Below are 57,671 nucleotides of genomic sequence, written 5' to 3' on the forward strand. Positions count from 1 at the left end.
TATGATGCAATAAAAATCTTATTAGTGATGTTATTTCTTAAGAAATTTTGAGCTGCTTTACCTTGTATTTCATCATCTTCAAGAAAAGTACGAGTTAAGATATTAGTGTCAATTCCTATCATTTTCGATAACCGCAATACTAATAGCTTCATCTACATCCACTGGACCGTTTTTAGCTTTATGTTTACCTTTACCAAAAAAGCTATAGATATCTTTTTTTATAGGAAGCAATTCTAATGTTTCATTTTTTTTGTAGTTAATTATTAACTCAGAGCCTGAATGTAAACCCAGTTTATTTCTTATATATTTAGGTATAACTACCTGTCCTTTCGATGAGATTACTACTCTGGCACTTTTACTCATAATACTAATATAGTAAGTTATCTGATCTTACTTTGTATATAAAACACAATTTATTATATGTCAATAAGTTTATAATGAGGTTACTCATTCAATATCCTCTTTAATACGTTATCTTTCCTAATAAAGTGATGATATAATGCAGCTAGTATATCAAAAATTAAGGCAGTAAATAAGCAGCCTTTTTATAGATTTTTTTAAAGATTTTGGCAAATTGTAAATCTGGAGCAAAAGAATTTATAGTAAACAAACCATAAAATCAATATGATGGTTTGATAAAATAGTTATTAGAAAGCCACTTATCGGCATTAATAACATTAAAAGCTATAGCAAATATTAATATTAGCGGCTTTTTTTGCCAATTCGGCATATCTTCCGGTAGCAAAACATTAGCATTATAGAATTTCCATAAAAGCCTTATTATTACTAAAGATAAAACAACTATACCGGTTGCTTCATGTATCCCGTATAATTGCCCTTTTAAAGGAAGTTCTAAGAAATTATCCATTAAGACACCGACAACGAGCATTACTATAACTATAATGCTCATGATCCAGTGAAAAAGTTTTGCAATTAAGCCGTAAGAATTTTCAGTTTTTGTAAATAGCATGATAGTACTCAAACTTACTTAATGTCATTGTCGCTCTTCTGTGTCATTTTCCTGCGAAAGCAAGAATCTAAAAAACAATAAAAAATACTAAAATTATTAGCATTTTTAACTAGAGCCCATGGACAAGCCACGGGGTGACACCGAGTCACGGTATGACAGTTTCTTCTTAATGCCCAACTGCCGTATCTATAATCTTTTCTGCCTCTGTACCGCTAATTTTTTCTTTATCATTTAGAATGAGATTAGCATTCTTTAGGTCATCTCCTATATGTTCCGCTCTTCCTTTTAAAACCTTAGCTAAAAACTGCTCGGCAAGAGCGTAATATGAGATTCTATTAACGGCTTTTGCAAATCCATGACCTTCATCTTTGTAAAGTGCATAAACTACCGGTATATGCTTGGCTTGCATGCTGTTTACAATCTGTTCTGATTCTGCCTGCACGACTCTCACATCGTGAACACCTTGTGCTATAAATAAAGGCTTTTTGATATTATCAACAAAATTAAGCGGTGATCTTTGTCTTAAAAACTCTTTTTCTTCTTCAGTATCCCAAGGTCCTATACGTGTTTTATATATACTTAACAATGGTGTCATATAAGGAGCTTTAGATTGCACATGAGTTAATAAATTAGACATACCGACAACGTCAACACCGCAAGCAAATACGTCAGGCGTCATGGTAAGACCTACAAGCGTTGCATAACCTCCATAGCTTCCACCCATAATACAAACTTTGTCAGAATCAACTATATTATTCTTAATAGCCCAGTTAACACCATCAATTAAATCGGTGTGCATTTTACCGGCATATTCTAAATTACCGGCGTTTAAGAAATCTTTCCCAAAACCGGTAGAACCACGGTAATTTATACTTAAAACTGCGTAACCACGATTTGCAAGCCACTGATGCTCAGGATTGTATCCCCAGCTATCACGTACCCACGGACCGCCGTGGACATTTAAAATTAGAGGTACTTTTCTATCGGGTATATTATTTTTATCGAGCTTTACATCATTTGGAAAAGTGATATAGCTAACTAAATCAAGCCCGTCACGTGACTTGATAATTATCGGTATCATCTTAGCAAGATTATATTGCTCAAGTTCTTTGCGATTAGTAAATAAAAACTCAGCTTTTTTATTTGCCCTATCATATTTATAATATTTCACCGGTGCATTATCAGCCATATAAGCAACGATCCAAGTTTTATCGTCTAGCGTCCTACTATTAATAATTAAATCACCGCGATCAATAGATTGCAAATATTTAATATCATCTTCAATATCTTTATCTAATATTTTATATGAGACTCTATCATAATCTATAGATACTGCTTGCGGAGTTTGCTTTGTGGGATGAACTGTAAATAAGCCGATATCGGCTTTTGCATCTTCGGCTAATATTTCTTCACTACCTGTAGCTAGTGTTATAGCTTTAAGTGCGGAGGTATTACGATTACGTCCCTCTAGCATATATACAGTTTCACCGCTAGCATCAAAACCAAGTATGGAAGTGTTAAAAGAATCTTCCATTGATATCTTAGTAAATAACTTTGGTTCTCCGTCTTTTAATTCATAATATTCAACAGCGCCGTCTTTATCTAGTAAGCTACCGAATCTTAAATTTAAATTTTCATCAGTTACATAATCAGTAAATCTATCATTTTTATAAATCAGTTCTTTTTCTAGAGTATCTAGATTTAATTTGTAAATATCAAAATATTCAGGATTACGCTCATTTAAATATATTAATATCTCATTTGGCTTCTTATGACTTGCTCCGGCTATTTTGGCTTTAACTCCTTTTGCAGGAGTAAGTAATTTTGTCTCTTTTGTCTCTATATTATAGCTATAAATTCGGTCATTTTCATCACCGTTAAAATCTTGGGTATATAAAATATTTTTATTATTATAAGCTTTAGCATAAGACCAAATACCGCGTCCTTTGTCATGGGTTATGGCTTCTGCTTTACTAATATCATCTGAGGGTGCTAGCCAAATGTTTAATACACCGTCTTTCGGTGCAACATATAGAATATATTTGCCGTCGTGGGTTAGAGAAACCCTTGCTTTATCAGGGTTACCGAATAAAACTTTTCTGGGGATTATTTGATTGTTATCCGTTATCGTTTGAAACATAAAAATACCGACACTTATTATTAATATAGTGCCTATAATATAGAAAATTTTACTCATTACTAATAGTTTGTTATTTAGTTTTATAGTCTTTTGATGTCATTCCCGCTTCCGCGGAAATGACATTCAGGTCATAAAATATAATTACTACACTCTCTCAATATTGCTTAAAAACCAATCAACTTCTTTGGTATTAGCATTACGTGTAAATGTCCATTCTTCTTTTAAATCTTCGATTTTGTCAACTACATTTTTACCTTGAAATAGTAATTTAATAAATATGTTATTACCGAACATGTAAATTTCTGAATATTTTGCACTTAAAGCCGATGAGTCAAAAAAATCACCATAGGACGGTGTTATTTTTTCAAATTCTTCCAAGTATCTTTTATCTATCAGCTCAGATAATTCTTTAGCATCTTTTTTATAAGCAGCTTCTATAATCATTTGAAAAGCAGTTTTAGCATTATTTATGAATTTAACCGGATCAAAGGAGTCAAGGCGTTTATGGACTTGTTCCATTCCATCTACGACCGCAGTTATATTATGTTCTACTATTATATCTTTAAAAGCTTTAATATCTTGGGCTGTTGGAATATTTTTTTCTTCTTTATTAGATTTAACTATACTGTAAGTTACGTCCTTAATAACCGGTTCGCCAAAATAAGATTTTTGATTTGTCTGTTCCTCTTCTGAAGTAGAACCGAGAGTCGTAATTAATTTGTTGATAATGTAAAAGGCAATAACGGCAAAAATTAATAACTCTATTATTTGAGGAGACATTTTCTATTTATTTTTATTAAAAGATTATTCTTATATATTAATATAAAAAAATAATCTTTTAAAGTTATTTAATAACAATAAGGATTTATTTTTATTTGAGTTATACTTAAAATTTAAAAAATAACTAAAATATCTTGATTATTTTAATTATTATGATATTTATCGTTTTGTAAATAATGTTTAAACTCTATCATTGCAAAACATTTATTATAGCCTTTAGTCCATTTATGCTAGGAGGCTGTTGTACTAAAGCTTAATTTTTAAGCGTTTTTAGTATAACGGATAATTATTGTTTTCAATGATTGCGTTTATCCCCTAGCACCTATCTATTCACTTTTAATTGACGAATGAACTGGCGAGTTGGTAATTCAATTATATAATGCAAAATAGTAGCTATTGTAACCGAAGTAGCAAATTTAAGCCATAAAGGAGTTGGATAAATCCAGTAATATGCTACAAAAAATTCTGTAGTTAAAGCAGAAAGGTATAAAACATATGAAATTTGATCTAGAAAATATGTTATTGGATTACCGTAAATAAGTTTACTTAATCCTGAATCATTAGATGTTCCAATAATTATTAAGGATGAGCCAACTGCAAGCCACCAAAGTGTTTCTACATTAATTATAATAAAAATATAAGCAAAAACAGCAATTCCTACAAATGTAATAATATCATATATAATATAATTAAGTTTCAAAGATTTTATATATTTTGTAATAAAAAATGTTATACAACCAAAAATAAATACACCTAAAAACATTATTAAGCTTTTACCGTAAACAAATTGTACTCTTTCGTTACTAATATGGGTCTGCAGCCATTGAAAAGCATAAGGAACAGAAATTATCCCATAAGATATAAATAACAAGATTATCAATAACTTAATTATTGATAATCTTTGCATCAATGATATTAAAAAAGGAAATAATTAATATGCAAACATTGCCGTACTTATTGTACATGAAGGTTGATTCCAAGATACTAAATCCGTGAACCCCCATGCTTGAATAAGGAACACATTAAGAAGAAAAGTATAAGAATTATCGGAGGGTGAAAGAATTGCTGGAAACATCGACTCTGCATTAATACGCATAAAAGCATAAATAAATGTAAGGGATAAACTCTGGCAATACGTGCAAATAAAAAACTTTTATAACTAACGGTATGCGTATATAATCTAGTATTATATACATAACATAAAATAAAGCCGGATAACACAAAAAATATTACAACCCCAAGACTGCCAAGTCTTGCTATATTCATTCCAATTGAGTTACCTGGCCAAATTATATGTGGCGTGTTAAGAAGAATACCCATAATGCAGTATACCCGCGTAAACCTGTTAATCCTTTTATTTCTTTTAAGTTATCTATTTTGTTATGCCATATTTAAGTTATAATATTACTGATTAAAATATGGCATGTTACAATAACCTAAATATTAAAACAATTTATTAATAATAATTTTTTTAATAAATTATTAGATTCTTATATTCAGAGATCTTTTAATAAGTGTGCCACTTTTATAGCATTATCAAATCCGTGATCGTAATGAAATCTTATATCAGGCGAGAATTTCATATTTATTTTATTAGTAATAAAAGTTCTGATAGCATTTTTAGAATTATTTAATGCATCCATAATTTCATCTATTGTTAGTTTAGTATTAAAAGGCAAGAAATAACAATTAGCTATTTTGAGATCAGCAGTAACTATAACTTTCGTAATAGTGAGAGGACAATCAAAAAGTCTGCTATCCAGCATTTTGCCACGCCTTAGAATTTCTATTAATGCTTCATTTATAATGCTTGCTAATTTTTGTTGTCTATGAGAATGAGTTTTGGTTAATTTTTTCATGCGTTAAAAAATATATACAATTCTAAGGCATAATAGCATGCTTTTGCCAAACAACCAATACCTAAAAATTTTAGAAATTTTGTTTTAAAAAAACCGGAGAATAAAGAAATAAAGCTTCCCCAAAAAGAAAATGCCATTAAGAACATTATAAATATCTCATATTTATAATATAGTTTTGTTAAATTTTTATGTCTTAAAATATTTTGTATATTTTTGGAAGCATAAAAGATATTTAAAACTATTTTTCCAAAAATATAATTGATTGCATTACCGCTAAGAGAAGCACAAATAGCTACTAACAGCATTATTAAACTATTATAGCCTCCGAACATTTTCATAGAATGAAATATTAATTCATTCTGAAAACCTATAACAAGATTTGAGACAAAACTATCAACAAATAATAAACTATATGCTTCAAATTGATTCATGAATGTAATATATTGAATTTTGATTAGGGGTATTAATCGTCATTGCGAGGAAAAACTGTAAGTTTTGACGAAGCAATCTCATGCCAAAATCCTGAGATTGCCATAACCCTTACTATCTAACACCAAAATAAAGTAACTGGCAATGAAAAAGCAAATTATTTATCCTGATTTTATAGCACGAATTTTTTCTACGGCACTTGATTTATCAGTATTTGCCTTTATAGCAATCCCAATATCACAATTTTGTTCTTTTAATTTATTATGGTTGTTCTTTAATGATTATTTCCTTAGCATTAACATTAATCTTCATAATCCCAATGAAATGCTTAACTCTGTTATGAGTCAGGAATTTTATGAATATCTTAAAGCAGGAAATTTTAATAAATATATTTGGTTTAATATTTCAATTTTTGCTACTAATATATTAGTAATAGGCTCATATTTCATAACGCTTTGGTATTATAAAGGTGCAACGCTTAGTAAAATGTTTTTACATATGAAAATCGTAGATGCCGTAACATTAAATCGTCCGACCTTAAAGCAGTTAATTAAAAGATTTTTAGGGTATATGACTTTTCCTATCGGTATTTTTTTCATACTTTTTTCTTCTAAAAAACAAGCATTACATGATAAAATAGCCGGAACCGTCGTTATTAAGTCTTAAATATACTCCTAAGTAATACTAAGTAATAGACGAAGTTTAATTTGGAAAAGAGTAAGGAGTATATAAGGCGAGGAGTGGAGCATATACACTTAATAGGTGAGTACCGCAGTTCTTATAATACGACGTAGCTCATTTTTCAAATTAAACGAGTATATTTATGAATGAAACAAATGATAATGATATAGATCAGCTAATTTATCTTTTTTCAAAATTACCCGGTCTTGGTATTAGATCGGCAAGGCGTATAGCGCTTTACCTATTGCAAGATAAAGATGTAAGGTTAAAAAGCCTGATTAATAATCTTGTAGATATAGATAAGAAAATAGTAAAATGCGAGATTTGCGGTAATATGGATACGGAAAATATTTGCCGTATTTGTTCTTCTGAATATAGAGATAAATCAATTATTGCTATTGTCGAAACTGTAGCTGAATTATGGGCAATGGAGCGTAGCGGTAATTTTAAAGGTTTATATCATGTACTCGGTCATAATTTATCGGCAGCTAGTAGACAAAACCCCAGCATACTTCGGTTACCTGAACTACTTACAAGATGTTTTGCAGAAAATATTAAAGAAGTTATTATTGCTACTAATTCTACTTTAGAAGGTCAGACTACTGCTTATTTTATTACAGAATATTTAAAAGAGCATCCTGCTAAAATTTCTCGCCTTGCTAGCGGTATACCGATCGGAGGGGAACTGGATTATTTAGACGAGGGTACCGTATCTGCCGCTATTAACCTACGCCAACCTTTTGAGTAAACATTAATAATTTTATTAAAGTTATAGTGAATCGTGATGAAATTCTAGATGATGTTCGCCGGCGAATTTTATTACATCGTTATGATTTCTTTGATGATCAAAATGTATCAGTAATTCACCTTGTTCGTTTGAATGTAATATATTTGTGAATAAACGCTGGTCACCATCAATTTTAATGTCAACTACTTTTTTACCGATAAATTTAACTCCGTTATCCCCCTGTTGTCTATATATTATATCTTTCTTTAAGGCATTTATAAATAAATTTATCACATTGATTCTTATCTAATCTCAATGGCTTCCTGATTTTTATTATCATATTGTAAAATTTCCTCAACTTTCTTTAACGCTAAGTTGTATTTCTTAATTGCGATTAAACAAGTGATAATCTTATTAATTTTTGCTATAGCTTGTGCTTGTGCAAAATTAAGGTTGCTAACAAGAGCTTCGATATGAATTTGGTTAATATATTCTTCAGGATTTAATAAAAATTCTATTGCCTGGAAGATATTACTGAGATATGGAGTTATTTTATTTTTAGGTATTTTTTGTATAAATTGTTTAGCTAATTCATATTGTTTGGTATATAAGGCTGTTGTAGATAGTAATATAACACCACTAATAGAGTTGCTAATTTCGATTCACTCATCCTTTAGGTTTGCTTCATGCACAATTTTCTCAGCAGCAGAATATTGATTGTATTTGGCAATATATTGAAAACATCGAAACTGTTCTTTACTATCTTTAGATAAATTGTCTTGGTTAATTAGATTTAATTTAGCTTCAGCAATTTCAGCTAAATTAAAACTCATTGCTGTCAAAATTTTGATATCTGTAGGAGCATTTGTGATTAAATTTTTTGTTGCTGTTGCCCTTTCGTTAAGTAAATTTATATTAAATAAGCTATAGATTGAATCGCTATCGTTTGGGCGATCTTTAAAATGCGTAATAATTGCTCTTCGTCTAATGATAATTTTCCTGTATTATTATAGGCTACTGATAGATTATAAAGGCAAAAATAGATGAATTTACTTTCCTGTTTTTGCTCATTGTTTACTAGATTCGCTAGTCGTGGTACAAGTAATGTTATTATTTCATCATATTTTTTGGTAGCAAGCAATATTTCAGAAAAAGAGCCTAGAATAGCAAAATCTTCTATATTTGCTAATTGTTTAATAATATCAGGTTGCAATTCAGGTTTTACAAATAATAAAATTTCTGCAATAATATTTAGATATTGTTGATACCATTCTCCTTGAGTTTTAGGTACATTTAAAACTATAGGTGCTGATTTAAGTATATCTTTAGCTACTTCTTCCATTAATGCAATATTCTTTTCTACTACGGCTAAACGAAAAATATTTTTCTTAGCGATAAATTTATTGATAATCTTAGTGATAGGGTTAGAAGAATTGGAGCTAGGTTTGTATTCAAAAAATATTTCTACTTTAGAATTTTTATTAATTAAAGCATTATATTCACTACTCATGATTTTTAAGTTCTTCGTAACTGTATTTTTTAATACACATTCCAATAGCTTTTTTGGGGTTTTTACCTCTTTTATCTGCTTAATTGCTAAATTAGCAAATTCTGAAGCTAATTTTGAATTTTGTATTTCTTCAATAGTTCTTAAATAATTATTTTTTATATCAAAATCCTTAACTATTGCTGAGTACTATGCTATAGCTGGATTTAAGGTAATATTGGAGCTTCACGTGGTAACCATAAAATATGGTTATTTTCAGAAAAGTTAATAGAAGACTTTTTTGATTTCATATATGATGCCTAGTTATTTTTAACAAGGCATTATACATTAGTTTAATTCTTAGTCAAAAAATTATTAATATTTTTTAATAATTACCCACCGAATTGCTCTTTAATAATTCTATCTTCCAGCGTATGGTTTTTATTAAAGAGCAGTTTGATAGGCTTATCCTTAGTAGATTTAACGGTAACATTTGTGATATTATTAAACTCCTGAAAGTCGGCAGTAGCATTTACCGGTCGTTTATTTGTATTAAGTATTTCAAATTTAATCGTAGCAGATGCAAGCAGTAAAGCACCGTGCCATCTACGCGGTCTAAATGAGCAGATAGGGGTTAGGCATAACATGTTTGACTCAAGCGGTAAAATAGGACCGCTGGCAGATAAATTATAAGCACTACTTCCGGCAGGTGTTGCAACTAAAGCTCCGTCTGCTACTAATTCGCTCATTCTCTCTATCCCGTTTACTTCTATTCTAAATTTAGCAGCTTGATTAGTTTTACGAAATATCGATACTTCGTTAATAGCAAGTGCCGTATATATTTGACCGCTCGTATCTTCGACTTGCATAAGAAGAGGATTTAGGATAGAAACCGTACTTTCATGTATATTTTGTAATAATTTTTTGGTATCTAAAGGATTCATTAAAAAGCCGAGACTTCCTAAATTTACTCCGTAAAAAGGTATATTAAGATGCATATAGCGGTGAATATTATGTAGTAATTCTCCATCTCCGCCTATTACGATAATGACCTCCGCTTCCTCTATTTTACAATAATTATAGAGTTTTTTTATTTCCTCTATAATAGCTACATGTTTGGAATTGTGGTTATAAATCAATGCTATTTTATTTATATTCATAATATGAATTTCTTTTTTAATATATAGACGCTTAACTAATAATAAGTTATAAGAATAAAGTAATAAAATAAATATTAAGTTAAATTATGTCATCATTCAACATCAAAAATCATAAAAATGATCTGCTATTTGTACCGCTAGGGGGATCTAATGAAATAGGTATGAATCTTAATCTTTACCATTATCAAGGTAAATGGTTAATGATTGATTGTGGTAGTGGTTTTGCCGATGATTATTTACCCGGTGTTGATATGATAATTGCTGATAGCAGCTTTATCGAGAAATATAAAAAAGATATAGTAGGTCTGATTTTAACTCATGCGCACGAGGATCATTTAGGTGGAGTCCAATATTTATGGAATAGACTTAAATGTCCTATTTATATTACTACTTTTACAGCAAATTTTCTAAAAATTCGTTTAAATGAATATGATTTTGCTAAAAATATAAAAATTCATGAAGTAAAACCCGGTAGTAAAATAAATCTAGATCCTTTTTCCTTAGAGATGGTACCACTGACTCACTCGGCTCCTGAAATGCAAGCAATTATGATCCGTACGGATGCAGGTAATATTTTACATACGGGGGATTGGAAATTTGATAACGATCCGATACTTGGGAAAAAAGCCGATGAGGAGCTTTTAAAATCTTACGGAGATGAAGGGGTTCTTGCACTTGTTTGTGATTCAACTAACGTATTTAATAAAGGAAGCTCAGGTTCTGAGGGGGATGTTAGAAAAAGTTTAGTAGATATTATAGCCGGTTGTCCTCAAATGGTAGTAGTTTCAACCTTTGCCTCTAATTTAGCACGGCTTGATACAATAATTCATGCTGCAGGGCTTGCGGGTAGAAAAGTAGTCTTAACCGGTAGAAGTTTGCACCGTATGATGCTTGCTGCGCAGGAAAGCGGCTATTTGAAAGATATTACTCCTCTAATTAGTGAACGTGATGTTAGCAGATTTAGAAGAGAAGAATTATTAGTAATTGCTACCGGTTGTCAAGGTGAGCCTATGGCTGCTACCGCAAAACTGGCTAGTAATTCTCATCCGTCTATAAAGCTTGTTCCTAAGGATACAATGATTTTTTCTTCAAAAATTATTCCGGGTAATGAAAAGAAAATATTCAGGCTATTTAATATATTTGTTAAAGCCGGTGTAGAAGTTATTACCGAGCGAGACCATTTTGTACATGTTTCAGGACATCCATCGATTGACGAGCTACAAAAAATGTATTCTCTAATTAGACCGAATATTTGTATACCTGTTCACGGCGAGCCTGTACATATTCATGAACATGTTAAGCTTGCTAAGAAAAACGGCATAAAACAGGTAGTAGAGGTTGAAAATGGTAGTGTAGTACTACTTGAACCTAATAATGCAAAAGTAATTTCAAAGGTTGAAAACGGTTATTTAGCTGTTGACGGTAATTATTTGCTGCCCGTTGAATCTCCGATTTTCAAAGCTAGAAGACGTATGCGTGAGTCGGGTATCGTGGTAGCATCAGTAGTCATTAATAAAAAAGGACTGCTTGCTGCAAACCCAATGCTGTCTATGCCCGGGCTCCTTGATCCGAAAGAGGATATGGCATTAGTTAACCTCATTAAAAACGACATTAAAGAACTTGTTACCATTCAACATAAACAGGCTAAAAAAGCATTGTCGGATGAACAAGTAATCGAGGCAATAAAAGGAACAATCCGTAAAACCTTAAAACAAGAAATTAATAAGTCACCCGTTATAATAGTAAATCTTGAGAAAGCTGTGGAGTAGTGAAATTGTTATTGTGAGTAGGTATTGTTTTATGGCTCGAGAAATTCGCTCAATGTCATTCCCACGGAAGCGGGAATCCAGAAACGCAACTTCAATATTGATACAGAAGTTACATATTTGATAAAAAAACCATATAAAAACTTGTTTTTATATGGTTTTACTGGATTCCCGCCTTCGTGAGCATGACATAAACAAGCCAAGCAACGATACCTACAAACCTGCAAGTGACAAAGAAAAAATAAGCACATGAACAAATTTAAAAATATTGCGGTTTATGGGGGAGGGAGTTTCGGTACTAGCCTTGCTTCTTTAGCAGCACAAAACTGTAATAACGTTACTTTATTTTTACGTGATGAGGCAATAGCAAAGGAAATTTTATATAACAAAACTAATGTAAAATATTTAGGGGATATTAAATTACCTGCTCATTTACAGGCTACTACAAACTTAGATATAATTAAAGATTTTGAACTAATTATTATTGCAGTGCCGTCTTACGCTTTTGATGACTCAATAAAATTATTAAAAACTCACAGCCTTTCTAAAGGCAATACTCTTCTAATTGCAACAAAAGGCTTTGCCCGTAATCCTACCGCATTATTTTCAGATAGGTTAAAAACTCTATTACCGCATAGTCCTACAGCGTTTTTTGTAGGTCCGAATCTAGCAAAAGAACTTGCTAAAAATTTACCTGCTTCGGCAAGTATTGCAAGTTTAGATATAGATATAGCAAATAAAATAGCTTATAACCTAAGTTCAAAAATTTTTACTACTAATGTGTCAAGCGATATTGTAACATTACAGGTAGCAGGAGCTTTAAAAAATATTTTTGCCATTAAAAGCGGGATTGATTTAGCAAGAAAGCAGGGCGAAAATGCAAGAGCAACGCTTATAGTAGTTGCCTTAAAAGAAATTGCTATTTTGTCGAAAGCGTTAGGTGGTATGCAAAAAAATTCTGATATTTTACTAGAGGGTGTAGTAGGCGATTTAGTGCTTACTTGTTATTCGTTAGGTTCACGTAATACAAAATTTGGTTATGAACTTGGAATTAGTAGCGATAAAAAGAAATTTTTACAGGAATATAAAGAGCTAGTAGAGGGAAGAGAAGCATTAAAATTAGTTTTGGATTTGATAAAAAAATATAATTTACATATGCCTATAATTTCCGAAGTAGCTTCGTGTGTTATTCCTTATGTCATTCCTGCGAAAGCAGGAATGACATAGGTATCCATGCAACAATGCCTCCGCGGGAATGATATATGACTCCACGCGAGCAATACCAATAAATATGAAAATTTCATATAAATCACATAAAGTTTTTAAAGTTTCAATTAGAAATTTATTTTGGTCTGATGAAGTAAAAATCTTAAAATTTAGTGAAAAAAAATAAAACCTCATATATTATAAGTAATTATATCTTTAGCTCATTACATGATAATCTTTAGTATAGTTTTTTTTAAAACCGTTTCGGTATTATTAAGTGTAGTAATAGGATTTTTAGCAGGTAAATATTCAAATGTTGAAAGAGATAGTATCTCTTCGTTACTATTCTATTTTATATCGCCTATAGTATTTTTTACGATACCTGCTAGTACAACCTTAACACTTGCGGCATTAAGCGTTACGGTTGTAACATTTGTAATTGCAACACTCTTATCGCTCTTTTCTTATTATTTTTTTGGTAAATTTTGGCAGGATCATACACGTAATATTATAGCTTTGTCTGCAGGTACGGCAAATGGCGGGTATTTTATGTTGCCTATAGCTGCAGCACTTTTTGATGATTATACATTAAGTATTTACATGATGGCTGTTATAGGAGTGAATATTTATGAATGTTCTGTCGGCTTTTATATTTGTATGAGGAGCTTTGCTAATACCACCGATAGTATATTAAAAGTAGTAAAATTACCGATTTTAAACGCTTTTTTCTTGGGGTGTTTATTTAGTTTTTGCGGTTTTACTTTACCGGATTTTTTAGATGATTTTATATATAATATGAAAGGCTCTTTTTCGATACTCGGTATGGTGATGGTGGGTCTTGCTCTTTCGTCTCTACAAAAATTTGAAGTCGATATCAAATTTACTCTTGCTACTTTTGCTGCTAAATTTCTATTCTATCCTTTGGGAGTAGGGTTATTTATCCTGTTTGATCATTTTGTAACACAATGGTATAACAATGATTACTATAATGCCCTAAAACTACTTTCTACGGCACCACTCGCAGCAAATACTATAGTTATAGCAAATTTACAGAAATTTTACCCTGAAAAAGTTGCAGCTACTGTGTTTTTATCTTTGCTTTTTGTAGTTATATATATGCCGACCATAGTCAGTATATTTTTAAGTGACTTAAATTAATAACATGATGTCAATTGATGACAATGATTTTTTTACAATTTATTCTAAATTGGTATTAATAGGTTCATATGAAAATTAATTCAATAAAAATTGGTCCCTATATTAATTTATTACCTCTTCAATATATACCGAAACATAAAATTTCTTATTTGGAATTCGGTGATCCTAAAAATAAAAATATAATAGTATGTGCTCACGGTTTAACTAGAAATGCTCATGATTTTGATAAAATAGCTAAAGAGTTGAGTAAAAATTATAGAGTAATTGCAATAAATTATCCCGGTCGCAGTGATAGCGAAAATTTTAAAAAAGCTAATCATTATAACTATACGACTTATATTAAAGATACGTTATTTTTTTTTAAAAGGCTAAATATCAAAAATCCTATTTGGCTTGGTACTTCAATGGGTGGTATTATAGGTATGGTACTTGCCAGTAAATATAAAAATATTTTTAAAGCCTTAATATTAAATGATATAGGGGCGTTTATTGATGCTGCTCCTTTAATTAAAATTGGAGGTTATGCTAAAAAAACGATACTCTTAGATGATTTGGCTAGTGCAAAAGAACATTTAAAACTTATTTATGCACAAAGCGGTATTAAAGATGAAGAAGATTGGGATTATTTAACAAAATATAGTGTAATTTCTACATTCGGCGGAAAATATAAAATGAATTATGATCCTGCTATAACAAAAGGAATGAAAAATGCTAGTGACCAGGAAGATATTAAACTATGGTCTGTATGGAATAAAATAAAATGTAAAATATTAGTAATTCATGGGATGAAATCTCAAATTTTAACAAAATCTACTATTAAAAAGATGAAAGAAACAAAAATTTTTGATCTTTATGAAATAAAATATGCCGGTCATGCTCCTTCTTTAATGAATCTTGAAGAAATTAACTATGTCAAATCTTGGTTAGAAAAGAAGTCTTAGATTGTGTGACCTTGTATTGTACGAACGTTCAGGATGTCATTCCCGCGGAAGCGGGAATCCAAATAACCTTAATCTTAGTACAAAAATTACATATTTAATACAATAAACATATAAAAAAACTGTTTTTTATATGTTTTTCTGGATTCCTGCTTTCGCATGAATGACATAGGCATCATTTAAATTAATAAATAATAATTATGAAAATTACTACTAAAGTACTAATAATAGGTTCAGGACCTGCGGGCTTAAGTGCCGCTATTTATACAGCTAGAGCTGCTTTAAAACCAATATTAATAAATGGTATGCAGCCAGGCGGGCAGCTTACAATTACCACCGATGTTGAGAACTATCCAGGATTTGCGGAAACGGTGCAAGGACCTTGGCTTATGGAGCAGATGTCTATGCAGGCTAAAAATGTCGGTACGGAAATTGTTAGTGATTACGTAGAAAAGGTGGATTTATCAAAAAGACCTTTTAAAGTATTTACAGGAGCAGGAAATGAATATGACGCGGAGAGCATAATCATTTGTACCGGTGCGGAAGCAAAATGGCTTGGTATAGCTTCAGAGCAGAAATTTCGTGGTTTTGGTGTTTCGGCATGTGCTACTTGCGATGGTTTCTTTTTTAAGAATCAAGAAATAGTTGTAGTAGGGGGAGGAAATAGTGCAGTAGAAGAAGCTTTATACTTAACCAATCATGCTAACAAAGTCACTATAGTGCATAGAAGAGATAGTTTTAGAGCTGAGAAAATATTACAGGATCGATTATTTAAAAATTCTAAAATATCAGTAATTTGGGATCATGTAGTAGATGAGATTGTAGGTAGCAATAAACCAAAATCCGTTACTGGAGTTAAAATTCAAAATGTTCACACCAAAGAGATTAGTTTATTGAATTGTAGCGGTGTATTTATAGCTATTGGGCATGCACCGAATACGGGGCTATTTACCGGACAAATTGTAATGGATGATGATAATTATATCATCACGAAGTCAGGCACTACTAGAACTAGTGTAGAAGGTGTTTTTGCTGCTGGTGACGTTCAGGATAAAATTTATAGACAAGCAGTAACTGCTGCAGGAACAGGCTGTATGGCGGCTCTTGAGGCTGAAAAATTTCTAAATAAATAATTTAGATTTTTTAGCTGTAAATTAACATATAAGTTAATACAAAATTGTTGCATTTAGTAAGACACTTATTATAGTCATTATGTATTAATTTAATTAGGTACAAATATATAATGACTTGGAACAAATATACCACCACAAAAACAAAATATTGATACATATCCATTACTTATGAAATTTTTAGTTGGATGAGGTAGTTTTAACATACAAAATTTAGAAGAATTGAAAAATGCTAATTTAGAAATAGAGCTAGCAGAAGCCGTATTTTCACAAAAATTTTTAATATATTCTGCAATAAAATTTTACTTAAATCATTTTTATCCAAATAGCCAAAGTGAAAAATTTACAGAGTTAGAAATAACCGGAGTTAGATATGATCAAGTGATAAAGGCTCCTGATATTAGGTTAGCTACCGATAAGCCTACGACTACTAATATATTTAAAAATTTGACTTTGGACTCAATGTTACATCAGAATTGGATTTTTAATGGAGATGACTCAAATGGTTGGCTGTGAGCAAGTATAAATCTTAATAAAGGTGGTTATTTAATAACTTAGACAAAAAGTATTGCTCTCAGCTGTGATCTCTTTAGAGTCACAATTAATAAATCCTAAGAAAAAATATTACTCTGCTATTTCATCTGAGGTTATTGAGTATGCATGGGGAAATATTAAAGGAGTTAAAGGTAATTATTTAGAGCCATTCAAGAATTTAATAGCTTTTGGCAAAGAAGAAATAAGTCCCTCTGAGTTATGGGTTAAAATAGCTGAGGCTATAAAGGTAGGTAAAGTATCAAATTTATTGTGAGAAAATATTCTAGAAGACTTAAACAAGGTAGGTGTATGACTTTATTATAATATAACTGAAAACTCTGCTATATTATCTGATATTGGATATAAATTTCCTCAAGAAATATTGAATCTTATATTAAACGCAATAGCTCCTGCAGATATCATTAATATTATAAAACATGCTAATTTGGAAAATATTTCTTATGATGTATTAGAAAGTCAAATGGGTGGTGAAGATTTTGGTATAAATAATTCATTATAAATATTTTTCTTGCTAGTATTGCCGTATAATTTTAAGATAAGTTTATAACACTTTTCTCGAGCCATGCAACAACGCCAATGTTTGCTCGCAATGACGATTTTAGTATCCACGCAGGTAAAAATATATGAACTTACTTAAAAACATTACGGGAAAGAATTATATAAACGGTGAATTTATAGAGTGCGGGAAGCAAATATCCATTATTAATCCTGCGACCTTAAAAGAAATTGCTACAGTTCCGAATTTAGGATTATCTGAGATTAATTCAGCGATTAATAATACGGTGACTAGTTTTTCTTTATGGTCACAAAGTTCATTTGAAGCGAGAATAGCGATTCTTAGAAGATGGTATAATTTAGTAATTGAAAATATTGAGGAGTTAAGTCATATATTAACCCTAGAGCAGGGTAAAGTACTTGCTGAATCAAAAAAAGAAATTTTATATGGAGCCTCTTTTATTGATTGGTATACATATGCTATACATAATATTCATTCGACTATCAAACCCGGTAATAGTAATACTCATAAAATTGTTACGCAATATGAGCCTGTAGGACCGTCTGCTGCTATAACTCCTTGGAATTTTCCAAATGCAATGATTACTCGCAAGGTAGTACCTGCAATAGCTGCGGGTTGCAGCGTTATATTAAAACCGTCAAGTCTTACGCCTCTATCAGCTTTAGTACTTGCGAAATTTGCAAGCGATGCCGGTTTGCCTGCCGGAGTATTTAATGTAATTACAGGTAGTTCAGATATTATAGGTAAGGCTTTTTGTGAAGATTTTAGGCTTCGGAAATTATCATTTACTGGTTCTACAAATGTCGGTAAAATTCTATATCAAAATGCCGCAAATACTCTAAAACGTTTATCTTTGGAACTTGGCGGCAATGCTCCTTTCATTATAACGGCAGATAATAATTTAAAGAAAGTAGTAAGTGATTTAGTAATCGCTAAAACTAGAAATAGTGGACAATCTTGTACTTCACCTAACAGAATATTTATAGAAGAATCTATATATGGAAAATTTATAGAAATTCTAAAGGCTAAATTTACGAAGCTTAAAGCCGGTGACGGATTTGATAAGGAATCGGATTTAGGTCCGTTAATTAATTCTGCTGCCATAGAAAAAATACAAAGGTTACTCGCTGATGCACAAAGTAAAGGAGCTAAATTAATTTGCGGCGGTAAAACTGTTGATAATTTTATTGAGCCTACTATTATTATTGACTGTTTGGATAATATGGATATCTTTAGAATAGAAATATTCGGTCCGGTAGTTGCTTGTTATAAATTTAAAGATTTGGATGAAGTAATAGAACGTGCAAATAATACCGAATACGGCTTGCAAGGATATGTATATTCAAATAATATATCCGTGGCACAAATGATAGCGTCTAAGCTTGATTTTGGTATGGTATCGATTAACGACCCGTTACCTGCAAATGCAAAAGCACCTTTTGCAGGACGTAAAGCTTCAGGTTTTGGAGTTGAAGGCTCATTTGAAGGGATATTTGAATATCTAAATACGAAATATATAAATTTACAGAATTAAGCATGCCCGCATGGTTCCTTTTATGTCATTCCTGCGAAAGCAGGAATCTAGATAAAGAATATAATTCTTTGTAGCAGTATTAAGATTATTTTTTCTGGATTCCCGCTTTCGCGGGAATGACATATAATAATCTAAATAGTAAAAATTATGCTAGTGCTTGTAGATAATATTGAAGTACAAATTGAATATGTTGATCCTTTGATGTAACTAATTAAAAGATTTGAAGAGCAAAATACTATAATACCCAAAATGCTTAATAATGCTTTAAGCAATATATTATTAATCCTTGAAGATGGATGTAAAGCTGAAGAATCAGAACTAATAGAAAATATAATTAATAGTTTAAATACTCTTGATATGTTAGGAGGACATGCATAGTAATCTTCCAAAAATCTCAATAGTTTTACCGGTTTATAATAGAAAGAAGCTATTACCTTTTGCTATTGAGAGTTGCCTTAATCAAAGCTTTAAAGACTTTGAGCTTATTATTATTGATGATTGCTCAAAAGATAATAGCGTTATAGTAGCTAGGACATATGCAGAGCAGGATTCACGTATTAAGGTAATAGTAAATGAGACCAATAAAAGATTACCGGCAAGTCTTAATATTGCTTTTAAAGAGGCCAAGGGGGAGTATTTTACTTGGACTTCAGATGATAATCTTTTCCATGAAAATGCTTTAGAAAAAATGGTTAAGATACTTGATAATTCACCTGAGATAGGGCTTGTATATACTGATTATACTTTGATCGATGACCACGGTAAAGTAGGAATAAGACTTTATCAAGAACCTCCTGAGTTTTTACCGATTAGAGATTGCGTCGGTGCATGTTTCTTATATAGAGCCGATTTAGCAAGGCAAGTAGGTGGATATAATGAAAATATGCAGTTAGTGGATGATTATGAATATTGGCTAAGGTTTGGGCTTGTTACGAAATTTGCTCATATACCGGAATCTTTATATTTCTACCGAGTACATGATCAAAGCTTAACAATAGAGCGTAAAGTAGAAGCAAAACAGGCAAAAAGAGTTTTAAAAGCATTATTTACAGATCAATATATTATTCCTGCTGAGATTAAACCTATAAATGATTTATATAATTGGTTTATTGAAGATAGAAATTTAAGCTCTTATTTTAGGTTATTTAAAATAATTATTTGTAGTCCGATAATTACTATTTCGTATATTATTAAAAATCTAAGAAGAATAAGGTGATATTTTAATGCTTTAATGTCATTCCCGCAAAAGCGGGAATGACATAGTAGAGCCATAGCACAACATCCTTAAAATAAATGCAAAATCAAGATTTCATACATACATTAAATCCAGAGCAGCAAAAAGCAGTGCTTCACACTGAAGGACCTCTTTTATTGCTTGCAGGTGCAGGGACAGGTAAAACAAAGGTACTTACCTCAAGAATAGCTAATATTATTCACCAAAATTTAGCCTCACCTCAAAATATTCTAGCCGTTACTTTTACTAATAAAGCTGCTAAAGAAATGGCTGAAAGAGTTAATAGTCTAATTAATTGCTATGGTCTTAATATAGGCACTTTCCACTCAATGGCCGCTAGGATATTACGTGACCAGATTGAGCATTTAAATCTTGGTTTAAATAATAGATTTACTATTATTAGTCATGATGATCAATTAAAACTAGTGAAAGATATAGTAAAGCTAAAAGATATTGATACTAAAAAATATGCTCCTAAATTAATACATATCATAATTTCTAGATGGAAAGATCAAGGATTATTACCAACTAAACTATCAGTATCAGATACTAATTTACCGCTGCAGAGGGTTGCAAAACTTGTATACGAAGAATATCAGAAAAATTTACTTATTTCTAATGTTTTAGATTTTGGAGATTTGCTACTTTATAATAATGAGCTTTTTATTAAAAACTCTGAAATACTAAGATATTACCAAGAAAAATATCGATATATTTTAATCGATGAATATCAAGACACTAACGTTGTCCAGTATTTATGGGCAAGAATGCTCGCAAGTTTATATAAAAATATTTGCTGTGTAGGGGATGATGATCAATCTATTTATGGTTGGCGAGGAGCAGAAGTCGGGAATATATTACGTTTTGAAAAAGATTTTGCAGGTGCAACAATTATTAAATTAGAGCAGAATTATAGATCAACTTTGCCAATACTTGCTGCTGCTTCCAATGTTATCAATAATAATAAAAACCGTCACGGTAAAACGTTATGGACGGATAGGGAAAACGGTGAAAAGATAAAAATTATCTCTTGTTGGAGTGATAAAGAAGAAGCAAGATATATAGCCGGTGAAATAGATAAGTTAGTGCGAGAAAACCGGTATAATGCCGGCAATATTGCAATATTAGTACGAGCCGGATTTCAAACAAGAAGTTTTGAGGAAGCGTTTATAAATAGTGCTATGCCTTATAAAATTATAGGCGGTTTGCGGTTCTATGAACGTATGGAAATAAGAGACGTGCTTGCTTATATCCGTATATCTTTGAATCAAAATGACAATCTAGCACTTGAGCGTATTATAAATGTGCCGAAAAGGGCAATAGGTGCAGCTAGCTTAAATAAAATTAGAGTCTATGCACTTGAGCGAAATATTTCTAATTTCGCAGCCATTAAAGAAATGCTAGAAATAGGTGAGATTAAAGCAAAATCATATGAATCTCTAAAAGATTTGGTTACTAAAATCGATAATTGGTACGAAAGATTTAGTATAGATGCTCCAATAAACGTAGTTAAAGCAATACTTGATGATTCCGGTTATCTTGAAATGCTTCAAGAAGAAAAAACCGAAGAAGCATTCGGTAGAATCGAAAATATTAACGAAATGCTTAGAGCTATTGCTGAATTTAACGATGTTCATGATTTTATCGAACATTCAAGCTTAGTTATGGAAAATGAAGTGCTTGAAACCAATTACGGTGGCTCTGTTACTATAATGACCCTGCACGCAGCTAAAGGGCTGGAGTTTGACGTGGTATTTTTACCGGGCTGGGAAGAGGGGGTATTTCCGTCTCAAAGATCTCTAGACGAAGACGGCGAAAAAGGCTTAGAAGAAGAACGCCGCATTGCTTATGTTGGTATTACGAGAGCCAAAAAAGACCTCTACATTACTCATGCTGAAAGCAGAAAAATATTTTATGAAATAGTCCGTTCTTACCCTTCAAGGTTCATAACTGAAATCCCTGATGAAATTACGATCAGGACCTCTTCTATGAAAAAATACAATTCTTTTTATAAGTTTTAATTAATTTTCATTCATAAATTTTAAATTGGTTTGCCATAGATTTAAGTGAGTCTCAAGTAGAGCAGATGAACGACGAAAAACGTAATGGCTTAAGCGAAGATGAAGTGATGGATATTAAAAAACCATTAGAAAAAGTTATGTTAGAATTAGCTGACCAAAAAATATCTAAAGCATAATATAGAGAGAAATTAATAGATAAAACATTAGATAACCTTAAAGAAAATGTTTCAGAAACAACATTAGGTAACTACAGAAAATTTCTTACTAAAAATACTACCCCTAAACTTGATAAACAAGAACAAATTAATGATCCAAAACAAGTAGAAGCATTAACACAAGCAGCATTAAAGATAGCTGAATTTTTAAAAATTACTTTTCAAACAAATGAAAAAGAAGCAAAAGCTTTATCGTCTATTAATGAGTTAGGAGTAAATGAGCCTAATATAATTAAAACTTTATTACCAGTGATAAGTAAACTACCGTCTGAAAAAATGATAGAGCAAGGTAAAGAAATTATCAAGAATTTTGCCCCATTACTTGCAATTCTGTACTTGTTAATGGTACTAAAAGAGTATTAGCAGAGTTAAATCCTGGATATTTAAGGAACACACGGATGGGGGGAGAAAAGTATAGCATTAGCATTACAAAGAGTAACCAAACCTAAGCTATGGCAAAGAATAGTAGCAGTTTTTACCGGTACGGATTATGCTTAAAAAAATATAGATAAAGCATTTGCTAACTTTGAAAAAAGTAATAGTTTACATATAGAAACGAAAAATTTGTCGGAAGAACTACAAAGAGAAAAACAAGCACCAAATATTGTAAAGCAAAATAAAACAATACCCCAAGGTTATAAGTCTTCTATATCAACCCCTATATCTCATGTTGAAAACCTTAATAAAAGTAGAGAGAGTGGGCAACAGTCAGGGCATAGTGAAGTAGTGATTTATATGATAATATAGTTGCGAATTGTTAAAAAGTTTGATAATTTAGTTCATTATATCAAATAACTTAATAATGAGTATTATATGGCAGAGATTATAACTAATATAGATAATACTATTAAAAAAAACGATGAAGTGACTGAGATATTGGCTGCAGTAAAAGATAAAATAGTTGATATAAAAAACGTAGATAGGAGATTAGATACTTTGAATAAAAATATTGTTACTTCCGATCCTATTCAACAATATTTACAATCTGAAGAATATATCACTAGTACGCTCGAAGTACTTGCCAGTAAAATTATTAGTGAAGTTGTAGAAAATAAAGATATACAAAAATTAGTAGATAACTTGCATATCAATTTAGGACAAGATATAAAACTAATACCTAGTGTAGCAGATAAGCTAAAGTTTGATGTCGCAAGGGCTGAAGCAGCACTTAAGGGTTTTGTACTCCCTCTAAATCAAGGAGGACCTTTTGATGCATTATCATTGATGGGTATAGCAGATAAAGAAGAAATCTTTGCCAATCCTATAAGAGCAACTAAAGAAGCATTAATAGCCGTAAGCGGCAAGTCTATACCTAAAGAGCAATATGCACAGGCTGTAAAAGATCAAGCTATAGAAATCTTAAAACAAGATCCTAAAAATACTCCAGACAAACTTGAGAAATATGAAAAATTTATTATGCAAGGAGATAAAAACCAGAAATTTAATAAAAATAGTAAGCAGTTTATCCCAAGAGTAAATCAATTATCTCAAGTGGAATTTAAGGCATTACAAAATGCAGCCACTTATACGGTACAGCAGATTAGTAATAGATTAGAAAAAAATAATAAAATTAGTAAGCAATTAGAACAAATTATTATACTTACTAACTCATCAGGCATAAAGAATCCTGAAATAATAAGGGAATTAAATAAGTTAGATTCTACTTATCTAACTGAGAATAGTACTAAAATAGCCACTGAATTAAAAGATGTTAATGATAGAGGTACTTCTTTATGGGAAAAATTTAAGCAGATATTTACAGGTAGAAACTATTTGGAAAAAAGATTAGGAAAAGTTGTAGATACATATATTACTCTGAGTGATGGATATGTAGTGAAGACAATTAATGATAAAATCTTTTCAAATGCTTTAACAAATCCTGACATTGCTGCAGGTCTCACAAAATTTTTAAATGAAAATAAAGATAAAGTAGCAACTAATCCTGAATTTAAAAATTTAATTCCTGTTACGGGTAAGCCTATTATAGTTCAACCGCAACAAATTAATAATTTTAATTTAGCGGAACTCAGAAAAATCAATCCAACAGCATTTGATAAAACCATATTTGAAGATTCAATAAAACTAAGAAGTTCTAATATACAACCTCCGCAAATCACTCCTAATCCTTCTACTAAAAATCAAGAAGCAGTAAGAAGAAAGGGTTAAATTTTAATATAACTTCATCATTGTGAGGAGGCGTTGTTACATTGCTTCTATGTCATTCGCGCGAAAGCGGGAATCTAGATTTTTTATTGTCACCCCGTGGCGTGACCACGGGGTCTTGTATCACCAGCTGAGTCCTAAGATACCGCGATCAAGTTGCAGTATGACATTAAAGGTTACTAGATTGCTGCTTTCGCAGAAATGACATCAGAACATAAAGATTTAGGTGAGATGCTTAAATACTCCTCTTTCCATAATTCATTATAAAGAATAGGATCGATATTACTGCCTGAGATTAGTACTAGTAATTTTTGAGGTTTGGATTGTGTTTTTAAAAAATTTACCACTGAAACCATGTTTATACTACTTGACGGCTCGCATATTACTTTAAGTAAATGAGTAAGCCACGCCGTCCAGTAATATATTTCATATTCTTCTGCTAAATAAAAATCATCAAGTTTTTTCAGATATTCAAATGTACGAGCTGATATACTCAAGGTTTTAAGACCGTCTGCAATAGTATTTGGAGCATAGTTAAATCTATATATTTTATTATCTTTAACAGATAAATAAGCATCATTGGCATTTAAAGGTTCTGAACCTATTAACAAGCTTGTCGGTGATATTAATTCCTTGGCAAGATATGTGCCGGAAATTAAACCGCCGCCGCCGCAAGAGGCAAAAATAGCATCAGGACTAAAACCTAGCTGCTGTAATGCTTCATAGCATAACGTGCCTGCTCCTGCTATTGTAGAATCACTATCGGAAGGATGCATATAGTAAAATCCTTGCTTTTCATCTTCTTTTGCTTTTTCTTCCGCTTCTTGTCGAGTATATGTATATATAACTTCACCGCCGTAATAAAGAGTTGCTTGCTGTTTTACTTTTAAAGTATTTAACGGTAAATAAATCCTTGTTTTAATACCGAATAATTTACTCGCATAAGCAAGACCGATTCCATGGTTACCCGTACTATAACCGACTATTTTATCAGGTAATTTTCCTTGCTCTCTTAATTCTAATAAATGATTTAACACGCCTCTAACTTTAAATGCACCGGTTTTTTGTAATGATTCAACCTTAAAAAAAATCTCATGACCGAGCATCTCATTTAAGCTTTCAGAGTAAACGATCGGAGTTAAATGTAGATATTGTTTTATTCTATTATGTGCGGCTGCTACATTTTGAGGAGGTTGTAGTAATAAGTTCATAAATATAATTAATAATGGTAGCTTGAAATCAGGTTGATGCTATATTATATAGTTAATAATTAGAAATTTTAAAAGGTTTTAATTGATGCATAAAAAATCCCTTCCGTTAATGGCACTGAGAGATATGGTAGTATTCCCGGGAGTAATTGCTCCTATTTTTGTGGGTAGGCCAAAATCGTTGCAAGCACTCTCTCATACTACCATTTCCGAGGAAGATAATAGTAAATATATTTTAGTAACTTTACAGAAAAAATTTGATCAAGAAAACCCTAGTACACACGAACTTTATAACACAGCTATACTTGCCAAGATTATCCAAATAGTGAAGCTGCCTAATAATACGGCAAAAATCTTAATAGAAGCAGTAGCAAGAGTAAAGCTAAGCAATATCAAAGGCGAGGAAGCTTTTGAAGCAAATTATGAAATTATTCCAGATGAAGAAATATTTGACGTTAATAACATGCGTTCACTCGTTGATAATGCAGTACAACTATTTAGTAAATATGCGATTAATGATAAGAAAGTTAATTCAGAAATTATTGAAACTATCAATAAAGAAATAAGTAATAGCACTAATTTCATAGATATTATAAATATATTAGCCTCACATTTGATAACTTCACTTGAGGCAAAGCAGCATTTATTAGAAGAAACTAGTCCTTTTAAGCGTATTACTACGGTTATTAGTACTCTTACTTCCAATATAGTAAATTCAGAAACCGAGCAGGCATTGCAACAAAGAGTAAGAAAGCAAATCGAAAAAACGCAGCGTGATTATTATCTGCACGAACAAATGAAAGCTATTCAAAAAGAGCTTGATGAAGATAAATCAGAACTTGCCGATATTGAGAAAAAAATTAAAAGTTTAAAATTATCAAAAGAAGCAAAAGAAAAAGCTGAGGCTGAACTTAAGAAACTCCGTACCATGAACCAAATGTCAGCGGAGTCGGGAGTAACGCGTAACTATCTTGAGACATTGCTTAGCCTGCCTTGGGGTAAGTATGATAATAGCAAAATAGATATTAACCAAGCAGAGAAAATTTTAAATCGTGACCATTTTGGACTCGAAAAAGTTAAAGAACGAATTATAGAATATTTAGCGGTATTACAGCGTTCAAGTAAAATTAGAGGACCTATATTATGTTTAATAGGTCCGCCAGGGGTCGGTAAAACTTCACTTGTAAAATCTATTGCCGAAGGAATGGGCAGAAAATATACTAAACTTGCGCTCGGCGGTGTTAGAGACGAAGCAGAAATCAGAGGGCATAGAAAAACTTACCTTGGATCAATGCCCGGTAAGATTTTAGGTCAACTTAAGAAAGTGAAGACTAGTAATCCTGTAATGCTGCTTGATGAAATCGATAAAATGAGTTCTGATTTTAGAGGTGATCCGGCATCCGCTTTGCTTGAGGTATTAGACCCTGAGCAGAATAGTCACTTTGTTGATCATTATCTAGAAGTAGAATTTGATCTATCAAATGTAATATTTATTGCTACTGCTAACTCTTATGATTTACCTAGAGCTTTAAGTGATAGAATGGAAAAAATATATATTTCCGGTTATGTAGAGGAAACAAAGCTCCAAATTGCCAGAAATTATTTAGTTCCAAAACAATTTAAAATGCATAAAATCAAAAAAGATGAAATTACTATATCCGAGACGGCAATTTTGGATTTAATTAGATATTATACCAAGGAATCAGGTGTAAGAGCTTTAGAGCGTGAAATAGGGGCATTAACTAGAAAAGCATTAAAGCAGATTTTAGCAGATAAAAGTATTAAGCATATCGCCATAGATAGTAATCATCTTGAAGAATTTTTAGGAGCTAAGAAATATAATTTCGGGCTTGCCGAGAAAGAAGATCAAATAGGAAGTACTACGGGACTTGCTTACACTGAAGTAGGCGGGGAGCTTTTAACTATAGAGGCTTTAGCATTTCCAGGGAAAGGTGAAATAAAGACCACCGGAAAACTCGGTGATGTTATGAAAGAATCGGCAATGGCTGCCTATAGTTGTTTTAGAAGCAGAGCAACAAATTTTGGATTAAAGTACGACAATTATAAAGATTTTGATATTCACATTCACGTACCGGCCGGAGCTATTCCAAAAGATGGACCGTCTGCCGGCTGTGCTTTGTTTACGACTATTGTTTCGTTGATGACTAAAATACCCGTACATTGTACTGTAGCAATGACCGGTGAAATTACTTTAAGAGGCAATGTTTTACCTATAGGTGGTCTTAAAGAGAAGTTACTTGCTGCAAGTAGGGGAGGTATTAAAACCGTGTTGATTCCTGAAGAAAATGTCAAAGATTTGAAAGATATACCGCCGAATATAAAAGAAAGCCTAGAAATTATATCTGTATCAAATATTGATCAAGTACTTAAGCATGCTTTGGTAGGAACACCGATAAATAAATAGAGATTTGTTAATAGTCAAAATATCATATATTAAATTAATGCAATCTATAGTAGATAATTCTTTTTGACTTTTCAATCAAAATGTGATTTTTCTTGCTTAATTCCTGACTATCTTGAATTCACCTATTATTATAGACTCTCTTCCTTACGTCTGTCACTAAATTGGGGGACTATATTATTGCGTGAATCAATTTCACCTCTGTCATCCCCGTGGCTTGACCACGGGATCCAGTTAAAAATACTAATAATTTTAGTATTTTTTATTGTTTTTATGGACCAGGGGTGTGACACAGTAATGCTGCTACTACTGCGGCAGCTACTCAAAGCAGCGTATCTGAGGTAGTAAAATCCATGCCTACAATAAAAGACAAAACAGCTTAGTTTATCTTTCTGCTTTCCAACTTTCATTGAGAAATTCCTTGAACTTAATTCTAAATACATAATTAAATTTTTACACTACCAAGTAACAATATTTTTTTGGTACAGTGTCGTTCAGAAAGCTTGATACAAGTGAATTTTCTGACATGCGCCTTTGCTCACGTACTTTTGTACGTTCTCGTCAATTCATCTTGTCTAAAGCTTTCTGAATCTAGCTCTACCTGCTTCTATTTTATTATTGTAAAAAAGTTGCTACAAATTATTAATTAAATATATTAATATTAATGAAAGAATCAAAAATATTAAGAAAATTTTTAGCAACGGCATCATTATGCGGAACATTATTCACTAGCTCTAATACTGCAGGAGCCACAATTCCTAATCTCGGTAGCGTAAGCTTGAGTACCGGCGCCGGTCTTGTAGGAGGAGTATTTAATAACGGCAATATTTATTCAAAGGGCTTGGAATTAAAATATCGGCAGATAAAACAAATGCTGTTATTGGCGGGATAAATACATTAATTAATAGCACTACCTGTTTTTGGTGGGGTTGAGGGAAGTCAAAATGTATCAATAGGTGCTCTTAGTGCAACAGTAGGTCTTACTCCTAATTTCACTCCTCTTAAATTTATTAATAATAATGTTATGTCAATTGTTACCGGAGTCGGTAATCAAACATTTAGTAATATAGATTACGCCGGTAAGAATTCTACTTGACAAATTAATAACGGTTTAAATATTACAACTCAGATAGATAATACGGTAGCTGGCAATAACGGTACAATAACATTTGTAGGTACGGGTACTATATCAAATCACATAGGTCTCACTAACTCTCTTGCCGGAATAAATGTAGGAAACGGGGAAGCACAGATTTATATGTCCGGAGCAGGTAATATTACAATTAATGCTGCATAACTCTATACTTACTCTTTTTGACGGTAATATAACAACGTTAACGGGTAATATAAATAATACTACCGGCGTTGACGGTCAAGGGATACTAAATCTAGCTCATGATCTTGGTAGTAGTAACATAATAACAGGCGATATAGGTAATATAGGCTCATTAGCCGCAGTAAATGTTTTACTTGGGTCGGCAACACTTAATTCTACAATATTAAAAGCTACTAATATTAATTTACAAAGTAATACGTCCGTACTTAATTTAGATGACGACATAACGGTTACGGGTAATATAGACGGTGCTAAAGGAGTAAACGGTATAGGGCATGCTATACTTAACGGAAATATAAATAATTTCAATATACTGCAGTGTAATGGACGTAACGGTAAGATTCTTGATTTACAAAGTAATACTACGGTAAATAGTATTGTTTTTGCAGATAGTGTTTTAGCTTTGGGAACTATAAGTGTTAACAGTCTATTAGATGTAGGAGGTATTACTTTTAATAATAGTAATGCTAGCGGCGGTACTTTAATAATAAATACCGAAAATACAATCAATGTTGCATTATTAAACGCTATAAAAGCAAAAATACAAATAAATGCTAATTTAACAATCAATGATCCAAGTGCCGGAGATATAGGTGATATTAGAATAGCGGATAATACGACATATACAATAGATGCAGCAAATGGGAATGTAAATTTGCTAAAATAATAATTTAAACAAATCTGGCAATGATGAATATGGAATAGTGAAAATAGGAGCAATCACAAAATACCTAACCATAGCAAATAACGGTGGACCTTATACTATAGAATACCCATCGCCTTAAGAATTTCATAGTAGACGGAGCAGGTGCTGTCGTAGTCGATAAGGTATTTACGCAGTTACTTAGTATGAATAGCAGGTAACATTTAACCAAGCTTTAGACCTAGGCGCGGGTGGTAACATATTATTTAGAGCAGATGGTGAGTTAATAGTAAATGGTGTGACCAGTTCAGTTACGACCTCTGCAAATAACCAAGGCACACTGACAATACAAAGCGGTAATGTTAACGGTACGATTGGAGCTAACGGCAGCAGCTTAAAACTCGTAAATATCGGAGCAACCCCCATTACGTTCTCAGCTAATGTATTTGTTGTAGCTTTAAATAAGAATGGCTCTATCTTAGCTTTAGCAGATGGGGTTACGCTAACCGGTAGCGTAGGAGCAAATGGAGCAGTACTTAGCACCGGCGGTGTAGGCGGTACATTGAATTTGATAGGTGACGGTAATGTAACGCAAAATATAGGTACGGATGCTGCAAATAGCCCTGCTAATGCTAATATAAATATCCCTAACTTTACTTAATTCAGTAATATCCATTGCGGCAATTAATTTTTGTGCTTCTGCGGTATTTTCTTTCTGTATAGTTCTTATTAATTCTTGATTTGAGGGTTGAAACCATCTAAACATAATTATTTTCTTATTATATTCTATAAATTTTAATATTTTATTAAAAATGAGCTTATAGATAGAATCATAATAAGAAGTTTTAAGAATACAATAGAAATTTAACTAAAAGTGCGAACAAATGAGTTGAGGTTACTTTAAGGAATATACAAAGTTAGTTTTTTATAATATTTAAAATTCGGAATTTAAAAGAGTTTAACATAACAATTAAAACAAAAGGCGAATAAAAGGAGCATATGAATTTTTTAGAAAACGATAGGAAATCCCGAAACCTGAAAGGGCTTGGCGAGAGTGACGGGACTCGAACCCGCGACCTTCTGCGTGACAGGCAGATGCTCTAACCAACTGAGCTACACCCCCTTATATCCTCTTCTGCTTTTAAGAATTGCTCTTTCATTTTATCAAGGATTGCATCTTCATCTATTAAGTATAGGCTGCGGGTGCTCACCTCTCAAAATAAAATTCAATTCTTGAAATCATTTGAGTATACGTAAAAGATAACAATGTATATAACAATTCTTCTATTTCTGCAAGAGTAAAATATCGTATTTTATCAAAAAATATACAGAACCTAACATCTAGCTTATTCCTAATATTATAATTACTAGATATCTCTATTAATCCAAATTAGTCACTACTAGTTGAAGCCTTGAAAATTATTATACTTTTTAAGGCCTTTGTTAAAAAAGAAAAACCTAGTGGTTACATTTATATTAATAAAGTCTTACTTTATTAAAAATTATTAGAGGTTTTATATGACTAAACCATGTGTCATTAAATTAACTACTCCTTTTGAGCGTATTAAACTTTATAATCCTATACCCGAGATATTGCGCTTAGAAGTGCTATTATTATGCAGGCAATAATAGATGCAACTAATACTTCTACCAAGAAAGAGGCAACAAAAGTTGAATATAACGCTAAAAAATGGCTTTTTGAAAATAATGAAAATTTTAATGCTACCTGCTTAGAAATTGGCATTGAGCCTAATTATGTAAGAAAGACTGCTAAAAAACTAATTAAATCGCAACAAAATAAGGATAAGTGTCCTAAACTCTACGGCTAAAGTTTAAATAAATTAATTTGTAATAAAACTTGAAATTACTCTAAATATAAATTAATTGTATAGGTGTTACTTAGTAACGCCTATATATTAATTATTTCAGATTATAAAGGTTATTTATGATTATTTCAGTTTCAGGTCAACATATTTCTATCGGTAATAATTTACAAGAATATTCAAAAGAGAGGGCTACGCAAGTCGTTAAAAAATATTTTACCGATATAATAAATATAGATATACATTTTTCAAAAGAAGGAATTAATTTTAAATGTGATATTATAGTAAAATATGGCTCCGGTAAACATAATGTAGTCAAAAGTAATGATAGTTGTAGCGATATATATGTAGCTTTTGATAAAGCTATGTCAAAACTAGAAAAACAGTTTAGAAAATATAAATCAAAATTCAAAAATCATCATGCGGGTAAAGTAAAAATATCAGAAATTGCTTACGAAGGTACCAAATATATTATTAATCCGCAATCTGATAGTGAAACCTCTAACGCCGAAGATAATGATAATCCGGCAATTATCGCTGAAAAGCCTGTAGAAATATTAAAATTATCAGTAAAAGAAGCGGTAATGAAAATGGATTTAGAAGATTTACCTGCAGTAGTATTTAAAAATATAAATAATGATCGTATCAATATAGTTTATTATCGTAAAGATGGTAATATTTCTTGGGTCGATTATAATTAATGCTCATTATCCCTTACAAAGGAGTTACGCCAAGAATCGATAAAAGTGCATATATTGCTGAAAGCAGCTCTTTAATAGTAGATGTTGAAATAGGTAGTAATTCAAGCATTTGGTTTAATACGGTTCTTAGAGGTGACGTTGAATCGATAAACATAGGAAATAATACTAACGTACAAGACGGTAGTGTAATTCATGCTTCAAGGTTTAACGGACCGGTAGAGCAATAGGCGATAATATAACTATCGGTCATCTCTCTCTTATTCATCCCTGTACAATACATAATAATGCTTTTATTGGTATGAGTGCTACGATAATGGATTATGCAGTAATAGAAGAATATGCTTTTATTGCTGCAGGCAGTCTTATCCTGCCAAAGAAGATAATTAAATCTCAAGAATTATGGATGGGATCCCCTGCAAAATTTGTTAGACATTTAACCGAAAGATTTAGAATATATGCAAGATAATGTAAGACATTATGTAGAACTTGCAAATATTTATAAGATACTCGTTTAATTTGAAAAATTGGCGTCGTCTATCTACTTTTTACGTATCAAGAGTATATAAGGAATCCTTAAATGCCTTAACCGTATTTTTAAGTAAAAACGCAATAGTCATCGGTCCGATGCCGCCTGGGACGGGAGTAATATATTGTACTTTAGACTGAACATTTTCAAAATCAACATCACCGATAATTTTATTGCTGCTAATTCTATTAATGCCTACATCAATTACTATAGATTCAGGATTAAAATATTCTGCAGTTAATTTTAAAGGTGAGCCTATTGCAGCAACGACAATATCGGCTTTAGAAGTAATAGAGCGTAAATTATGTGTCTTAGAATGACAAATAGTAACGCTGCAATTTTCTTTTAACAGTAAAGCACTTAAAGGTTTGCCTACTATATTTGAGCGTCCAATAATTACAACGTTTTTACCGGTTAAATTAGGTTCGTATTTTTTTATAGCTGCAAGACAACCAAGAGCAGTGCAAGGAATAAAGCCTTGACTAATTCCGCTATGTAAGTAACCGACATTTAAAGGGTGGAAACCATCGATATCTTTAGAAGGTGATACTGCCGATAAAATTTTATTTTTATCTATGGAGCTTGGCAAAGGAAGCTGAACTATAATTCCTGAAATCTCGTTATCAAGGTTTAACTCATTGATTTTTGATATTAAATCATTAGTATGAATAGTAGCAGGTAGATTTATTAATAAAGTATAAATTCCTATTTTATGTGCATTTTTTATTTTGTTTGTTACATAAATAATGCTTGCCGGATTATCGCCTACTAGGACTATAGCAAGCTTCGGTGAAGCGTTGGTTTGGCTTGTAAGTTCTTGAATTTCTAGCTTTAAGTCTGCTAGTATCTCATTGGCTAATGCTTTACCGTCAATTATATTATTCACTCTTATTTTTGTCTCCGTTCAGTTTTAACGTTATTGCAAGGAAATTACGTAAGTAATTGACGAAGCAATCTCAGGAGATTGTTATTGTTTCATGAGATTGTCACGCTCTCTACGGTTACTTGCAATGACGATCTCTTTATTTAGTCACGCCCTTACTTCTTTTCCCCGTATTTTTGGTAGTAGAATACTCAAAATGTAGAGCCTTGCCGTCAAATACTCTACTATAAGCATGATGAAGACTGCTTGCCGCTTCAGCAAAACCCGTAAGAATCAGCTTAAGCTTACCAACATAATGGGCAATATCGCCAATGGCGTAAATACCTTCTATATTAGTTTGATAATAGGAAGCGTCTACTTCAATATGGTGAAGCTTAACATTTAAACCCCAATTTGCTAAGCTACCTAAATCTTGTTTTAAACCAAAAAAAGGTAGTAATATATTGGCATCCAATTTGCGAGTATTATTTTGTAAATCTTTAACTATAACCGATTGAAGTTCACTATTATTACCATCTAAAGCATTTAATTGATAACCGGTTATTAACTCGATTTTATCGGTTTCTGCAATATGCCTTAATTGCCTTACGCTTTCAGGAGCTGCCGTAAATTTATCCCGCCTATGTACTAAATATATTTTATTTGCAATATCTGAAAGAGAAATAGCCCAGTCAACAGCCGAATCCCCGCCGCCTGCTATAACTATATTTTTACCCGCAAATTTGCTTTTATCATTGATGAAATAAAAAACTGACTTACTTTCAAAATCTTCAATATTCGCAAGGGGCGGTTTGTTTGGACCGAATGAACCTGCTCCTGCTGCAATAATAATAACTTTGCTTTTAATAAGAGTGTTTTTTGAGGTTTTAATTTCAAAAAAATCATCTTGTTTATTTAGCTCTATAGCTTGCTGATTTAAATGATATATAGGGTTAAAAGGAGCTGCTTGAAGTTCTAACTGTTTTATTAGCTCTTCTGCTGCAATTTTAGGATATGCCGGTATATCGTAAATAGGCTTTTCAGGATATAGGGTAATACACTGACCGCCGATAACTTCTTGTGCATCAATAACATGACACTTCATGCCAAGCATTCCTGCTTGAAAAACTGCAAATAATCCAACCGGACCGGCACCTATTATTACAACATCAGTATTATACATACTTTTTATATTTAAATTTTAAAAAGGATTTTATTGGATATTGAGGCAATAATCAATGGTTATGTGAGTATATTTATAGAAATCCAACACTTTCGCAGGGGGATTTTTAAAAACTGTCGGATATTATACTAGACGAGATGCATTTAAAGGTTGTGTTGCATTCCACTTTTCTTCTACGGGTTCTAATATATCCGCTTTTATCTCGGCTTTGTTTTGTAGCATACCGAATAATGAGATTTTTTTAGTATTTATATTTATAGGTAATATTTGTGCTTCCCTATCGCTTTTGGTAATTATAATGATTCTTTATCTGTTTGTAATTTTTCTATATAAAGAATCTATTTATAGCTAATTTGGGTTATATTCATTATATTTTAATGTAAAAAATAAAATTTAAAGAAAAACCAAAACAAATTCTGTGGGGAAGATATCATCAATTCATATTTAAATATAACCATTTCTTAAACTAGCCTTGTAAAATCGTTAAACTTTGTAAAAGATTAATAATAGAAATTAATTATTTTTATAATAAATTATGCAAATTAAGATTCTACGAAATATCATCGGTTTTATTATCTTAACTATAAGTACGGGCAATAGTTTTGCCTCCTTCACTAATGCTTTTTTCCGTGTTAGTGCGATGGTTTTACCGTCTTGTATAGTTCGGCTACTCCTTTAGCTTTCGGTACGTATGTTCCAACTGTCGATGCTCTGCAAACAAATACAATTATAATAAAGTGTACTTTAGGTACTAATTATACTGTTTCATTAAATGCCGGTACTGCACCTGCTGCTATAACTAGTACCCGTAAAATGACTGGTCTTGTTAACACTAATAGTTATTTACCTTATAATCTTTACTCCAATGCAGGGAGAACGCAAAATTGGGGAAATCAATCAAGTGACTGGGTAATGGGAACAGGACTAGATCAAACGCTCACAATATACGGCAAAATACCTCAAGGAGCAAATGTGCCTTCCGATACTTATAATGATACAATTACAATAATCGTGGCATATTGATATAAATATTTTTTAAGATTTCTACCTATCCTATCTATATTCTTGATTTTTAATTCTTTTGCCAGTGCCACTATCGTACCTGTCAATATATAGTAATAGAATAGCAACTATGACGGTGCAAAATAATGATTATGCACCTAAAAAGTTTCAATTAATTCGTTTAAAGCGTACATATAAAGAAACTAAAGATTTAGTGGCAACTCCGGTAACATTTACCTTACATGATGGTACAATTGATACGGGTAGCTTTAAAAAACACACAGGAATTATTCTACTAAAGCAAAAGACTATAGAATTTTTATAAAAGAATTACCTCGTAGAGTGAAGTTAGAGAATAGTGTTACCTCCACCGTAGATCTTGTTGTTCAGCATAGTATACCTATAACAATATCAGGTTAAAAATCTTTAAAACTAAATAAATTAAAGCAATGTGCTTTTTAAAGACAATAATATCGGTTTTTATAGGTATTATTTTTTTATACCGGTGAGTTTTGCAGGTGGAGTTATCTCTGAATCTCTTGGCGATACTTCGCCTTGAATCGCAGCGGATACAAACGTACATGAAGGATCAGGAGTTAGGGTTATTGCCCCAATGACCTCTAACAGTAGAATTTGAGAATAGCGCTAATGAAATTGCGGGTGAGAGTGAATTGATGGTTTCGTTAGAAGTTAATTATACCGAAACCGATATATTGCCGACTATAGTGCAAAACGCTCACGGTCATTATTTAATTCCTCTTGAAGATATAGAACATTTTGATGTTCAAGAAGATTATCTTAAGCAGGGTTTAGTGAATTATCATGATACTGCATATATTAATTTAGATTTGCTTGAGGGTACTAAATATGATTTAAACTTTGAGCATTTAGATTTAAATATTACATTTCCAGCAGAAAAATGCAACCTCAATCATTTGATGCTTCAGGTGGTCCTATGAAGAACGTCGATACTAAACTTATTAGTGGGGTATATTTAAACTATGATGTGACTCTTAGTCCAAATGATGATATTAATTATTTAGCCGGAGTAGAGGAACTCAATTATTTCACTGAACACGGTGTATAGTTATAGTTTCTTATTTCAAACTGACGTCGTTAAATCAAATTTTTCTAAAATCACAAATACCACAAAAAACCAAAATAAATTTACACGTTTAGACACAAATTGGACATATGAGAATGTGGATAAGATGACTAATTGGTGGGTAGGGGTTAATAGCATAACTAAAGTGTCTTCTTGGTCTAATTCAACTAGATTTGCCGGTATTCAGTATGCTACTAATTTTGCAGTTAGACCGAATTTAGTTACCTATCTGTTACTGGATTTTAGAGGGAAATCAGAACTTCCAAGTAGTATAGAGATATTTTCAAATAGTATACCTATATATAATGCTAAAGCTCATATGGGGGATTTTGATATAACCAATATTCCGCGGTTATCACCGGTAGAGGTGATTTAATAGTTAAAACGCAAGATATAACCGGTAAGTTTAGACAATTACTATTCCTTATTACGCATCACCGAGCTTATTACGTCCCGGGCTTTCACATTTCTCTTACGAAGCAGGTTTTCAAAGACAAGATTTTACTATATATAGCAATGCTTATAAATATTTAGTTCTAAATACTGATTATATGCTTGGTATGAATGATTATTTAACAAGCGGCCGACATTTTGAATTTTTAAAAAATAATGGAGCAGTAGGGGTAACTAATAATTTAAAAATCGGAAATTTAGTATAGGCATTTCAGCTGCAAATAATATCAAAATTTCGGTCGCTGTCAAAGAATTAATTGCGGCTATACTTATGAATCGGAATATTTTGATATTAATAGTAATTTAGATTGGAATAATAGTAATTATCAGGACGTATATAATGATCCCGATAAAATTTTCTCAAGTTTAAATTATCAGATTTCAGCTAGTTGCGGTAATACCGATTTTGGTAATATAAGTGTTAATTTTTTGTCTTTTGTCGTAAATAACACAATGCAAAAAGGTAAACGCTCAAATATATTATCATCAACTTATCAAAGAAATATTACTAAAAAAGGTTTCTTAAGTTTTACTATAGGTACCGATTTAAACAGTAAAAATAAATCTCATACAAAGCAACTTGGTATTTCCTCGCCGATTACTTCAAATATGGGATGGGGATATAATGCTAACCTGTCAAAAAAAAGCTAAAGCTACAAATTACAATGTACAAGTTAACCGTAACGGTAAAAATAATGATATTGGAGTTTATCTGCAGAAAAATGATACCGAAATAATGAAACAGTTTAATATCAAAGGAGGAATTTTCTCTATTGATAAAAGCTATTATAAGACAAGACCGATTAACGGAGGTCTTGCTTTGATTAAAGTAAATAGTTTAAAGAATGTCGGGGTTTATAATAATAGCGGGTGATACCGATGATAAAGGTAAAATACTTGTACCTAACTTAACACCGTATGTTCCTTCCGAAATAAGACTAGACGATGAAAATCTACCTCTTAATACAGAGTTTGAAGAAATTGCTTTGAAAGTTGCTCCAAGAACAAAATCAGTGGTATTATTAGACTTTAATATTAAAATAATTAAAAGCATTGAAATGACAGTATTTGATAGTACGTGAGTATTGAAGGTTTAGATGAAGAAATATTTGTAGGCTATGACGGTAAGATATATATTAAAGATCTTGAAGTATTAAACGGTTCTATTTGTGACGAGAATGAGGAGAATAATAAATACTGTCATTTTAGCATACCGGTTAATAGAGATTTAAATGACCCTGTAATTGATTTAGGCGAAGCAATATGCAAATGAAGACTTTATTGTTACTCCTGTGTGGACTAAAAACGCTCCGTTGTCATACCGTGGCTTGACCACCACGGTATGACAAATTCTTTTTAAGCAATGTCAAGAAATCAATAATAATATTATTAATCAATATGATTACGTCAGGAAATGCTATGGCGTTACTTGCAACATGTAATCCGTCAGTTCCAACCGTAAATTTCGGTATTTTTAATGTCGGTGCCATGAGCACAACTTCCGTTACTGCTTCAGTTACTTGTGGTGCTTTATTATCACTACTTGTTAGCTATACCGTAACTTTTAGTACGGGAGCTGCTAATATTTATAACCCAAGAAATATGATTAATGGGGTACGTAAGCTGAATTATAATTTGTATAAAGATGCCGGTTTTACTCAAATCCTCGGTAACGGTACTAGTAATACTGTAACATTTACCGATAGCTATACACTAGGTCTTGAACCGGTCACAAAAAACTATACCGTATATGCACGTCTGCCGGCACGTTTCAAGACACTATTACCGTAACCCAGCCATGGCTATATAATAAAAAATCTTTAAAATCAAAATTCTTCAGCCTAGGTTCTAACTTTGTTGCTTGCATGGATTGACTCCTAGGGTGCTAGACATTGCTGTCCAGTATTATGAAGCTGTATTTTTATTATAATATCAAAAACAATTTAAGTTTTATATTACTATAACTACATTTAGTATTTTGTAGTTACTTAATATTTTTAACTTAAATAAAAGTCGAATTTATGAAAAATGAAGAACAACACAATCCACCAACTCCAAAATATGGTCGAATAATATTCCCGCTTTACACAATGGGAAAAGTTTGTGTAGATAAGAAGCTAATAGATGAAGAGTGGAAACTTAATGAATTTGAAACAGGGAAAGGGAGTGATGCGCGTTTTGGAAATGATGTCGCAGGGGAACCGCTACCGCTAGATGGGCATATTCTTAATGGTGGGCGTACAGATGATACAGATTGGGTAAATGCTACTAATGAAGAAATAAGAGCGGAATTAAAAGATCCAACGTTTAACTGGATAAACTATACCATTAGAAGGTGAGAAAAAACTTACAATAGCATGGGATTATTAAGATATATAGGCAAAAGATAATTGCTGCTAAGTACAACGGAAAGCTTTAAACTATCAGTCAAAAAGCAATATCTCAACTGGGAGATAACTCTATATAGAAGAAAAATCTTTATTTCCCGGGAATAAATGTGTTTCTTTCTTGCTTAAATCTCACTTGGTAAAGCTAAATCCACCTCGCTCAAAATATAGTCCGTTCCAGTTTACGGCATTTAACTAAGCCTTTAAGTTCTTTATCCTTTACATAGGTAATTGTGTTTAAGAAGTCAAGATAAGAGCTAACTTTTTGGCTTTTCCTTTTTCTACAATTCTTTTATAAAAAGGTTTAACTGCAGAATTATATCTTACAGACGTAACAGTTGCCATATATAATGCTGCCCGCATCGTTTTTCTACCACCTTTAGTTTTTGCTAACCTAACACTTAAACCTGAAAAGCTTGATTTTATGCTGCGCCCACCGTTTGATTCATTCATAAAAGTGAAAGAAATTGAAGAATGGCGCACCCGAGAGGAGTCGAACCCCTAACCTTATGATCCGTAGTCATATACTCTATCCAATTGAGCTACGGGTGCCTAAGTTTGAAGTACTTATTTCTTGTTGCTAACATACGAAGCAGTATATATAAAAGCATAGCATTTGTCAAGAAACATAGAGTGTTCTTATGTTTCTCTGAATAATAAAATATAAAAAATTACAATTAATAGTTGAATTATCATATTATATATTGTATATAGAGGTTCATAAATTGATATGAGAAAAAAATGAATAAAATAAAATTAATCATAATTTACTTACTTTGGATTAATATGACTGCACAAGCAGACAATATGTCAGAAAGTGCTAAAAAAATTTAGCAGTAATTAACTCTTTAAATGTTGAGGAAAAGTAGCAGAAAGGTAATGTAATAAATTGTAAGTCGGGAGAAACTTTATTAGAAGAAACAGAAAAATATAATTCTCCTATAGTTAAAGCGTTTGACTCATTGTAGTTGTTTTGCGTATGCTGCTAGTGCAGCCTTGGGGCTTCCAAATCAGTCTCTACTATCCTGAAAGCGATAAAATTTTCATACCTACTTTATCACATAAGCAAGCTGAGTGGCGTGAAACAGACCTCATAAAGAACGGATGGCATTTTGTTAAAGCAGGAAATCGTGATGATAGTTTTATTCAAGCACAAAAATTTGCTAATCAAGGATATTTTGTTGTATCCATAACAATGCTAATCCAAAAAGAGCAGGACATATTGCCGTTGTAGTACCAAGTAGTAAGGATATAGAGAAAATAAAAATGAAGGACCGGACACGGCTCAAGCCGGTAATATTAATTTTTCCTGTCGCTCTTTGAAAAAGTAGGAATAAAAAAGATGCATTTAAAAACAACGAAATATAATTTTATTATTATAAAATATAACAGATATCAGTAAGGTAACCGGACAGTTTTTATTCTATGTCATTCCCGTGGGGCATTGCCTGTATGGATCGATTTCCTGTTGTCATACCGTGGCTTGACCACGGGATCCATAAATATGATAAAAAAATACTAGTATTTTAACTGGATCCAGCAGGTACAGGCTATACGGGGTGACAATGGTGGAATCGATCTACGCAGGCAATGTCTTCCTGCAGCAGCGGGCATCCCCAGTGTTTTAAGTTATTTTTTTGGATACTGTGGTCAAGCCACGGTATGACACAGTCGATTTTACTGATTCATGCAACAATGTCTTGCGGGAATGACGCCGATTTATGCAACAACGTCCCTGGTTTGCAGGAATGACATAATCAGCTTTTTTAGTTATTAGATATTTTAGAGATTTATGCAACAGCATCTACCCATGAAATTTCTATGCTACCGACTAGATCCACTTGAGGAGTTTCGCTGTAGCGTTGTAAGTGATCATACACAAGATGAGTTAAGCCAGCTGCTATTCCGTTTACTATCCCTGCTGTATTTCCATAAGCAAATTTTGCTGCTTCTATTCCTGTATAAGTCGTATTTTTTAATAACTCAAATGTGTTCTCCGGCGAATATGCAAGAGCTGTTCCAACACAAATCCCCATAACAACTGTAGGATGAGCATAAAATCTCCATGCAGCCGTTGATATTGCTGCTTTTATAAAAATTCGCATGATAATCTAATATATCAAGTATTGACAAAGTACTTACATTCTTTATAACATTGAAAATGTTTGTATTATGAGTATCAAACTAGATTCTTACGAACAAGATATTGAAGATAATTTTGAAAAGCAGCAAAAAATTGATGATAGAAGTGAAATAGCTTTGCTTCAAAAATTTGCAAAAGCACATCTTAGTAAAAAAGATCTATTACTATTAGGATTGCAGAACATGACATAGAAGCAATAAAAATTAAAGCTTCTAAGCATGGTTTGCCTTATCAGACCTATCTTAATATGCTAATTCATTCAGACACTACTAAACTCTAAATATTATGACCAAGTATAGATATAATCATGAAAAGAACGAAGTTATTGAATGAGCGTTGAAGAAATAATACAGTCGATTGCTGACGGTAATTTATTAGATATTAAATTACATCATAATTAAGAGAAATATAAAGGTCAAAAAATTTTATATGTTCAAATGATTGCGCCAGTATATGCAGTACTTTATATAAAAGGTGATAAAGATGCTATTTTCCTTAACACTTTATTTCCTAGCAGAAAAGCAAAAAAGGAATTTTTAAAAAATAAGAAATAATATATGCGTTTTATAGAAGAATTTATAAATAAAGGATATTTCCATCAATGTACCGATTTGGATCGGTTAACTGCTATAACGAAAGAAACAAAAATAGCTGCGTATATAGGCTTTGACTGTACTGCTACATCACTCCACATCGGTAGTTTAATGCAGATAATGATTCTGCGATTGCTTCAGCAGCACGGGCATAAGCCTATTGTAATTATCGGCGGCGGTACGAGTAAAATCGGTGATCCTACTTGGAAAGACGAAGTGCGCAAAATTTTAAGCAAAGAAGATATAGCTAAAAATGCCGCAGGTATTAAAAAATCTTTGTCGAAGTTTATCAAATTCGGTGACGGTAAAAGTGATGCTATTATGCTGGATAACGCAGAGTGGTTAGATTCGTTCAATTATCTAGATTTTCTACGGGATTTCGGTAGCTATTTCTCGGTAAACCGTATGCTGACTATGGATTCGGTAAAACTAAGGCTTGAGCGTGAGCAGCATTTAAGCTTCTTAGAATTTAACTATATGTTATTGCAAGCCTATGATTTTTACTATTTAAGCAAGTATTACAATTGCAGCTTGCAGCTTGGCGGTAGTGATCAGTGGGGCAATATCGTAATGGGAGCGGATTTAATTCGTAAAATAAGCGGCAAAGAAGTATTCGGTATGACGACACCGCTACTTACGACTAGCTCCGGTGCTAAGATGGGCAAGACTGCTGCGGGAGCCGTATGGCTTAATGAAGATTTGCTAAGCCCGTATGATTATTACCAATATTGGCGTAACTGCGAAGATGCCGACATAGTTAGATTTGCCAAATTATATAGCGAGTTCACTCAAGAAGAGCTTAATAGGTTTGAGAGTTTAGCGGCAGAAGATATTAATGCAGCTAAAAAACAGCTTGCTTATGAGCTAACTAAGCTTTGTCACTCGGAGCAGGCAGCAAAATCAGCTCTAGAAACTGCAGTAAAGATATTTGAAGAAGGACAAATCGATGAGAATTTACCTACCATTGTTTTAGAGCAGGAAGTATTACAAGCAGGTATTAGTGCATATGAATTATTGCATGAAGCAGGGCTTGCTACTTCTAAATCGGAAGCACGCAAGCTTATAAGAGGGAATGGTGCTAAGATAAATGATAGATTAGTCGAAGATGAAAATATGATAATTAACACTAATTTCTTACTCGATAAAAAAGTTATAAAGCTCTCTGCCGGTAAGAAAAGACATATATTGGTTAGGGTTTGAATATTTTTCTAGATTACCATGTTCCCTTCAGTTGCAGCATTATTGTATGGCTCAAATATATTATGTCTAATTGAAACTGTAACTTTCAATTAGACAAATTGTATATTTTCTATCTAATGGGCCCTTATAACATAAGTTAAATTCACATTTAAACAGTAATGACTAAAATAAGGCTTGATGAATATTTGCTGCAAAAAGGTTTTGTAACAGATATTACCATAGCACGAAGTTTGATTATCCAAGGTAAAGTACATAATAAGCATGGGCAGTTAATTAAGCCTGGGATACAGGTTAATATAAATGACACCGACATTAAGGTAAAGCTACCACAGCATAATTATGTTTCAAGAGGGGCATTAAAATTAATTGCCGCTTTGGATTATTTTAAAATTGATCCCGAAAATTTAGTGTGTATTGATATCGGTAGTAGCACTGGCGGTTTTACGGAAGTGTTACTTGAGCGTAAAGCAAAATTAATTTTTGCCGTAGATGTCGGTTATGGCGAACTTCATCCTAAATTACGCGACAATCCACACATTAAGGTGCTTGAGAAGACTAATGCACGATATTTAACCGATAAACAAATAATAACGAAGCCTGATTTAATTGTTTGCGATGCCAGCTTTATTAGTTTAACTACTATATTACCGACTGCACTAAATTTAGTTAAAGAAGATTGCATGCTTATTGCTTTAATAAAACCGCAGTTTGAGGTCGAAAAGCATGAAGTAGAGCAGGGAGGAGTTATTAAAAATCCTCTCTTACATCAAAAAGTATGCGATAAAATCAAAGATTGGCTTGAGAAAGAGCATAATTTTAAAATATTCGGTATAATAGCAAGTCCAATACTAGGAGCTAAGGGGAATCAAGAGTTTTTAATATGCGGAAAAAGAAAAACGCTTATTTTTCTATAGTTTATCCTTAATTTGAATTGTTTTAGTAATCATTGCATCTTCTAATGTAGAATTATTCAATGTTTTTATAAATGCTTCACTTGCTTCTTTAATAAAATGTTTAAATTGGCATGAATTTGTAATTCTGCAGCTATTAGTATTTTTATTGAAACATTCTACTATATCCATATTAGGTTCTAATTTTTCTATTATATCTCCCAACTTCATGAAAGAAGGGCTAAATGCTAGCTTAATTCCTCCTCCTTTTCCTTTACTACTATTAATATATCCCAATTGTTAATCTATGAATCACTTTTATCAAATGATTAAGGGAAATATTATGGTACTCTGATATCTCTTTTACACTACAAATTCTTTCCGGTTTTGAAGCAAGATATATAAGGCTACGTAATCCATAGTCGGTAAAACTGGTTAACTGCATAAAAATTTTATTTATTTTTACCTTGAATATACAAAAACGTCTATATAAGACTAGTTACTAATGCAATGAAAAATTTTTTAAATCTTACCGGCAGTAGTATTCTAAAGGTTTTAAGTGCATATAGCGAAACAGATGAAGTAGATCTTTTAGAAGTGATCCAATCCAAGCATTAGAGAATGATCATAAATGTAAAAGGGCGGTATCAAAAATTGTTGGTATACATGTAGGGCCTAATATTCCTTCAGAGTTATATCAACCTGTTGCTGAAGAGCTTATATAAAATGTAGATGAGGGTAACAAGCCGGTAACGGAAATATTAAATATAGTAGGAAAGCATTTTGTAAGTGCCGAAAAGAAGCAATATGATGAATTAAAAGCAAAGTATAATATAGCGAGTTTTGAAAGTCATAAAATAAAAATCGAAATAGAAAGTGCTGATAAAAATACGGCAAAAATAAAATTTTATAGACAAAATTAACAAAAAGTAATACCGCACACACATAGGCAAATTATTACTGTTAAAGTAGGAGAAAGATACAGTGAATTTACAGTTATAAAAACCGGTCATGATGAAGAAGGTCATTATTATGAATACTTAATAAAGAAAAATCCTAATGGAACTGTAACAAATTATCTATTTGATTCTGAAAATCATCTGGTAAAAGTACACCCTTCATATATTGAATCGGATATAGAAAACAATAAAGATCTCGTTCTTATCAGCGGCAGGTCGGGAGCAAGCCATTCTATTTCTAGAATTAATAGTATAACAAATGAAAAAAATGTTAAGCTTTCCGCCGTTATGCACATTATTCACTCTACTAGAAATAAAAACAGTGATACATTTCAATTAGATATAAAAAAATTAACTGATATGGCAGCAATATGCGATACTGAAATTCACTATGATAAATTTTATACTCAAGATAGTTATAATAATATTAATGAGAACGATAATATACATTATCATACCGGTAGAATAGCTGAAGAATTTTATTAGGCCTTTTAAAAGGTGAAACTGATGAAATTTGTGGTCCTCATTCTTTTAACGATCATGTGCAGCATATATTAGAAGCAAAAATGGGGGTTATGTGTATACTCAGATTCATGTAGAAGCATTTTGTTCATCAGGAGGAGACTTATGATCCATCTCTAAGCGGACCAGAGGGATTATCGAGTATTTGCCCCTTTATGAATATGTTGTTTTACAAAAAAATAAAGTTAAATATTGCTTATATATTCTAATTAGTGTATTTTTGCTACGGATAAGCATTATAAAAATTATAGATAGGTGGGTTTATCCCACCTTTTTTGTTATAAATATCAAATATGCAAACTATTGAACAACAAATAACAAACGTAATAGAAGAATCCTTGACAGATATGGGTTTTGAGTTAGTGCTTGTGAAGTTTAAAGGTATTAACCCTAAAGTAGTCGAGATATTGATTGATAGCTTAAACAGCGAAAAAATATCTGTGGAAGATTGTACTAAAGCAAGTAGGACTATCTCCGCTATTCTAGATGTTGAAGATTTAATAGAAGCTGCATATTCTTTAGAGGTAGCATCAAGCGGTCTTGAACGTCCGTTAGTAAAGTTTGAAAATTATAATAGATTTTTAGAAAGAGAGGTTAAAATCAAACTTAAAGAATTATTGAACGGCAAAACTCGTTATCAGGGTAAAATAATTAAAGCCGAAAATAATAAAATATATTTAAAATGTGAAGAACAAGAAGTACTAATTGATTATGATTTAATTAAAAATGCTAATCTAGTTTTAACTGAAGAAGTATTTAAAAAATTGCTAAAGCAATAAGAGATAATGTATGTCTAATATAGGTAATGTAGAAATTTTACAAATTATAGATTCTGTAGCTCGTGAGAAAGGAATATCAAAAGAAATTTTGATTTCAACGGTTGAACAAGCGGTACAAGCAGCAGGACGAAAAAAATACGGTAATGAATATAATATTAAAGCTCAGATAAATAGGAAAACCGGTGAGATAAATCTTTTAAGGATCTTAAAAATAGTAGAAGATGTAGAAGATTACTTAACGCAAATCTCACTTGAAGAAGCTTTAATAAAGAATCCGGAAGCTAAAATCGGTGATGAGATATATGAATATTTACCGCCGATTGATCATGCTAGAGTATCGGCTCAAGCTGCAAAACAAGTTATAACTCAACGTGTTATAGAAGCTGAACGTGAAAAACAATATCATGACTTTAAAGATAGAAAAGGCGAAATTATAAATGGGATAGTTAAGAGAATAGAATACGGTGATATAATAGTTGACCTGAGTCGTGCTGAAGCAATAATAAAAAAAGATCAATTAATTAAGGGTGAGAATTTTAAACCTAATGATCGTATAAAAGCATATGTACAGGATGTAAGGCAAGAAACAAAAGGACCGCAGATTTTCTTGTCTAGAGTAGATAACCAGATGCTAGTTAAACTATTTAAGCTAGAAGTACCTGAAATTCTTGAATCTATTATTCAAATAAAATCAGTAGCACGTGATCCCGGTTCAAAAGCAAAAATAGCGGTATTTGCTTCGGATAGTAGTATAGATCCCGTAGGCTCATGCGTAGGTATTAGAGGTAATAGAGTAAAAGCCGTAACAAATGAATTAAACGGAGAGAAAATTGATATAGTATTATGGAGTAATGATCTTGCACAGTTTATAGTTAATGCTCTTGCACCGCTTGCACCTGGGGAAATCACAAAAATTTTGATTGATGAGGATAGGCATAAGGTAGAAGTAGTAGTTTCGCAAGAAAATCAAAGTATTGCAATAGGTAGAAGAGGGCAGAATGTTCGTTTAGCTTCTCAGCTTACAGGTTGGAATATCGATATAATGACCGAAGAGCAAGAATCAAAAAGAAGAAATGAAGAGTTCTTAACTTCTACGGCATTATTTATGGAAACTTTAGATGTTGAAGAAGTTATAGGTCAGCTTTTATCGGTAACGGGATTTAATTCAGTAGAACAAATTGCTAGTAGTGAGATTAGTACTTTAACAAGAATTGAAGGCTTTGAGGAAGAACTTGCCGTAGAGATTAAAAATCGAGCTATTAATTACGTCGACCTTAAGAATGCAAAGATTATCAAAAAGCTAGAGGATCTAGGAGTTGAGCAAGAATTAATAGATATATTAGAATTATCGCTTGAATTAATATTACAATTTGCCGAATATGGTATAAAGACCATAGAAGATTTAGGAGAGATGAGCGTAAATGAATTTAAAAATTTAGCTCCAAATTCTAATATAACGGACGAAAATATTAAATTGCTGATTAAAACTGCTAGACAGCATGGTGCATTGAAGGATAGTTAGTGGGTTGAATGTAGGATGTATGTCATTTCTGCGAAAGCAGGCATCCAGAATAAATAGCTTAGTAATTAGGGCGTCCTTAAAAAATAAACCTATAAAAATAAGTTTTTTATAAATTTTAGTGGATTCCCGCTTTCGCGGGAATGACATAAACGAGCCATGCGAGCAACACCGCTTTTAGCTAGGAATGATATAATAAAGTAGTAGACGGAAAAAACAGAAACACAAAGGTTTTAAATATGACGGATAACCAGGAAATCAAACCCAAAAAGTTGACACTTGGCAATTCAAAATTATCGCTTAATAAGTCTTTTGACTCTCTTACAGGAGCTCAAAGCTTTGTTAATGCTAAATCTAAAACGCTAGTAGAAGTTAGAAAAAGCTCTACCGGTAGTGCTACTACCCTTTCATTAAATAAAGAAAGGAATAGCTTAGATCAAACTGTTATTGATGCTAATAAGGAAGAATTTAACAGACGTTTATCTATTCTCAAAAAAGCTGCTGAGCAATCTCAATTAAATGACCCTTCAAAAATAAGCACTTTAAGCAAACTTGCAAGTATTAACCAGTCTGCTAACTCAAAAATAGAACCGCTAGAAATTGATAAAGAAGTTGAACAAAAACAGCAAAATACCGAAGAAAATAAAGTAGAAGTTAGTGCTAAAATCGTTCAAGATGATGAAGATATACCGTCACAAATACCTAAAAAGAAAGAAGAAACTTTTGTAAAGTCTCCTTTAGTAGGAAAGCGAACACGTTACGGTATAGAATCAGAGAAAGAATTAGATAAAACAACAGATAGTAAAATAGTAGCACCAAAAATTAAGCTAGAAGAACCAAAAAAATTCAAAAAAGCCGATCTTTTCAATATGCTTAGCGACGACGAAAGCGGCAGCGGTAGAACTAGAAGTCTTGCTTCTATAAAAAGAGCTAGAGAAAAAGAAAAGCGTAAATTAGTATCACAAGCACCTGAGAAAGTATATAGAGAAGTGACGATCCCGGAAGTTATCGGAGTCGGCGATCTTGCAAATGCTATGTCTGAAAGAGTGGCTGATGTAATTAAAGAATTAATGAAACTCGGTATTCTTGCAAATGCTAGCCAAACAATAGATGCCGATACGGCAGAACTAGTTGCAACAAATTTAGGGCATACGGTAAAAAGAGTCCAAGAGTCAGATGTTGAAAATGTTTTAATTAGTGATGATAAGGTTGAGGATTTAAGAACGCGTGCTCCGGTTGTGACGGTAATGGGTCATGTCGATCATGGTAAAACCTCATTGCTTGACGCTCTTAAGTCTACAGATATTGCTGCAGGTGAGCTAGGTGGAATTACACAACATATTGGGGCTTATAGAGTAACTCTTGCAGACGGTAGAGCAATTACTTTTATTGATACTCCGGGGCATGAAGCTTTTTCGGAAATGCGGTCCAGAGGTGCTAAAGTAACGGATATAGTTATTATAGTGGTCGCAGCAGATGATGGAATCAAAACGCAAACGGTTGAGGCAATTAATCATGCGAAAGCAGCGGGCGTTCCTATAATTGTAGCTATTAATAAGATTGATAAGCCTGATATTGATATTGAGCGTGTAAAGAACGAATTATATGTCCATGAAATTATCGGCGAAGAGGCAGGTGGTGATGTTATGATTATTCCTATCTCGGCACTAAAGAAAATTAACTTAGATAAACTTGAAGAAGCAATTTTATTAATTGCAGAAATGCAGGATTTAAAGGCAAATCCTTTCGGTTCAGCTGCCGGTGTTGTAATCGAGTCCAAAATTGAACAAGGAAGAGGAACGCTAACCACTATATTAGTGCAGCGAGGTACTTTAAGAAACAGTGATATTATAATAGCTGGTACTGCTTACGGTAAAGTTAAAAAGATGACTAATGATAAGGGACTAGAAATAGTAGAAGCAACTCCGTCTGTTCCTGTAGAAATTCAGGGGTTAAATGAAGTGCCTTTTGCCGGCGATAAATTTAACATAGTACAAAATGAGAAACAAGCAAAAGATATAGCCGAATATAGAATGCGTCTTGCTAAAGAAAAAAAAATATCTATTGCACCGCGTTCAAGTTTAGAAGATTTGTTTTTAAAAGCTTCCGGTAATAGTAAAATTAAGGAATTACCTTTAATTATTAAAGGTGATGTTCAAGGGTCGGTTGAAGCTATTTCAGGTAGCTTATTAAAATTACCGAATGATGAGATAAAGCTTCGTATACTTCATAGCGGCGTAGGTCCGATAACGGAATCCGATGTATCTCTTGCACATGCTTCTGCGGCTATTATTGTCGGCTTTAACGTTAGAGCAGGGGCAAATGCCTTAACTGCCGCAGAAAAAGAAAAAGTCGATATTCGATATTATAGTATAATATATCATTTAATTGATGATATAAAAGCCATTATGAGCGGTATGCTTGATCCGATCGTTAGAGAGCAGTATATCGGAAGCGCAGAAATTAGACAAATATTTAATATTACCAAAGTCGGCAAAATCGCCGGTAGCTATGTAACTAAAGGGATTATTAAGAAAGGAGCAGGCGTACGCTTATTACGTGATAATGTAGTCATTCATGAAGGAAAACTCAAAACTTTAAAACGCTTTAAAGATGAAGTTAAAGAAGTTAGAGAAGGATATGAGTGTGGTATAGCATTTGAAAATTACGAAGATATTAGAGAAGGAGACACAGTTGAAGTTTTTGAGCTAATTCAAGAACAAAGACAATTATAATATACTCGTTGAACTTCAAAAATTGGCTACATTATCATACAAGTACTGCGGCGTTGTTGCATGGATACTACTAAATCGTCATTGCGAGTAGTTGTAGACTGCATGGCAATCTCATGAAATGATAACAAACTCCTAAGATTGCTTTGTCAATTACTTCGTAATTTCCTCGCAATGACGAAAAGTTAGAACCACGCAACAACGCCCTGCTTTCGCGGGCATGACATTTAGTAGAATATCCCTTTTTGATAAATTAATCAATTTTAAGTAAAATATAATCAAAAGTTAATAATTATTAGCCTTTATCTTGACCTCCTCATAATTTCTATTATAATGTAATGTTGATTATTATAATCAGAAATGAGGAAAAATTATGGCCATAGCATTAATTTTTAATAAGTTACAAAATTTAATCCCAAATAATACCTCTCCAAAGTTAGCCTCCTATCTTGCTAACGATGAATTTGAGTTTATAACTTCTCCTACTAACCAAGAAGAAAATACTGATTTTTTAGCAGCGTTAGATAATTCAATTAAGCAGTATGACGAAAAAAGTGCAAGATGTAATAAAAAAATAGTAGAAACTCAAGCTAAGTATCCTTTTTTAAATTCTAAAATCATCTTCCAAGAAGCAATAAAAGGTCAGCCAGATACTCTAGGCATCTCTCAAATCAGATTTACAGATTTTTTAAATAAGCTTGATGGTAGTGAAACAGTAACTAACACATCTAAAAGTAAAGGTTTTTTCAATACATTTACATCATTAAAAACAGTTTATAATTTCGGAGTAAAGAGTTTTAATTTTATAAAAAATACATCTAGTATTCTTTCTTCTAAAGTTGCTGAAAGTTTTAATTTTGTGAGTAATAAAGTTTATTCTTATTTAAATAATAACGCTGAAGAAACATTTAATCTCTTAGATCAACTAGAAACTCTTCCTGATAATGAGTTAGTAGAAGCAATCTTAAACACGTCTGAAAATGCATTAGATGAAGTTTTTGAAAAGATAACATATAAAAAATTGGTAGAATTAATTAATAATATTTCCGATGAACAAGCACAAAAATTAGTTCATTATATTTTGCCGGAGCATTTTGAAAAATTAATGCAATGTATTCCATTAGATAAATTAAATACATATATGGATACTACCCTTTCTTTAGAAAAGCTTACCGAGCAGGAACTAACAAAATTATCAGATGAGGATATTTCTGATGAACAGCTTGAAAATATAATTATATTAGCAGGAGAAGAAAAACTTGCAGAAAATTTTGATATTATTCCAAATGAAAATTTAGTAAGAATCATGAGTCATATTTCAAATGATAAGCTAGCAACAATAATTTCGCACGCCTCAGATGAAAGTCTAGTAAGAATCATTGATATTATTAACTCGGATAATCATGATTTATCGAAATCATTAGTTGAGCAAATAATAGCCTTAATACACGACAAGAAGTGTGTAAAGCAAGAATCAGGTGCAGTATCTGATCGTGATTCCGGATTCTTTGATTATGAAGATGAAATAGAAGTATCAGACAATCAAGTAGAACACTCTAATAGTGATTTTACTATGAAATTATCTTATAATTTTGGAGTCTTTAATTATGAAGATGATGTAGTATACTTATAATAAAGCTCTTATGTCATTTCGTTGATTATAGAAATCCAGTAAATGGATTCCTACTTTTAACTAGGAATGGCATAATTGATTGCGATTTTAGCATCAGGAGGGCGTATGTATAGTGGCTCGATAGAGCTATTTAATTTTACATCGCTCGACAATCTACTAGCAATATATCTACAGGTAACCCAAGCTTTAACTCGTGTAAAACGTGGCAAGGTTATTATATTCGGCAAATGCATAATTTGGTGATATATAAATTCAAGTCCGCTACCGCAACAAACTATATTCCCTTTCTCATTTGTAAGCAGTTTTATAGCATACTCGAAATCTATCAATAACGGCTCTTCTATTTGTCCTGATTTATGAAAAACTTGCATATAAAGCTGTGAGCGATAAGCGTTTAAAAAGACATATATTTTATCATAATCTTTAACTTGAGTTATGGCTCTAAAATAAGCATATTCAAAATTGCTAACCGCTACTGCTTTAATATTCTCCTTGGAAAATAATATACCTTTAGCACTAGCAAGTCCTATTCTAATGCCGGTAAAGCTACCGGGTCCGTTAGTTACCGCTAAATAATCTAAATCATCATATGAACATTTAGCTGATTTCATCACGTCTTCTATCATCGGCATTAGATTTTCTGCTTGCATAGAAGGACGTAATTCTTCTATACATGCAAGGATATTCTCATTTTCGGATATTGCTACCGATGCAGTATTATTGGCTGTGTCAAATGCTAGTATTTTCATAGATTATTATTTGAATAAGTCACTATGTGTACCGGTATAGTGTTACCGGGAAATTTTTGAAAAGCCCTTATGTCATTCCTGCGAAAACGGGAATCCAGTTGAGTAAAGCTTCTTAAAAGCTTTACTCAAGAAGAAAGTAATATAATAAAAAAATCTTTAAAAATCAAGATTTTTTTAGCCTGGATTCCTGCTTTCGCAGGAATGACATGGAATAAAATAGTAGAGGTTTGCAGAATCATATTAAATTAAGCTTTTTATACATTTCTTTATACGCAGAATATTTATTAATATTTAAACCTTTTGCTGATTCTTCTAATATTTTTATTGATTCTGCATTTAATGCTTTTTCCTGTGCTATTTTATGATATATCGTTTCTCTTACAAAATTCATAATAGTATCATTTTTATGTGCAGTGTGAACTTTAAGAAAATGATGTAATGCGTTTGGTATATCTATGCTTAGTCTAGTCATATTACATACTTATTTCAGTAATGACTTAAGTAAGTAAATCATAAAATAAGAAAAATAAAAGTAAAAATATAGTTTCTAAAAATTATTTAAAGTATATTCAATAAAAGTTTGGCGTGCTTCAACCTGTCTATTATTATGAAATAAATATCTATTAAAAAAATAGTTTGTTAGAGCTAAAGCTTGCCGTTTTTCTTCTAATGTAATCTCACTATTATCTGAAAGTAAAAATCTTGGTAACATCAATAATTTATCTTTATAAGGTTTTCCTACTTCATATGATAATGCTCTAGCTGATTTAGGTGATACATAGATTAAATCAGTTGTAACATGGCTCACGCCGCACTTGGTAAGATCAAGCTTATAACCCGTCTCGGCAAGTAAAGCTAGCTCAAAATTAATATAATCACGAAAACAAAAATTCTTTGATAAATTATCTAAATAGTTAATTAGAAATGAAAAAAATTTAGAATGTTCTTCTCTTTCATGAAATAACTCTTTGATTAAAGATATAACGGAATTAAAGGCATATAATTTAGCTTTATTTGTGATAAAATAACCGGTGTAAGATTTAATGAGTTCACATTTAGCCATGCCAATATGTTCATGTAATCTTGCCTGCCAAAGAAAATCTATAATATGCCCTTCTTGATATATAAATTTACTTTTTTTAGAAAATTCTTTTACAACTCCCGAATATAAACCATGATTTTTAGTAAAAACCGTAATAATAAATGTATTTTCTTTCAAAGGTTTTTTAGCAATTATTACTCCTATATCTTTGATATTCATGGTTTTTATTATTAAATTTTTGTCATTGCAAGGAAAATTACGGAGTAATTGACGAAGCAATCCCGTTAAAAATGCTAATTTTTAGCATTTTTTTAATTATTTTCTGGATTGCCGTGCTCCTTTCAGTCGCTCGCAATGACGGTTTGATATCCGCACAACAACCCCCTAGCTTCCTCAGAATTCCCTGTATATGATATATTCTTATACCCTAGTTTGATTGCAGTAAATAAAGCAGCGTGATCCTCTCCTACATTTACGGTAAGATCTAAAACTTTTTCCGGAAATTCTTTACTTAGAGTTTTAAACATGTAATCAATTGCTAGCATACCGTAATATTTTACGCTAGAGGCATGATTTGTTAATATCAACTGTTCTTCTACACTAGATAAAAAATTACGTGCTTCTTCCAAATTTCTTATTTCATACACTATACTCATTTCATTATCTCTTTTAGGTCCTTTAAATGTGAGACGGAAAATATAAAGTCATACGTTAAATTTTCAAATTTAGAGCAGATAATCTTATTAAATCCAAGTTTTACGGCTTCTTTTATTCTTGTTTCTGCTTTCGCGGTTTTTCTTATTTCACCCGATAAGCTTATTTCGCCGAAAAAGACGCTATGTTCGGGTACAGGGTTGCCGGTTGCAGCAGATATTAAGCTCGCTGTTACTGCTAAATCAGAAGCAGGATCGGCAATTTTAAGTCCCCCCGCAATGCTTAAATATACCTCATAATTAGCAAGATTCAGTCCTATCCTACTACTAAGCACGGCAAGTATCATTGATAACCTATTAGCATCCCAGCCCACCGCAGAGCGTCTAGGAGTTACCATATTTGAGGGTACTATAAGGGCTTGTACTTCCATAAGTAACGGTCTTGAACCTTCGATTCCTGCAAAAATAGACGTACCTATAACGTTCTGTTCTCGCTGCATTAAAAATAGTTCAGACGGATTTGTTACTTCAATAAGCCCGCTGCCGCTCATCTCAAATACTCCTATTTCACCCACACCGCCAAAACGATTTTTATATGAGCGTAAAATACGGAAATGATTATTATGATCTCCCTCAAAATATAGCACGGTATCAACTAAATGTTCAAGTATCTTAGGACCTGCTAGTTGTCCGTCTTTAGTGACGTGACAGCTTAATAAAATTATTATATTGTTTTGCTTAGCATAATTAACAAGCTCATTTGCACATGTACGAATTTGCGAAACAGTGCCTGGAGGCGATGATAATTCTTTTGTGGTAATTGTTTGAATAGAATCAATCACTATTAAATCAATATTATTTTTATTAGCTTCTATACTCACAATAATATCTTCCAAATTAGTAGCTGCTAAAATATCGGTATTATAGTTAGTGAGGTTTAGCCTTATGGCCCTTAATTTTATTTGGTCTAACGATTCTTCACCCGTTATATATAAGCAATTCATCTTTGATGCAAAGTTACTTGCTGCTAGCTGTAGTAACAAAGTAGATTTGCCTATACCAGGGTCTCCTCCTATTAATATAGCAGAACCAAGCACTAAACCGCCGCCTAGTACTCTATTGAATTCACCTATAGGAGTAGGGATGCGTAACTGCTCGGTTACATGCCCTAAAAGCTTATCGAAGTCTTGCTTGCTACCGACTTTAACAATTGCTTGAGTTGTACTTATTATCTCTTCGACAATACTACCCCATACACCGCAATCAAAGCACTGTCCTGACCATTTAGGACTAATATTTCCACAGTGAGAACATATGTAATGTTTTTTGGTCATGTTTGTTTTTTAATGTCTTGTTACGCGGTTCTATGTCATTCCCACGAAAGCGGGAATCCAGAAAAAGTAACCTTAATACAGGTACAAAATTACATACTATTTTATATGTTTTACTGGATTCCCGCCTTCGCGGGAATGACGGTAAAGCTCAAAACCAACAGCTTACTCTTACCATATAGTTTTTCACGTATAATTTCAATATTTTCATCTAAAATATAATCATCTGTTTTAGCCATCTCAATAACTATAATAGCACTGTCTTTGAGCCAATTATTTTTTATCAGCAGTTTCATTACTTTAGGCACTATATTTTTATGATAAGGGGGGTCTATAAAGACCAGATCAAATGATTTATTAGACATCTTCCCAAACTTCGCTTCTAGAGGTAATTTAGACATCGATCCGGTACTCGCATCCTCACGTACTAGTGTGTACGCTGCGGTGCTGTGTTCCGTGTCTCCTTTAGATCCCTCTCTATAAGCTGATTTAAAAAGATGTCTAGTAGCTTTCGGTAGATTTAAAGCATTAATATTAACGAAATTAACATTATTTTCAATGTTTAGAGATTTAGCAAATCCTTCTGCTATTTTTAATGAGGATGTA

Annotated in this window: 58 protein-coding genes, 2 tRNA genes and 12 pseudogenes (2 of these 72 only partly in view); 44 read left to right on the top strand and 28 right to left on the bottom strand. The window is 32.2% G+C overall.

Going from position 1 to position 57,671, the window contains the following annotated elements; all coding sequences use genetic code 11:
* The 10 genes and pseudogenes from TENJIKU01_RS01005 to TENJIKU01_RS01040 form a co-directional block, all read right to left on the bottom strand.
* Nucleotides 1-122 carry the 5' end (the start) of a PIN domain-containing protein gene (locus tag TENJIKU01_RS01005; protein ID WP_064428866.1) on the bottom strand. Its footprint begins 268 nt before the window's first position, so 122 of the gene's 390 nt are visible here — the first part of the coding sequence; it begins with the start codon at nucleotides 120-122; its stop codon lies beyond the left edge, outside the window.
* The gene (locus TENJIKU01_RS01010) at nucleotides 109-363 is read right to left on the bottom strand and encodes an AbrB/MazE/SpoVT family DNA-binding domain-containing protein (RefSeq protein WP_012736399.1); all 255 of its coding nucleotides are present in this window, start codon (nucleotides 361-363) and stop codon (nucleotides 109-111) included. Before TENJIKU01_RS01010 ends, TENJIKU01_RS01005 begins: the two co-directional genes overlap by 14 nt.
* A 157-nt stretch (nucleotides 364-520) precedes the next feature.
* Nucleotides 521-678 (bottom strand): annotated as a pseudogene (locus tag TENJIKU01_RS10495) (cytochrome B).
* 109 nt (nucleotides 679-787) lie between these two features.
* A pseudogene (locus TENJIKU01_RS10500) lies at nucleotides 788-970 on the bottom strand (cytochrome b); the annotation flags it as partial.
* A 166-nt stretch (nucleotides 971-1,136) separates the two neighbouring features.
* Nucleotides 1,137-3,167 carry a S9 family peptidase gene (locus TENJIKU01_RS01020; protein WP_064428868.1) on the bottom strand — a complete coding sequence of 677 codons (2,031 nt, stop codon included), beginning with the start codon at nucleotides 3,165-3,167 and terminating at the stop codon, nucleotides 1,137-1,139.
* A gap of 87 nt (nucleotides 3,168-3,254) precedes the next feature.
* Nucleotides 3,255-3,890: a Tim44 domain-containing protein gene (locus TENJIKU01_RS01025; RefSeq protein WP_064428869.1), complete on the bottom strand. Its 636-nt coding sequence runs from the start codon at nucleotides 3,888-3,890 to the stop codon at nucleotides 3,255-3,257.
* Between the two features lie 322 nt (nucleotides 3,891-4,212).
* Entirely contained in the window at nucleotides 4,213-4,761 is a 549-nt protein-coding gene (locus TENJIKU01_RS01030; protein WP_064428870.1) for a hypothetical protein, read from the bottom strand.
* A 224-nt stretch (nucleotides 4,762-4,985) separates the two neighbouring features.
* A pseudogene (locus tag TENJIKU01_RS10505) lies at nucleotides 4,986-5,210 on the bottom strand (acyltransferase family protein); the annotation flags it as partial.
* Nucleotides 5,211-5,386: 176 nt separating this feature from the next.
* Nucleotides 5,387-5,749 carry a 30S ribosome-binding factor RbfA gene (gene rbfA / locus TENJIKU01_RS01035; protein ID WP_064428871.1) on the bottom strand — a complete coding sequence of 121 codons (363 nt, stop codon included), beginning with the start codon at nucleotides 5,747-5,749 and terminating at the stop codon, nucleotides 5,387-5,389.
* Nucleotides 5,746-6,180, bottom strand: coding sequence for a YqaA family protein (locus TENJIKU01_RS01040; RefSeq protein ID WP_064428872.1), 435 nt, complete (start codon nucleotides 6,178-6,180; stop codon nucleotides 5,746-5,748). The genes rbfA and TENJIKU01_RS01040 overlap by 4 nt, the downstream gene beginning before the upstream one ends.
* A gap of 142 nt (nucleotides 6,181-6,322) precedes the next feature.
* On the opposite strand from TENJIKU01_RS01040, the gene TENJIKU01_RS01045 reads away from it, so the two are divergent.
* Nucleotides 6,323-6,844: an RDD family protein gene (locus TENJIKU01_RS01045; protein ID WP_064428873.1), complete on the top strand. Its 522-nt coding sequence runs from the start codon at nucleotides 6,323-6,325 to the stop codon at nucleotides 6,842-6,844.
* 157 nt (nucleotides 6,845-7,001) lie between these two features.
* On the top strand, nucleotides 7,002-7,607 hold the full coding sequence (recR, locus tag TENJIKU01_RS01050) for a recombination mediator RecR (RefSeq protein ID WP_064428874.1): 606 nt from the start codon (nucleotides 7,002-7,004) through the stop codon (nucleotides 7,605-7,607).
* Between the two features lie 21 nt (nucleotides 7,608-7,628).
* Here the strand turns inward: recR and TENJIKU01_RS01055 are convergent, their stop codons facing one another.
* From TENJIKU01_RS01055 to TENJIKU01_RS01065, 4 genes are all read right to left on the bottom strand, one after another.
* Nucleotides 7,629-7,880 (bottom strand): hypothetical protein, encoded by a 252-nt coding sequence (locus TENJIKU01_RS01055; protein ID WP_227779797.1) that lies wholly within the window; start codon nucleotides 7,878-7,880, stop codon nucleotides 7,629-7,631.
* Nucleotides 7,881-8,248: 368 nt separating this feature from the next.
* Nucleotides 8,249-8,419, bottom strand: a complete 171-nt coding sequence (locus TENJIKU01_RS08755) for a hypothetical protein (RefSeq protein ID WP_172795004.1) — start codon at nucleotides 8,417-8,419, stop codon at nucleotides 8,249-8,251.
* Nucleotides 8,420-8,496: 77 nt separating this feature from the next.
* Nucleotides 8,497-9,096 (bottom strand): hypothetical protein, encoded by a 600-nt coding sequence (locus TENJIKU01_RS09350; protein ID WP_227779799.1) that lies wholly within the window; start codon nucleotides 9,094-9,096, stop codon nucleotides 8,497-8,499.
* A 368-nt stretch (nucleotides 9,097-9,464) separates the two neighbouring features.
* On the bottom strand, nucleotides 9,465-10,232 hold the full coding sequence (locus TENJIKU01_RS01065) for an NAD kinase (protein ID WP_064428875.1): 768 nt from the start codon (nucleotides 10,230-10,232) through the stop codon (nucleotides 9,465-9,467).
* An 86-nt stretch (nucleotides 10,233-10,318) separates the two neighbouring features.
* On the opposite strand from TENJIKU01_RS01065, the gene TENJIKU01_RS01070 reads away from it, so the two are divergent.
* The 14 genes from TENJIKU01_RS01070 to TENJIKU01_RS01135 all read left to right on the top strand — a co-directional run bounded on the left by TENJIKU01_RS01070 (nucleotide 10,319) and on the right by TENJIKU01_RS01135 (nucleotide 24,672).
* On the top strand, nucleotides 10,319-12,001 hold the full coding sequence (locus TENJIKU01_RS01070) for a ribonuclease J (protein ID WP_064428876.1): 1,683 nt from the start codon (nucleotides 10,319-10,321) through the stop codon (nucleotides 11,999-12,001).
* Nucleotides 12,002-12,247: 246 nt separating this feature from the next.
* A complete protein-coding gene (locus TENJIKU01_RS01075; protein WP_064428877.1) occupies nucleotides 12,248-13,225 on the top strand; it encodes an NAD(P)H-dependent glycerol-3-phosphate dehydrogenase in 978 nt (325 codons plus the stop codon).
* 207 nt (nucleotides 13,226-13,432) lie between these two features.
* On the top strand, nucleotides 13,433-14,362 hold the full coding sequence (locus TENJIKU01_RS01080; RefSeq protein WP_064428878.1) for an AEC family transporter: 930 nt from the start codon (nucleotides 13,433-13,435) through the stop codon (nucleotides 14,360-14,362).
* A 68-nt stretch (nucleotides 14,363-14,430) separates the two neighbouring features.
* Nucleotides 14,431-15,303, top strand: coding sequence for an alpha/beta fold hydrolase (locus tag TENJIKU01_RS01085; protein WP_064428879.1), 873 nt, complete (start codon nucleotides 14,431-14,433; stop codon nucleotides 15,301-15,303).
* Between the two features lie 197 nt (nucleotides 15,304-15,500).
* Nucleotides 15,501-16,433: a thioredoxin-disulfide reductase gene (gene trxB, locus TENJIKU01_RS01090; protein ID WP_014273478.1), complete on the top strand. Its 933-nt coding sequence runs from the start codon at nucleotides 15,501-15,503 to the stop codon at nucleotides 16,431-16,433.
* A gap of 219 nt (nucleotides 16,434-16,652) precedes the next feature.
* Complete coding sequence (locus tag TENJIKU01_RS01095; protein WP_064428880.1) at nucleotides 16,653-16,946, top strand: hypothetical protein; 294 nt, start codon at nucleotides 16,653-16,655, stop codon at nucleotides 16,944-16,946.
* 64 nt (nucleotides 16,947-17,010) lie between these two features.
* The gene (locus TENJIKU01_RS01100) at nucleotides 17,011-17,238 is read left to right on the top strand and encodes a hypothetical protein (protein WP_064428881.1); all 228 of its coding nucleotides are present in this window, start codon (nucleotides 17,011-17,013) and stop codon (nucleotides 17,236-17,238) included.
* A 108-nt stretch (nucleotides 17,239-17,346) separates the two neighbouring features.
* On the top strand, nucleotides 17,347-17,484 hold the full coding sequence (locus TENJIKU01_RS08760) for a hypothetical protein (RefSeq protein WP_172795005.1): 138 nt from the start codon (nucleotides 17,347-17,349) through the stop codon (nucleotides 17,482-17,484).
* 124 nt (nucleotides 17,485-17,608) lie between these two features.
* Complete coding sequence (locus TENJIKU01_RS01105) at nucleotides 17,609-19,036, top strand: NAD-dependent succinate-semialdehyde dehydrogenase (RefSeq protein WP_064428882.1); 1,428 nt, start codon at nucleotides 17,609-17,611, stop codon at nucleotides 19,034-19,036.
* A gap of 249 nt (nucleotides 19,037-19,285) precedes the next feature.
* Nucleotides 19,286-19,414, top strand: a complete 129-nt coding sequence (locus tag TENJIKU01_RS10065) for a hypothetical protein (protein WP_255374147.1) — start codon at nucleotides 19,286-19,288, stop codon at nucleotides 19,412-19,414.
* Entirely contained in the window at nucleotides 19,407-20,252 is an 846-nt protein-coding gene (locus tag TENJIKU01_RS01115; protein WP_064428883.1) for a glycosyltransferase, read from the top strand. Before TENJIKU01_RS10065 ends, TENJIKU01_RS01115 begins: the two co-directional genes overlap by 8 nt.
* 77 nt (nucleotides 20,253-20,329) lie before the next feature.
* Nucleotides 20,330-22,291 carry a DNA helicase PcrA gene (gene pcrA / locus TENJIKU01_RS01120; RefSeq protein ID WP_064428884.1) on the top strand — a complete coding sequence of 654 codons (1,962 nt, stop codon included), beginning with the start codon at nucleotides 20,330-20,332 and terminating at the stop codon, nucleotides 22,289-22,291.
* 779 nt (nucleotides 22,292-23,070) lie between these two features.
* Nucleotides 23,071-23,253 (top strand): hypothetical protein, encoded by a 183-nt coding sequence (locus TENJIKU01_RS01130; protein WP_064428885.1) that lies wholly within the window; start codon nucleotides 23,071-23,073, stop codon nucleotides 23,251-23,253.
* Between the two features lie 66 nt (nucleotides 23,254-23,319).
* Entirely contained in the window at nucleotides 23,320-24,672 is a 1,353-nt protein-coding gene (locus TENJIKU01_RS01135) for a hypothetical protein (protein ID WP_064428886.1), read from the top strand.
* 176 nt (nucleotides 24,673-24,848) lie between these two features.
* Here TENJIKU01_RS01135 and TENJIKU01_RS01140 read toward each other — a convergent pair whose 3' ends face one another.
* Nucleotides 24,849-25,880 carry a serine/threonine dehydratase gene (locus tag TENJIKU01_RS01140; RefSeq protein ID WP_064428887.1) on the bottom strand — a complete coding sequence of 344 codons (1,032 nt, stop codon included), beginning with the start codon at nucleotides 25,878-25,880 and terminating at the stop codon, nucleotides 24,849-24,851.
* An 85-nt stretch (nucleotides 25,881-25,965) separates the two neighbouring features.
* Between TENJIKU01_RS01140 and lon the strand changes: the two genes are divergently transcribed.
* From lon to TENJIKU01_RS09360, 4 genes are all read left to right on the top strand, one after another.
* A complete protein-coding gene (gene lon / locus TENJIKU01_RS01145) occupies nucleotides 25,966-28,302 on the top strand; it encodes an endopeptidase La (RefSeq protein WP_064428888.1) in 2,337 nt (778 codons plus the stop codon).
* Between the two features lie 661 nt (nucleotides 28,303-28,963).
* On the top strand, nucleotides 28,964-29,191 hold the full coding sequence (locus TENJIKU01_RS01150) for a hypothetical protein (protein WP_016916781.1): 228 nt from the start codon (nucleotides 28,964-28,966) through the stop codon (nucleotides 29,189-29,191).
* 394 nt (nucleotides 29,192-29,585) lie between these two features.
* Complete coding sequence (locus tag TENJIKU01_RS09075; protein WP_179945606.1) at nucleotides 29,586-30,302, top strand: hypothetical protein; 717 nt, start codon at nucleotides 29,586-29,588, stop codon at nucleotides 30,300-30,302.
* A 274-nt stretch (nucleotides 30,303-30,576) separates the two neighbouring features.
* Nucleotides 30,577-30,939 carry a cell surface protein gene (locus tag TENJIKU01_RS09360; protein ID WP_172795006.1) on the top strand — a complete coding sequence of 121 codons (363 nt, stop codon included), beginning with the start codon at nucleotides 30,577-30,579 and terminating at the stop codon, nucleotides 30,937-30,939.
* 385 nt (nucleotides 30,940-31,324) lie between these two features.
* Here the strand turns inward: TENJIKU01_RS09360 and TENJIKU01_RS01165 are convergent.
* Nucleotides 31,325-31,401 (bottom strand) — tRNA-Asp (locus TENJIKU01_RS01165).
* Between the two features lie 395 nt (nucleotides 31,402-31,796).
* Between TENJIKU01_RS01165 and TENJIKU01_RS01170 the strand changes: the two are divergent.
* The 3 genes and pseudogenes from TENJIKU01_RS01170 to TENJIKU01_RS09365 all read left to right on the top strand — a co-directional run bounded on the left by TENJIKU01_RS01170 (nucleotide 31,797) and on the right by TENJIKU01_RS09365 (nucleotide 33,317).
* A pseudogene (locus TENJIKU01_RS01170) lies at nucleotides 31,797-32,107 on the top strand (hypothetical protein).
* 116 nt (nucleotides 32,108-32,223) lie between these two features.
* Nucleotides 32,224-32,802 carry a ribosome hibernation-promoting factor, HPF/YfiA family gene (gene hpf, locus TENJIKU01_RS01175; RefSeq protein ID WP_064428889.1) on the top strand — a complete coding sequence of 193 codons (579 nt, stop codon included), beginning with the start codon at nucleotides 32,224-32,226 and terminating at the stop codon, nucleotides 32,800-32,802.
* A pseudogene (locus TENJIKU01_RS09365) lies at nucleotides 32,802-33,317 on the top strand (gamma carbonic anhydrase family protein). The gene hpf and the pseudogene TENJIKU01_RS09365 overlap by 1 nt, the downstream one beginning before the upstream one ends.
* Before the next feature lie 30 nt (nucleotides 33,318-33,347).
* On the opposite strand, the gene folD reads toward TENJIKU01_RS09365, so the two are convergent.
* Nucleotides 33,348-34,214: a bifunctional methylenetetrahydrofolate dehydrogenase/methenyltetrahydrofolate cyclohydrolase FolD gene (gene folD, locus TENJIKU01_RS01190; protein WP_064428891.1), complete on the bottom strand. Its 867-nt coding sequence runs from the start codon at nucleotides 34,212-34,214 to the stop codon at nucleotides 33,348-33,350.
* Nucleotides 34,215-34,366: 152 nt separating this feature from the next.
* Nucleotides 34,367-35,373: pseudogene (locus TENJIKU01_RS01195) on the bottom strand (NAD(P)/FAD-dependent oxidoreductase).
* A 654-nt stretch (nucleotides 35,374-36,027) separates the two neighbouring features.
* Here TENJIKU01_RS01195 and TENJIKU01_RS01200 point away from each other — a divergent pair.
* The 11 genes and pseudogenes from TENJIKU01_RS01200 to TENJIKU01_RS01250 all read left to right on the top strand — a co-directional run bounded on the left by TENJIKU01_RS01200 (nucleotide 36,028) and on the right by TENJIKU01_RS01250 (nucleotide 40,272).
* Nucleotides 36,028-36,396, top strand: coding sequence for a spore coat U domain-containing protein (locus tag TENJIKU01_RS01200; RefSeq protein ID WP_064428893.1), 369 nt, complete (start codon nucleotides 36,028-36,030; stop codon nucleotides 36,394-36,396).
* A 109-nt stretch (nucleotides 36,397-36,505) separates the two neighbouring features.
* A pseudogene (locus tag TENJIKU01_RS08775) lies at nucleotides 36,506-36,795 on the top strand (molecular chaperone).
* Between the two features lie 254 nt (nucleotides 36,796-37,049).
* Nucleotides 37,050-37,334, top strand: a complete 285-nt coding sequence (locus TENJIKU01_RS01210; RefSeq protein WP_227779801.1) for a hypothetical protein — start codon at nucleotides 37,050-37,052, stop codon at nucleotides 37,332-37,334.
* Nucleotides 37,331-37,462: a hypothetical protein gene (locus TENJIKU01_RS01215; protein WP_012150834.1), complete on the top strand. Its 132-nt coding sequence runs from the start codon at nucleotides 37,331-37,333 to the stop codon at nucleotides 37,460-37,462. Before TENJIKU01_RS01210 ends, TENJIKU01_RS01215 begins: the two co-directional genes overlap by 4 nt.
* A 115-nt stretch (nucleotides 37,463-37,577) precedes the next feature.
* A complete protein-coding gene (locus tag TENJIKU01_RS09370) occupies nucleotides 37,578-37,856 on the top strand; it encodes a hypothetical protein (protein WP_227779802.1) in 279 nt (92 codons plus the stop codon).
* 506 nt (nucleotides 37,857-38,362) lie between these two features.
* On the top strand, nucleotides 38,363-38,584 hold the full coding sequence (locus TENJIKU01_RS09375; RefSeq protein WP_227779803.1) for a hypothetical protein: 222 nt from the start codon (nucleotides 38,363-38,365) through the stop codon (nucleotides 38,582-38,584).
* Nucleotides 38,559-38,807 carry a hypothetical protein gene (locus TENJIKU01_RS01230; RefSeq protein WP_227779804.1) on the top strand — a complete coding sequence of 83 codons (249 nt, stop codon included), beginning with the start codon at nucleotides 38,559-38,561 and terminating at the stop codon, nucleotides 38,805-38,807. Before TENJIKU01_RS09375 ends, TENJIKU01_RS01230 begins: the two co-directional genes overlap by 26 nt.
* Nucleotides 38,779-39,015, top strand: coding sequence for a fimbria/pilus outer membrane usher protein (locus tag TENJIKU01_RS01235; RefSeq protein WP_064428895.1), 237 nt, complete (start codon nucleotides 38,779-38,781; stop codon nucleotides 39,013-39,015). Before TENJIKU01_RS01230 ends, TENJIKU01_RS01235 begins: the two co-directional genes overlap by 29 nt.
* The gene (locus TENJIKU01_RS01240; protein ID WP_064428896.1) at nucleotides 39,012-39,206 is read left to right on the top strand and encodes a hypothetical protein; all 195 of its coding nucleotides are present in this window, start codon (nucleotides 39,012-39,014) and stop codon (nucleotides 39,204-39,206) included. The genes TENJIKU01_RS01235 and TENJIKU01_RS01240 overlap by 4 nt, the downstream gene beginning before the upstream one ends.
* 125 nt (nucleotides 39,207-39,331) lie before the next feature.
* A pseudogene (locus TENJIKU01_RS01245) lies at nucleotides 39,332-39,807 on the top strand (spore coat protein U domain-containing protein).
* A gap of 147 nt (nucleotides 39,808-39,954) precedes the next feature.
* Entirely contained in the window at nucleotides 39,955-40,272 is a 318-nt protein-coding gene (locus tag TENJIKU01_RS01250) for a hypothetical protein (protein ID WP_064428897.1), read from the top strand.
* A gap of 285 nt (nucleotides 40,273-40,557) precedes the next feature.
* On the opposite strand, the gene TENJIKU01_RS01255 is transcribed toward TENJIKU01_RS01250, so the two are convergent.
* The gene (locus tag TENJIKU01_RS01255; protein ID WP_064428898.1) at nucleotides 40,558-40,773 is read right to left on the bottom strand and encodes a transposase; all 216 of its coding nucleotides are present in this window, start codon (nucleotides 40,771-40,773) and stop codon (nucleotides 40,558-40,560) included.
* A gap of 22 nt (nucleotides 40,774-40,795) precedes the next feature.
* Nucleotides 40,796-40,872, bottom strand: a tRNA-Arg gene (locus tag TENJIKU01_RS01260).
* A 427-nt stretch (nucleotides 40,873-41,299) separates the two neighbouring features.
* Here TENJIKU01_RS01260 and TENJIKU01_RS07040 point away from each other — a divergent pair.
* Nucleotides 41,300-41,554 carry a hypothetical protein gene (locus tag TENJIKU01_RS07040; protein WP_227779807.1) on the top strand — a complete coding sequence of 85 codons (255 nt, stop codon included), beginning with the start codon at nucleotides 41,300-41,302 and terminating at the stop codon, nucleotides 41,552-41,554.
* Between the two features lie 556 nt (nucleotides 41,555-42,110).
* Here TENJIKU01_RS07040 and TENJIKU01_RS01270 read toward each other — a convergent pair.
* Nucleotides 42,111-42,425, bottom strand: a complete 315-nt coding sequence (locus tag TENJIKU01_RS01270; protein WP_064428899.1) for a hypothetical protein — start codon at nucleotides 42,423-42,425, stop codon at nucleotides 42,111-42,113.
* A 67-nt stretch (nucleotides 42,426-42,492) separates the two neighbouring features.
* On the opposite strand from TENJIKU01_RS01270, the pseudogene TENJIKU01_RS07050 reads away from it, so the two are divergent.
* The 4 genes and pseudogenes from TENJIKU01_RS07050 to TENJIKU01_RS01285 all read left to right on the top strand — a co-directional run bounded on the left by TENJIKU01_RS07050 (nucleotide 42,493) and on the right by TENJIKU01_RS01285 (nucleotide 45,170).
* Nucleotides 42,493-42,743: pseudogene (locus tag TENJIKU01_RS07050) on the top strand (CopG family antitoxin).
* Between the two features lie 5 nt (nucleotides 42,744-42,748).
* Nucleotides 42,749-43,017 (top strand): annotated as a pseudogene (locus tag TENJIKU01_RS01275) (hypothetical protein).
* Nucleotides 43,018-43,020: 3 nt separating this feature from the next.
* Nucleotides 43,021-44,256, top strand: coding sequence for a tyrosine--tRNA ligase (tyrS, locus tag TENJIKU01_RS01280; protein WP_064428900.1), 1,236 nt, complete (start codon nucleotides 43,021-43,023; stop codon nucleotides 44,254-44,256).
* 158 nt (nucleotides 44,257-44,414) lie between these two features.
* Entirely contained in the window at nucleotides 44,415-45,170 is a 756-nt protein-coding gene (locus TENJIKU01_RS01285) for a TlyA family RNA methyltransferase (RefSeq protein ID WP_064428901.1), read from the top strand.
* Here the strand turns inward: TENJIKU01_RS01285 and TENJIKU01_RS01290 are convergent.
* A pseudogene (locus TENJIKU01_RS01290) lies at nucleotides 45,165-45,591 on the bottom strand (Rrf2 family transcriptional regulator). The gene TENJIKU01_RS01285 and the pseudogene TENJIKU01_RS01290 overlap by 6 nt on opposite strands.
* A gap of 802 nt (nucleotides 45,592-46,393) precedes the next feature.
* On the opposite strand from TENJIKU01_RS01290, the pseudogene TENJIKU01_RS10525 reads away from it, so the two are divergent.
* From TENJIKU01_RS10525 to TENJIKU01_RS01315, 5 genes and pseudogenes are all read left to right on the top strand, one after another.
* Nucleotides 46,394-46,704, top strand: a pseudogene (locus tag TENJIKU01_RS10525) (hypothetical protein).
* A gap of 216 nt (nucleotides 46,705-46,920) precedes the next feature.
* Nucleotides 46,921-47,406, top strand: a complete 486-nt coding sequence (gene rimP / locus TENJIKU01_RS01300; RefSeq protein ID WP_064428902.1) for a ribosome maturation factor RimP — start codon at nucleotides 46,921-46,923, stop codon at nucleotides 47,404-47,406.
* A 10-nt stretch (nucleotides 47,407-47,416) separates the two neighbouring features.
* Nucleotides 47,417-48,928, top strand: coding sequence for a transcription termination factor NusA (nusA, locus tag TENJIKU01_RS01305; RefSeq protein WP_064428903.1), 1,512 nt, complete (start codon nucleotides 47,417-47,419; stop codon nucleotides 48,926-48,928).
* A gap of 236 nt (nucleotides 48,929-49,164) precedes the next feature.
* Nucleotides 49,165-51,660 (top strand): translation initiation factor IF-2, encoded by a 2,496-nt coding sequence (infB, locus tag TENJIKU01_RS01310; protein WP_064428904.1) that lies wholly within the window; start codon nucleotides 49,165-49,167, stop codon nucleotides 51,658-51,660.
* Between the two features lie 370 nt (nucleotides 51,661-52,030).
* The gene (locus TENJIKU01_RS01315; RefSeq protein WP_064428905.1) at nucleotides 52,031-53,290 is read left to right on the top strand and encodes a hypothetical protein; all 1,260 of its coding nucleotides are present in this window, start codon (nucleotides 52,031-52,033) and stop codon (nucleotides 53,288-53,290) included.
* 56 nt (nucleotides 53,291-53,346) lie between these two features.
* Here the strand turns inward: TENJIKU01_RS01315 and tsaB are convergent, their stop codons facing one another.
* The 6 genes from tsaB to TENJIKU01_RS01345 all read right to left on the bottom strand — a co-directional run.
* Nucleotides 53,347-54,039 carry a tRNA (adenosine(37)-N6)-threonylcarbamoyltransferase complex dimerization subunit type 1 TsaB gene (tsaB, locus tag TENJIKU01_RS01320; RefSeq protein WP_064428906.1) on the bottom strand — a complete coding sequence of 231 codons (693 nt, stop codon included), beginning with the start codon at nucleotides 54,037-54,039 and terminating at the stop codon, nucleotides 53,347-53,349.
* Between the two features lie 235 nt (nucleotides 54,040-54,274).
* Nucleotides 54,275-54,511, bottom strand: a complete 237-nt coding sequence (locus tag TENJIKU01_RS01325; protein ID WP_064428907.1) for a hypothetical protein — start codon at nucleotides 54,509-54,511, stop codon at nucleotides 54,275-54,277.
* A gap of 75 nt (nucleotides 54,512-54,586) precedes the next feature.
* Nucleotides 54,587-55,300, bottom strand: coding sequence for a DNA repair protein RecO (gene recO, locus TENJIKU01_RS01330; protein WP_064428908.1), 714 nt, complete (start codon nucleotides 55,298-55,300; stop codon nucleotides 54,587-54,589).
* Nucleotides 55,301-55,422: 122 nt separating this feature from the next.
* The gene (locus TENJIKU01_RS01335; RefSeq protein WP_064428909.1) at nucleotides 55,423-55,737 is read right to left on the bottom strand and encodes a hypothetical protein; all 315 of its coding nucleotides are present in this window, start codon (nucleotides 55,735-55,737) and stop codon (nucleotides 55,423-55,425) included.
* Entirely contained in the window at nucleotides 55,734-57,068 is a 1,335-nt protein-coding gene (gene radA / locus TENJIKU01_RS01340; protein WP_064428910.1) for a DNA repair protein RadA, read from the bottom strand. The genes TENJIKU01_RS01335 and radA overlap by 4 nt, the downstream gene beginning before the upstream one ends.
* Nucleotides 57,069-57,178: 110 nt before the next feature.
* Nucleotides 57,179-57,671 carry the 3' portion of an RsmD family RNA methyltransferase gene (locus TENJIKU01_RS01345; RefSeq protein ID WP_064428911.1) on the bottom strand. 245 nt of this gene lie beyond the right edge of the window, so 493 of the gene's 738 nt are visible here — the last part of the coding sequence; its start codon lies beyond the right edge, outside the window — the gene reads right to left on this strand; it ends in the stop codon at nucleotides 57,179-57,181.

Origin of the sequence: Rickettsia sp. Tenjiku01 (assembly GCF_001653015.1) — a bacterium.
Lineage (GTDB): Bacteria > Pseudomonadota > Alphaproteobacteria > Rickettsiales > Rickettsiaceae > Rickettsia > Rickettsia rickettsii.

Bases quoted from the DNA above. Each gene is read 5' to 3' on its own strand.
- TENJIKU01_RS01070 (WP_064428876.1), top strand. From the start codon at position 10,319: ATGTCATCATTCAACATCAAAAATCATAAAAATGATCTGCTATTTGTA.
- TENJIKU01_RS01010 (WP_012736399.1), bottom strand. From the start codon at position 363: ATGAGTAAAAGTGCCAGAGTAGTAATCTCATCGAAAGGACAGGTAGTT.
- TENJIKU01_RS10065 (WP_255374147.1), top strand. From the start codon at position 19,286: ATGCTTAATAATGCTTTAAGCAATATATTATTAATCCTTGAAGATGGA.
- rimP (WP_064428902.1), top strand. From the start codon at position 46,921: ATGCAAACTATTGAACAACAAATAACAAACGTAATAGAAGAATCCTTG.
- TENJIKU01_RS08755 (WP_172795004.1), bottom strand. From the start codon at position 8,419: ATGAGTTTTAATTTAGCTGAAATTGCTGAAGCTAAATTAAATCTAATT.
- TENJIKU01_RS01135 (WP_064428886.1), top strand. From the start codon at position 23,320: ATGGCAGAGATTATAACTAATATAGATAATACTATTAAAAAAAACGAT.
- TENJIKU01_RS07040 (WP_227779807.1), top strand. From the start codon at position 41,300: ATGCTGCTAGTGCAGCCTTGGGGCTTCCAAATCAGTCTCTACTATCCT.
- TENJIKU01_RS01215 (WP_012150834.1), top strand. From the start codon at position 37,331: ATGAAGAACGTCGATACTAAACTTATTAGTGGGGTATATTTAAACTAT.
- TENJIKU01_RS01210 (WP_227779801.1), top strand. From the start codon at position 37,050: ATGGTTTCGTTAGAAGTTAATTATACCGAAACCGATATATTGCCGACT.
- lon (WP_064428888.1), top strand. From the start codon at position 25,966: ATGCATAAAAAATCCCTTCCGTTAATGGCACTGAGAGATATGGTAGTA.
- TENJIKU01_RS01075 (WP_064428877.1), top strand. From the start codon at position 12,248: ATGAACAAATTTAAAAATATTGCGGTTTATGGGGGAGGGAGTTTCGGT.
- TENJIKU01_RS01230 (WP_227779804.1), top strand. From the start codon at position 38,559: ATGCTAACCTGTCAAAAAAAAGCTAAAGCTACAAATTACAATGTACAA.
- recO (WP_064428908.1), bottom strand. From the start codon at position 55,300: ATGAATATCAAAGATATAGGAGTAATAATTGCTAAAAAACCTTTGAAA.
- TENJIKU01_RS01085 (WP_064428879.1), top strand. From the start codon at position 14,431: ATGAAAATTAATTCAATAAAAATTGGTCCCTATATTAATTTATTACCT.
- TENJIKU01_RS01065 (WP_064428875.1), bottom strand. From the start codon at position 10,232: ATGAATATAAATAAAATAGCATTGATTTATAACCACAATTCCAAACAT.
- TENJIKU01_RS01315 (WP_064428905.1), top strand. From the start codon at position 52,031: ATGGCCATAGCATTAATTTTTAATAAGTTACAAAATTTAATCCCAAAT.
- TENJIKU01_RS01250 (WP_064428897.1), top strand. From the start codon at position 39,955: ATGAAAAATGAAGAACAACACAATCCACCAACTCCAAAATATGGTCGA.
- TENJIKU01_RS09350 (WP_227779799.1), bottom strand. From the start codon at position 9,096: ATGAGTAGTGAATATAATGCTTTAATTAATAAAAATTCTAAAGTAGAA.
- TENJIKU01_RS01115 (WP_064428883.1), top strand. From the start codon at position 19,407: ATGCATAGTAATCTTCCAAAAATCTCAATAGTTTTACCGGTTTATAAT.
- TENJIKU01_RS01235 (WP_064428895.1), top strand. From the start codon at position 38,779: ATGTCGGGGTTTATAATAATAGCGGGTGATACCGATGATAAAGGTAAA.
- TENJIKU01_RS01270 (WP_064428899.1), bottom strand. From the start codon at position 42,425: ATGCGAATTTTTATAAAAGCAGCAATATCAACGGCTGCATGGAGATTT.
- TENJIKU01_RS01040 (WP_064428872.1), bottom strand. From the start codon at position 6,180: ATGAATCAATTTGAAGCATATAGTTTATTATTTGTTGATAGTTTTGTC.
- trxB (WP_014273478.1), top strand. From the start codon at position 15,501: ATGAAAATTACTACTAAAGTACTAATAATAGGTTCAGGACCTGCGGGC.
- TENJIKU01_RS01150 (WP_016916781.1), top strand. From the start codon at position 28,964: ATGAAAGAATCAAAAATATTAAGAAAATTTTTAGCAACGGCATCATTA.
- TENJIKU01_RS01335 (WP_064428909.1), bottom strand. From the start codon at position 55,737: ATGAGTATAGTGTATGAAATAAGAAATTTGGAAGAAGCACGTAATTTT.
- TENJIKU01_RS01140 (WP_064428887.1), bottom strand. From the start codon at position 25,880: ATGAACTTATTACTACAACCTCCTCAAAATGTAGCAGCCGCACATAAT.
- TENJIKU01_RS01025 (WP_064428869.1), bottom strand. From the start codon at position 3,890: ATGTCTCCTCAAATAATAGAGTTATTAATTTTTGCCGTTATTGCCTTT.
- infB (WP_064428904.1), top strand. From the start codon at position 49,165: ATGACGGATAACCAGGAAATCAAACCCAAAAAGTTGACACTTGGCAAT.
- TENJIKU01_RS01020 (WP_064428868.1), bottom strand. From the start codon at position 3,167: ATGAGTAAAATTTTCTATATTATAGGCACTATATTAATAATAAGTGTC.
- recR (WP_064428874.1), top strand. From the start codon at position 7,002: ATGAATGAAACAAATGATAATGATATAGATCAGCTAATTTATCTTTTT.
- TENJIKU01_RS01285 (WP_064428901.1), top strand. From the start codon at position 44,415: ATGACTAAAATAAGGCTTGATGAATATTTGCTGCAAAAAGGTTTTGTA.
- TENJIKU01_RS09075 (WP_179945606.1), top strand. From the start codon at position 29,586: ATGCTGCATAACTCTATACTTACTCTTTTTGACGGTAATATAACAACG.
- TENJIKU01_RS01105 (WP_064428882.1), top strand. From the start codon at position 17,609: ATGAACTTACTTAAAAACATTACGGGAAAGAATTATATAAACGGTGAA.
- TENJIKU01_RS01325 (WP_064428907.1), bottom strand. From the start codon at position 54,511: ATGACTAGACTAAGCATAGATATACCAAACGCATTACATCATTTTCTT.
- radA (WP_064428910.1), bottom strand. From the start codon at position 57,068: ATGACCAAAAAACATTACATATGTTCTCACTGTGGAAATATTAGTCCT.
- pcrA (WP_064428884.1), top strand. From the start codon at position 20,330: ATGCAAAATCAAGATTTCATACATACATTAAATCCAGAGCAGCAAAAA.
- tyrS (WP_064428900.1), top strand. From the start codon at position 43,021: ATGCGTTTTATAGAAGAATTTATAAATAAAGGATATTTCCATCAATGT.
- TENJIKU01_RS01080 (WP_064428878.1), top strand. From the start codon at position 13,433: ATGATAATCTTTAGTATAGTTTTTTTTAAAACCGTTTCGGTATTATTA.
- rbfA (WP_064428871.1), bottom strand. From the start codon at position 5,749: ATGAAAAAATTAACCAAAACTCATTCTCATAGACAACAAAAATTAGCA.
- TENJIKU01_RS01255 (WP_064428898.1), bottom strand. From the start codon at position 40,773: ATGAATGAATCAAACGGTGGGCGCAGCATAAAATCAAGCTTTTCAGGT.
- nusA (WP_064428903.1), top strand. From the start codon at position 47,417: ATGTCTAATATAGGTAATGTAGAAATTTTACAAATTATAGATTCTGTA.
- hpf (WP_064428889.1), top strand. From the start codon at position 32,224: ATGATTATTTCAGTTTCAGGTCAACATATTTCTATCGGTAATAATTTA.
- TENJIKU01_RS01045 (WP_064428873.1), top strand. From the start codon at position 6,323: ATGAAAAAGCAAATTATTTATCCTGATTTTATAGCACGAATTTTTTCT.
- tsaB (WP_064428906.1), bottom strand. From the start codon at position 54,039: ATGAAAATACTAGCATTTGACACAGCCAATAATACTGCATCGGTAGCA.